The 41,125-nt window shown below is 64.9% G+C and carries 34 protein-coding genes; 13 read left to right on the top strand and 21 right to left on the bottom strand.

Annotated elements, in window-relative coordinates:
• From VLE48_04625 to VLE48_04600, 6 genes are all read left to right on the top strand, one after another.
• Positions 1 to 1,168: AAA family ATPase (locus VLE48_04625; protein ID HSA92273.1), on the top strand; the 1,168-nt coding region annotated here is incomplete at its 5' end.
• Between the two features lie 16 nt (positions 1,169 to 1,184).
• On the top strand, positions 1,185 to 2,480 hold the full coding sequence (locus VLE48_04620; GenBank protein HSA92272.1) for a CpaF family protein: 1,296 nt from the start codon (positions 1,185 to 1,187) through the stop codon (positions 2,478 to 2,480).
• Positions 2,481 to 2,507: 27 nt separating this feature from the next.
• Complete coding sequence (locus VLE48_04615) at positions 2,508 to 3,476, top strand: type II secretion system F family protein (protein HSA92271.1); 969 nt, start codon at positions 2,508 to 2,510, stop codon at positions 3,474 to 3,476.
• Positions 3,477 to 3,480: 4 nt separating this feature from the next.
• Entirely contained in the window at positions 3,481 to 4,389 is a 909-nt protein-coding gene (locus VLE48_04610) for a type II secretion system F family protein (protein ID HSA92270.1), read from the top strand.
• Positions 4,390 to 4,476: 87 nt separating this feature from the next.
• Positions 4,477 to 4,887, top strand: a complete 411-nt coding sequence (locus VLE48_04605) for a DUF192 domain-containing protein (GenBank protein HSA92269.1) — start codon at positions 4,477 to 4,479, stop codon at positions 4,885 to 4,887.
• Complete coding sequence (locus tag VLE48_04600; protein HSA92268.1) at positions 4,884 to 6,998, top strand: hypothetical protein; 2,115 nt, start codon at positions 4,884 to 4,886, stop codon at positions 6,996 to 6,998. The genes VLE48_04605 and VLE48_04600 overlap by 4 nt, the downstream gene beginning before the upstream one ends.
• Before the next feature lie 3 nt (positions 6,999 to 7,001).
• On the opposite strand, the gene VLE48_04595 is transcribed toward VLE48_04600, so the two are convergent.
• From VLE48_04595 to VLE48_04585, 3 genes are all read right to left on the bottom strand, one after another.
• On the bottom strand, positions 7,002 to 7,739 hold the full coding sequence (locus tag VLE48_04595) for a polyprenol monophosphomannose synthase (protein ID HSA92267.1): 738 nt from the start codon (positions 7,737 to 7,739) through the stop codon (positions 7,002 to 7,004).
• Positions 7,736 to 10,021: a hypothetical protein gene (locus VLE48_04590; GenBank protein HSA92266.1), complete on the bottom strand. Its 2,286-nt coding sequence runs from the start codon at positions 10,019 to 10,021 to the stop codon at positions 7,736 to 7,738. Before VLE48_04590 ends, VLE48_04595 begins: the two co-directional genes overlap by 4 nt.
• Positions 10,022 to 10,118: 97 nt before the next feature.
• Positions 10,119 to 11,507 carry a hypothetical protein gene (locus VLE48_04585; GenBank protein ID HSA92265.1) on the bottom strand — a complete coding sequence of 463 codons (1,389 nt, stop codon included), beginning with the start codon at positions 11,505 to 11,507 and terminating at the stop codon, positions 10,119 to 10,121.
• Between the two features lie 198 nt (positions 11,508 to 11,705).
• Between VLE48_04585 and VLE48_04580 the strand changes: the two genes are divergently transcribed.
• Positions 11,706 to 12,929: a glycosyltransferase family 87 protein gene (locus VLE48_04580; GenBank protein ID HSA92264.1), complete on the top strand. Its 1,224-nt coding sequence runs from the start codon at positions 11,706 to 11,708 to the stop codon at positions 12,927 to 12,929.
• Here VLE48_04580 and VLE48_04575 read toward each other — a convergent pair.
• The 4 genes from VLE48_04575 to VLE48_04560 form a co-directional block, all read right to left on the bottom strand.
• Positions 12,917 to 14,494, bottom strand: coding sequence for a sulfatase-like hydrolase/transferase (locus VLE48_04575; GenBank protein HSA92263.1), 1,578 nt, complete (start codon positions 14,492 to 14,494; stop codon positions 12,917 to 12,919). The genes VLE48_04580 and VLE48_04575 overlap by 13 nt on opposite strands.
• Positions 14,491 to 15,726, bottom strand: coding sequence for a glycosyltransferase family 87 protein (locus VLE48_04570; protein HSA92262.1), 1,236 nt, complete (start codon positions 15,724 to 15,726; stop codon positions 14,491 to 14,493). The genes VLE48_04575 and VLE48_04570 overlap by 4 nt, the downstream gene beginning before the upstream one ends.
• The gene (locus tag VLE48_04565; GenBank protein HSA92261.1) at positions 15,723 to 17,123 is read right to left on the bottom strand and encodes a hypothetical protein; all 1,401 of its coding nucleotides are present in this window, start codon (positions 17,121 to 17,123) and stop codon (positions 15,723 to 15,725) included. Before VLE48_04565 ends, VLE48_04570 begins: the two co-directional genes overlap by 4 nt.
• A 129-nt stretch (positions 17,124 to 17,252) precedes the next feature.
• Positions 17,253 to 18,734 (bottom strand): hypothetical protein, encoded by a 1,482-nt coding sequence (locus VLE48_04560; GenBank protein ID HSA92260.1) that lies wholly within the window; start codon positions 18,732 to 18,734, stop codon positions 17,253 to 17,255.
• A 120-nt stretch (positions 18,735 to 18,854) separates the two neighbouring features.
• Here VLE48_04560 and VLE48_04555 point away from each other — a divergent pair, with 120 nt between their 5' ends.
• Positions 18,855 to 19,868: a fumarylacetoacetate hydrolase family protein gene (locus VLE48_04555; GenBank protein ID HSA92259.1), complete on the top strand. Its 1,014-nt coding sequence runs from the start codon at positions 18,855 to 18,857 to the stop codon at positions 19,866 to 19,868.
• A 52-nt stretch (positions 19,869 to 19,920) separates the two neighbouring features.
• On the top strand, positions 19,921 to 21,111 hold the full coding sequence (locus VLE48_04550; protein HSA92258.1) for a hypothetical protein: 1,191 nt from the start codon (positions 19,921 to 19,923) through the stop codon (positions 21,109 to 21,111).
• A 3-nt stretch (positions 21,112 to 21,114) separates the two neighbouring features.
• Here VLE48_04550 and VLE48_04545 read toward each other — a convergent pair whose 3' ends face one another.
• The 3 genes from VLE48_04545 to VLE48_04535 all read right to left on the bottom strand — a co-directional run bounded on the left by VLE48_04545 (position 21,115) and on the right by VLE48_04535 (position 23,386).
• Complete coding sequence (locus VLE48_04545; GenBank protein HSA92257.1) at positions 21,115 to 21,399, bottom strand: hypothetical protein; 285 nt, start codon at positions 21,397 to 21,399, stop codon at positions 21,115 to 21,117.
• 114 nt (positions 21,400 to 21,513) lie between these two features.
• Entirely contained in the window at positions 21,514 to 22,299 is a 786-nt protein-coding gene (locus VLE48_04540; protein ID HSA92256.1) for a LytTR family DNA-binding domain-containing protein, read from the bottom strand.
• Positions 22,271 to 23,386, bottom strand: a complete 1,116-nt coding sequence (locus VLE48_04535; GenBank protein ID HSA92255.1) for a histidine kinase — start codon at positions 23,384 to 23,386, stop codon at positions 22,271 to 22,273. Before VLE48_04535 ends, VLE48_04540 begins: the two co-directional genes overlap by 29 nt.
• 267 nt (positions 23,387 to 23,653) lie before the next feature.
• On the opposite strand from VLE48_04535, the gene VLE48_04530 reads away from it, so the two are divergent.
• Complete coding sequence (locus VLE48_04530; GenBank protein HSA92254.1) at positions 23,654 to 26,080, top strand: protein kinase; 2,427 nt, start codon at positions 23,654 to 23,656, stop codon at positions 26,078 to 26,080.
• A 3-nt stretch (positions 26,081 to 26,083) separates the two neighbouring features.
• On the opposite strand, the gene VLE48_04525 is transcribed toward VLE48_04530, so the two are convergent.
• The 8 genes from VLE48_04525 to VLE48_04490 form a co-directional block, all read right to left on the bottom strand.
• On the bottom strand, positions 26,084 to 27,160 hold the full coding sequence (locus VLE48_04525; GenBank protein ID HSA92253.1) for an LLM class flavin-dependent oxidoreductase: 1,077 nt from the start codon (positions 27,158 to 27,160) through the stop codon (positions 26,084 to 26,086).
• Between the two features lie 119 nt (positions 27,161 to 27,279).
• Positions 27,280 to 28,206: a ketopantoate reductase family protein gene (locus tag VLE48_04520; protein ID HSA92252.1), complete on the bottom strand. Its 927-nt coding sequence runs from the start codon at positions 28,204 to 28,206 to the stop codon at positions 27,280 to 27,282.
• Between the two features lie 85 nt (positions 28,207 to 28,291).
• Positions 28,292 to 28,951 carry an NAD(P)H-binding protein gene (locus VLE48_04515; protein HSA92251.1) on the bottom strand — a complete coding sequence of 220 codons (660 nt, stop codon included), beginning with the start codon at positions 28,949 to 28,951 and terminating at the stop codon, positions 28,292 to 28,294.
• Positions 28,952 to 29,116: 165 nt separating this feature from the next.
• The gene (locus tag VLE48_04510; GenBank protein ID HSA92250.1) at positions 29,117 to 30,241 is read right to left on the bottom strand and encodes a M24 family metallopeptidase; all 1,125 of its coding nucleotides are present in this window, start codon (positions 30,239 to 30,241) and stop codon (positions 29,117 to 29,119) included.
• 117 nt (positions 30,242 to 30,358) lie between these two features.
• Complete coding sequence (locus tag VLE48_04505; GenBank protein ID HSA92249.1) at positions 30,359 to 31,621, bottom strand: M20/M25/M40 family metallo-hydrolase; 1,263 nt, start codon at positions 31,619 to 31,621, stop codon at positions 30,359 to 30,361.
• 71 nt (positions 31,622 to 31,692) lie between these two features.
• The gene (locus VLE48_04500) at positions 31,693 to 32,880 is read right to left on the bottom strand and encodes a Xaa-Pro peptidase family protein (GenBank protein ID HSA92248.1); all 1,188 of its coding nucleotides are present in this window, start codon (positions 32,878 to 32,880) and stop codon (positions 31,693 to 31,695) included.
• 6 nt (positions 32,881 to 32,886) lie between these two features.
• On the bottom strand, positions 32,887 to 33,834 hold the full coding sequence (locus VLE48_04495; protein ID HSA92247.1) for a 2-dehydropantoate 2-reductase: 948 nt from the start codon (positions 33,832 to 33,834) through the stop codon (positions 32,887 to 32,889).
• A gap of 43 nt (positions 33,835 to 33,877) precedes the next feature.
• Positions 33,878 to 36,400 carry a xanthine dehydrogenase family protein molybdopterin-binding subunit gene (locus VLE48_04490; GenBank protein ID HSA92246.1) on the bottom strand — a complete coding sequence of 841 codons (2,523 nt, stop codon included), beginning with the start codon at positions 36,398 to 36,400 and terminating at the stop codon, positions 33,878 to 33,880.
• A 101-nt stretch (positions 36,401 to 36,501) separates the two neighbouring features.
• Between VLE48_04490 and VLE48_04485 the strand changes: the two genes are divergently transcribed.
• Together VLE48_04485 and VLE48_04480 are read left to right on the top strand one after the other, a co-directional pair.
• Entirely contained in the window at positions 36,502 to 37,539 is a 1,038-nt protein-coding gene (locus VLE48_04485; protein HSA92245.1) for an LLM class flavin-dependent oxidoreductase, read from the top strand.
• 29 nt (positions 37,540 to 37,568) lie between these two features.
• A complete protein-coding gene (locus VLE48_04480; protein ID HSA92244.1) occupies positions 37,569 to 38,447 on the top strand; it encodes an ABC transporter substrate-binding protein in 879 nt (292 codons plus the stop codon).
• 13 nt (positions 38,448 to 38,460) lie between these two features.
• Here the strand turns inward: VLE48_04480 and VLE48_04475 are convergent, their stop codons facing one another.
• The 3 genes from VLE48_04475 to VLE48_04465 are packed head-to-tail and all read right to left on the bottom strand — an operon-like array spanning position 38,461 to position 40,280.
• A complete protein-coding gene (locus VLE48_04475; GenBank protein HSA92243.1) occupies positions 38,461 to 38,901 on the bottom strand; it encodes a carbon monoxide dehydrogenase subunit G in 441 nt (146 codons plus the stop codon).
• Between the two features lies 1 nt (position 38,902).
• Positions 38,903 to 39,391 (bottom strand): (2Fe-2S)-binding protein, encoded by a 489-nt coding sequence (locus VLE48_04470; GenBank protein ID HSA92242.1) that lies wholly within the window; start codon positions 39,389 to 39,391, stop codon positions 38,903 to 38,905.
• A complete protein-coding gene (locus VLE48_04465) occupies positions 39,384 to 40,280 on the bottom strand; it encodes a xanthine dehydrogenase family protein subunit M (protein HSA92241.1) in 897 nt (298 codons plus the stop codon). The genes VLE48_04470 and VLE48_04465 overlap by 8 nt, the downstream gene beginning before the upstream one ends.
• Before the next feature lie 154 nt (positions 40,281 to 40,434).
• Between VLE48_04465 and VLE48_04460 the strand changes: the two genes are divergently transcribed.
• Positions 40,435 to 41,070 carry a nucleotidyltransferase family protein gene (locus tag VLE48_04460; protein ID HSA92240.1) on the top strand — a complete coding sequence of 212 codons (636 nt, stop codon included), beginning with the start codon at positions 40,435 to 40,437 and terminating at the stop codon, positions 41,068 to 41,070.
• The last annotated feature ends 55 nt before the right edge of the window (positions 41,071 to 41,125 follow it).

Raw genomic sequence — 41,125 nt, 5'->3', positions numbered from 1 at the left:
AAGCATGCCTGCGTTGACGGTAGTCATTCTGGCGCTGGACGAGGAACAGCGGACCATCCTGAAGATGCTGGTGGATGGGACCGCCATCGCCCGCACCACGCATGCGGTTCCCGGCTACCCGGTCGGATCCACAGACCCCATCATCCGGCGCATCCACGAAGCCCGGCCGGACGTGCTGCTGGTGGATATTCCCTCGCACGATCCCACACCGGGGCTGCGGGCCATCGAGCTGCTGCACTCCGAGCTGCCGGCCGCGGCGGTGTTCGCGGTGGGCGAGATGGCGCAACCGCAGGTAATCGTAGCCGCCATGCGGGGTGGGGCCTCTGAGTTCCTGGAGCGCCCGGTGGGAACCAACCACCTGCTGGAAGCGCTGGCGCGGCTGACTTCCGCGCAACGCAAGACGCGCACCGACGGGGTGCGCGGCCGGGTGTTCACGGTGGTGAACGCCAAGGGCGGGAGCGGCGCCACCACCATCGCGGTGCAGGTGGCGGCAGCCCTGCAGGGCATCCAAGGCGGGGTGGCGCTGGTGGACCTGGCGCCACTGGGGCACGCGGCGCTGCACCTGAACGTGAAGCCGCAATTCACGGTGGTGGACGCCATCCGCAACCTGCACCGGCTGGACGGGGCGCTGCTGGAAGGCTTCATGACGCGCGACGACCGCGGCATCCACCTGCTGGCGGGGGTGCAAGAACCGCTGACCGTGGAGCCCTCACACGCGGAGTTCGCGCGCCTGTTCGACATGCTGGTGAGCCACTACCGGACCGTGGTGGTGGATGCTTCCTCGCGGCTGGACGCCATCACGCGCATGGTGAGCGACCTTTCCGACACGGTGCTGCTGGTGGCGCACGCGGACGTGGCGTCGCTGTGGAGCGCCAACAAGGTGCAGAACTTCCTGAACGACGGGAGCGGCCGGGAACGGCTGCGCCTGGTGCTGAACCGGTACCGGAAGATCTCGGGCTTCACGGACGCCGACGCCGAGGCGGCCACGCACACCAAGTTGCTGTGGAAGATCCCCAACAACTACGCGGCCATCTCCAACGCCATCGACCGGGGCGTGCCGGTGTTGCAGACGAACCACTCCGAAGTCTCGCGCGCCTTCCAGGGCTTGGCGACGGCGCTGACGCAGGGCGCGGCTTCCAAGCCCAAGAGCTGGACCCCATTCCGCTGATCTGAGGAGAGACTAGTTGGAACTGCAAACCTTCTTCGAGCGAACCGAATACCAGCAGGTGAAGTCCACGCTGCACCGCAAGATCCTGGACCGTCTGAACCTGGAGAAGCTGGGCAAGGCGCCCAGCGACACGGCGCGGGAGGAGGTGCTGGCGGTCATCCGGGATTCCGTCAGCGCGGAAGCCGTGCCGCTCAGCTTTGCCGAGCGCGAGCGCCTGGCGCGGGAGATCCTGGACGAAATCTTCGGGCTGGGGCCGTTGGAGCCGCTGCTGAAGGATCCGTCCATCAGCGACATCCTGGTGAACGGGCACGCCAACGTGTACATCGAACGGGCGGGCAAGCTGGAGAAGACCAACCTGAGCTTCAAAGACGACGCCCACCTGATGCAGATCATCGACCGCATCGTGTCGCGGGTGGGACGGCGCATCGACGAGTCGTCGCCGCTGGTGGACGCGCGCCTGATGGACGGCTCGCGTGTGAACGCCATCATCCCGCCGCTGGCCATTGACGGGCCGTCGCTCTCCATCCGCCGATTCGGGCGCGACCCGCTGACCGACAAGGACTTCGTCGCCAACAAATCCATCACCGAACCGATGCTGGAGCTTCTGAAGGCGATGGTGAAGGGCAAGCTGAACATCCTGATCTCGGGCGGAACGGGCGCCGGCAAGACCACGCTGCTGAACGTGATGTCGGGCTACATCCCCTCGACCGAGCGCATTGTGACCATCGAGGACGCGGCCGAGTTGCAGTTGAAGCAGGAGCACGTGGTGCGGCTGGAGACCCGGCCACCCAACATCGAGGGCAAAGGGGCGGTGCGGCAAAGACAACTGGTGATCAACGCGCTGCGCATGCGTCCCGACCGGATCGTGGTGGGCGAGGTGCGCGGCGACGAGGCCTTCGACATGCTGCAGGCCATGAACACGGGCCACGAGGGCTCGATGACCACGGTGCACGCCAACACGCCGCGCGACGCGCTCTCCCGCGTGGAGAACATGGTCTCGATGGCCAACCTGAACATCCCGGACCGCTCCATCCGGCAGCAGATTGCTTCCGCGCTGCATGCCATTGTGCAGGTGCAGCGCCTGACGGACGGCAGCCGCAAGGTGATCAGCATCGCCGAACTCACCGGCATGGAAGGCGAAGTGGTGACCATGCAGGAGATTTTCACCTTCGAGCGGCGAGGACTGGATGAACGCGGCAAGGTGCGGGGAGCGTTCAAGGCCACGGGCATCCGACCGAAGTTCACCGACCGGTTGAACGCCGCCGGGTATCGGCTGCCCTCTTCGCTGTTTGAGACCGAAGTGGTGGTGTAGGACCGACATCGAGAGGAAGAGGCGTACATGGTCTATATCGTCGTCCTGGGGCTGTTCACCCTCATAGTGATCCTGGTCTTCACGGTGGCCGGGGCCTTCGAAGAGCGGGATGCGCGGGCGCGGTCGATGCGCGAGCGGCTGCTCTCTTTGGAGCGGGCGCAGGATCGGGGCCACTCCGAAGAACTGGCGCTGCTGCGCGACGAGATCCTGAGCGAGATTCCGGCCCTGAACCGGGTGCTGCAACAGTCCCCGCGGGTCAAGCAAATTCAACACTTTCTGGACCAGGCAGACACCGGCACACGGGCCGGCAAGTTCCTGATGGTCTCAGTCGCGCTGGCGATGGTCTTCGGGGCGCTGACCATGGAGTGGTCGAACATCGCACCCCTGGCGGTAGCCATGGCCGCGCTGGGCGGATTGATGCCCTACTTTTTTTACTCCTACAAACGGGCGCGGCGCTTCCAGAAATTCGAAGAGATGTTCCCGGAGGCCATCGAACTGCTGGCCCGGGCCACGCGAGCGGGCCACGCTTTCACCACGGCCATCGAGCTGATCGGGAATGAACTGGGCGAGCCGGTATCGGGAGAATTCCGCAAGCTGTTCGAGGAACAGAAGTACGGTTTGCCGGTACGCGATGCGCTGCTGAACCTGGGTGAGCGCGTCCCCCTGGTGGACGTGAAGTTCTTCGTCACCACGGTGATGCTGCAGCGCGAAACGGGTGGAAACCTGGCGGAAATCCTGGACAAGCTTTCCTATCTGATCCGGGAGCGCTTCAAGATCCTGCGACAGGTGCGGGTGTACACGGCGCAGGGCCGGCTGACGCTGCTTATCCTGATGTTGCTGCCGCCCAGCGTGGTGGCCATGATGGCGTGGATGGACTACAAGTTCATCGAGCCGCTGTGGAAGGACCCGATCGGGCACGGGCTGATCGCGGCGGGCGTCGTGATGCAAACCATGGGCTTCTTTCTGATCCGCAGGATCATTCGGATCCGGGTGTGAGGATATGGCGCTGACTAATCTACTGATCGCGGCAGCGATGTTCATTACGCTGGCGGCGGCGTTCTTTTTCCTGATGGCAGCGGCCCTGTCGCCGGCTTCGCTGCTGGGCGCGCGCCTGCGGGCGTTGACCGGGGTGCGCATCGAGGAGAAAAAGCCGGGGGTGCAGGAACGCCTGGAGCAGGCCCTATCGCCGCTGGCCAAGGCGCTGCCGACGTCCCCGGCAGAACTTTCACGGGCACGGCTGATGCTGGTGCAGGCGGGATTCCGCGAACCGCGGCACGCCACCATCTACTTCGGCTCGCGTGTGGTGCTGCTGGGAGCGGCGGTGATTCTGGTGGTAAGCACAAACCTCTTCCTGCGCGACCCCATGTTCGCGGTGGGTTTGATAGGGCTAGGCTATGTGTTCCCAAGCATGCTGCTGCGGCAGAAGGTGAAGGCGCGGCAGATGGCCCTGCGCCTGGGACTGCCCGATGCGCTGGACCTGGCCGTGATCTGCGTGGAGGCAGGACTGGGCCTGGACCAGGCGGTGCAGCGGGTGGGCGATGAGATGCGGCACGTCCACAAGGATTTGAGCGAAGAATTCGGCCTGGTGAACCTGGAGATGCGGGCCGGCAAGCCGCGCGCGGAAGCACTGCGCAACCTGGCGGTGCGCACGGGCGTGGATGACATGCGGGCGCTGGTGGCGGTGCTCATCCAGACCGACCGGTTCGGCACCAGCATCGCCACCGCGCTGCGAGTGCACTCCGACGCCTTGCGCACCGAGCGGCGGCAGCGGGCCGAGGAAGCCGCGGCCAAGACCACCATCAAGATGGTGCCGGTGCTGGTGTTCTTCATTTTCCCGTCCATGTTCTTCGTCAGCCTGGGTCCGGCGGCCATCCAGCTGATCCGGAACCTGATGCCGGCGCTGAGGTAGAGGAACGACATGGAATACGCGATCTTAGCCGTGGTGCTCCTCCTAGGGCTGGTGGTGTACAACCGCAAGGGGAAGCGGGCGTAAACCATGCCGGAGCCGCCGAATGCCAACTCCCATCGGCGCGGATACGCATACAACCGCACGCGACAGGCCTTCCTGGCCAGCGAACTGCGCGTCGCGGATACGCACGCGGGACGACTGCGTGGACTGATGGGCCGCAGGCGGGAGAGTTTCCCGCCGGGATCGGGGCTGTGGATCATTCCCTGCCATGGCGTGCACACCATGGCCATGCGTTTCCCCATCGACGTGGTGTATCTGGACGCCGACCAGATCGTAGTGGGCCTGGAAGAAAACGTCCGCCCGTGGCGCATGACGCCGATGGTCATGGAGGCCGCCACGGTGCTGGAGTTACCGCCGCACACCATCTTTAACACCGGCACCAGCGTGGGCGATCAACTGGAGATAGTCCGCGAACGGAACCACCAGCCCACCCCATGAGCGATGTGCCCAAGCTTCTGGTGGACTGGGAGCCGCGCTGGCGGAACTTCACCACGTCCCTCGGTCCCGCGCTGCAGCGTGCTCCGGAACTGCCCGTGGGCTATTTTCATCGGACCGGGGGCGCGCCGGCCTTGCTGGTGGACTGGGATCGCCCTCTCTCGGGCTTTTCGTCGCTGGGGACGGCGCTGGCCCACGTTCCGGAACTGCCCGCCTACTACTTCGAAGATTCCCAGCCGGCGCTGCTGGTGAACTGGGAGGGCGCCTGGAGCTACTTTGCCGCAGGCGTCGGACCGGCGCTCAAGCCCTCGGCTAAACGCCTAGCCGGGGAATGCGATCATCTGCCGCTGACGGGGCGCGGGTTGCTGGGTGCGGTTGCCGCGCTCACGGCGGCGCTGGCGTTCGCCACGCTATTGGCGTGGCGGATGGCGCCGGCGGCCGAGCGACAGCACGTCGCCCTGCTCCCTCTGGAGTCAATCATTTACTCGCCGCCCATCCTGGCCCAGCCCCGCGGGCGAGTGCTGACGCCAAGGGAACTGGCCGAAGCGCGAGCGCGACAAGCCCGGCAGCCGAAGCCGAATCCGCGTGAAGTGCGCAAACCGGAGCCGAAGAAGCCGGAACCACCGCCCGAGGTGCAGGTGGTGCTGCAGCCTTCGCCCGACCTGCCACGCATGGAAGATGTGGGCGGAGCGGAAGCGGGCCGGTCGGGACGCTCGGGAGGGCGCGAGGCATTCCACCCGACGCAGGTGATCCGCATCTCGCGCGGGCCGCGACTGGTGGAGCGCGTGGCCGATGCACCCAAATTGAACCTGCCCCAGCGCAACGATGCCGTGGCGAATCTGGTGGCGGTGGCCGCGGCTCCGCCGCCACCGCTCCCCATGGCGGCCGCCGCGCGCGGCACGAAGCTGGGCGTGAGCATGCCCGAACCCAGGGTTGTGGCTCCGGCGCCGGTTCCGCGACGGTCCGCCGCGTCACTCAATGTTCCCCAAATGCCGACGATAGTCGTGCCCCCTCCGCCCGACATTCGCGTGCCGCAAGCTACGGTGGCTGACCCGAAGCTGGCCGTCCCCTTGCCCACGCTGGCGGCGCCTTCCGTGGGTCGGCGGAGCGTGCGCGAAATCGCAGGCAATCTTCCCGGCGCGTCCGCCATCCCAGAAGTAGCTTCGGCGGGAACGCCCGAGGGCACGGGTACCGCGGCTTCCGGGCCTGATGTGGCATCCGACGATCCGAATGGGAGACCCGAGGGGCAGGTGGCGAACGCACACGGCGTGGGCACCGATCCCGAAGGCTCTCCGGATGGCACTGCGGAAGCTAGTGGAGTGGTGATCTCGACCAATCCGGGCGATGCGGTCGGTGTGCCCGGGGCAAGCGCCGGCACGCTGGCCATGTCGCCTGCGGGGTCGGGTACGACCGGGGCCGGTGGCTCCGGAGGCGGCACAGGAATCGGAGTTGGAACCGGACCCGGCAGCGGGACCCACGGTACGGGACCGGGCGCGGCCGACTCGGGAACAGGGTTCGGCGCCGACGCCGGAGCGCGCGGCGGGATCTCGCCGGGACCGGGGCCGGGCGGCAGCGGTAGCGGCACCAGCCGCAGCGGACTGGCCGGCGTCACCATTCGCGGCGGGGTAGTCAATCTGCCGAGCTTTGCCACCGCCGGGGCCCCAGCCCCGCCGGGTCGCACCCCCACCGAGGGCCGGCATGTGCCCACGGTCACCGTGATCGCGACGCCGCGCTCCGGTGGAGCGCTCCCCACCTATGGATTGTTGAAAGGCCCGCGTGTCTACAGCATCTACATCCAGACGCGATTAGGCACGGGCGTGCTGCAGTACTCCGAGCGGCCACAGGACATCAGCGGCTTCCAAAGCGACCTCACTGCGCCGGAACCACTGCGCGCCGACTTCCCTCCCGGCACGCCCATGACGCGGGTGATCATCGGGTGCGTGCTCGACCGCTCGGGATTCCTCAGAGACCTGCGCGTGGTCAGCACTTCCTCGCAGGAGGTAGCCGTCAAAGTGATGGCGGCACTGAAGGACTGGCGCTTCCGCCCCGTCTTGCGCGGCAACGAAGTGATCGAGGTGGATGCGCTGCTGGGCTTCTCGGTAGGAACCAAGTAGTGGCTACGGCCGCCCCCGGCGGCTCTGCCAGGAAGAACGCAGCAACTGGACGGCGTCCAGGATGGCCACGCGCGCGCCGAGCTTGCTCTTGCCTCCCGTGCGCGGGGCAAAGACGTAGGGCACTTCCTCCAGCCGGTGCACGCGCCCGCGGAGCAACACTTCCAGCAGAATCTTGAAGCCGAGAGGCTTCAGCTCCACGCCTTCAATCACTTCCCGCCGCAGGGCGAAACATCCGGAGAGCGGGTCGCGGAGGTGGCGGACGCCGGCGGGAAGAGCGAGGCGCACGAGGAGGGTGGCGAACTTCGACCCCAGCCGGCGGACCACGTTCCAGCGGGGGATGTCGCCGCCAGCGGTGTAGCGGCTGGCGACGGCGACGTCCGCGCCGCGGTCCAGAGCCTGGAGAAGGCGTGGGACCACTTCCGGGGGATGCTGGCCATCGGCATCCATCACCGCCAGCACCGGCGCCTTTGTGGTCTTCCAGCCGGCGACGACTGCCGTGGCTAGTCCGCGCTCCCCCTTGCGGCGCAGCGAACGGACGCGGCCGGCGGAGGCTGCGGCTAACGAATCGGCGATGGAGCCCGTTCCGTCCGGACTGTCGTCATCCACGATGACAATCTCATAGTCCGCGAGCTTGGCCGCGCTGAATACCTCCTGAAGCGAGGGCACCATGCGCTCGATGTTGGCCGCTTCGTTGTAGGTGGGCAACACCAGCGAGAAGCGAACAGGAGGATGGGGCGTCATGCGGCTGCGGATCCGGCGGCCGCGACATCGGACCCGGGCTCCGGCGCCACGAACGGCTGCGGCCGGAGCAGGGCCGAAAGCACATAGAAGAGGATGGCCAACAACATCAGATAGCGGAATCCGATCAACATGGAAGTGTACTCGGAGAGGCCACCCAGGATAGCGCCGGCAATGTTGGCCCCGAAGGCCAGGTCCGGCATGCGCACGCGAGCGAAGCAGGTGGCGAAGACAATCCCCGCAAACAGAATAGGAGTAAAGACGAGCGCACAGGAAGCCAGCACCTGCAACGTACGGTCCATGCCCAGGAACCAGTTCAGCGGGACGACGCAGTTGAGAGCCAGCGCCGCCAGCAGGCAGGCGTAGTACGGCCACAAATGCGCAGGTCGTACCCGCAGCACGAACAGATTCGCCAGCAGGATCATCACCAACACGGCGAAGAACACGACGCTGTTGACCATCCAAGTGCTTCCAAACAGCAGCGCCATTTGCACCACGGCCTTGGTTTCGATCAGCAGGAAGCCTGCGCCCAGAAAGAACATCTGCCCGTCGAAGCGGGGCCCGCCTGCAACGGACCCGGTTTCGCGCGGCCGGAAGAGCAGGATCAACACCAGCGCAATCGCTCCCATGATGAGCATGCCCCGCCAAGCGACGTCCGGGATCAGAGGACGACGCAAGTAGAGGAAAGGCCATTCGTCGGTAGCGCTGCGCAAGTCGGCGGGTGGAACGAGCGTGGCCAGGCCAAAGCGGAGCCAGCGATCGGGCGCTGCCGGGTCCGGCCGGTTCTGGAAGCCGGACGGGGAATCCGGCCGCGGCGCCTGGTCGCTTGGCAGCCAGTATTCGGGCTGCTGCTGGAAGGCTTGCTGGAGCGGCGCGATGTTGCCGGCCAGCAGCATGGTGAAGCCACCGCTGCGGGTTTCCTGCACACGCTCCTTGTAAGGCAGAGCCAGGATCAGGGGGTGTTCGCCGAAGGTTTCCTCCACACCCTGCGCGAGCCGGGCCACGATCCAGCCTTGCCGGAAGTAGTTGTACATGGCGAAGACGCCGCCGGGCTTGAGCAGGCGATGCACATCCGCGAACGCCTCGCGTGTGAACAGGTAGCTCTCCAGGCGGAGGTTGCTGTAGCTGCTGTGCAGGACGAGTGAGTCGACCAGGGCGTAGATGATGAGATCGTAGCGACGCGAGGTAGAACGCAGGAGGTTGCGGCCATCGTCCAGGTGGATGGTCACGCGCGGATCGTCGTAGGGACGGTCCGGATGATGCAGGCGGCCGAGCCGGTTGATGACCGGATCGATCTCCACCGCGTCCACATGGCGAGCGCCCCAACGCAGCGCATGGGCCACATCGTTGCCGGAACCGGCGCCGATGATGAGCACGTCGCCGAAGGGTGGCCCGCCGGAATCCCGCCGCAGCAGATGGGGCAGTGAATAGGCGAACGCGGGAGCACGGTCATCCCCGCTGGCCACCATGCCCTGATGGCCGATCTGGTTCACCACGATCTGGCGCCGTTGATACTGGTAGTCAATGCGGTAGTAGGGTGACCAGAAGACTTCGACGGTGCGGCGGTAATCGGCGACACTAAGGCTGGCCAGGAACGCAATCAGAACCAGCAGTGAGCCGCGCACGACCAGCGCCCGCCGCGTGCAGTGCCGGCGCAGGAGATACGCCATGCAGGCGGCCACGACCAGAAACCAGGCAAGCGGCGAAAGCTGCCACCAGGAACTCAACGCGAACGCAACGATGCCCGCCAGGCTGCCCAGAATATTCAGGGTGTAGGCCTGAATCCGGTCCGGCACCCTATCCAGGCAGCGGCCCAATTCCTGTCCCGGACCCAATAGGACCAATGCCAGTACCAAGAAGAACGCACCGCCCAGGGCCTCGATGGGCACCACGAAGCGCGCCAGGTCCTGCACCCGGTACTCGGTGCCGAAGTAGACCAGCTGCGGAGAGGCTTGGTTGCCGACGACCACCACACGCTCGATCGAGTGCCGCGCGTATTCCACCAGTTGTCCGCCTGCAACCGCGACCAGCAACAGCACCGGCGTGCCCATGAGGTAGTTGCGCGAGCGCGATGCCGCCAGGCATCCCACCGACATGCCCAGAAAACACGCCATCAACACCGTGTTGGTGAAAAACGTAAGGTAGAGGACGTGGGCCGGGAACCAACGGATGCAGGCCAGCTCGAGAAACAGAACCAGGAAGCTGACCAGAAACAGGTCGGCGCGCGGGCCCAGTCCGCTGGCCCGCGCCGCGGCGAGGTTGGCGGCGGAAGTGGTGTTGCTCAAACCTCGCTTCCCCGTTCCATCGAGTGATTCTCCGGCATCTCCGGGCACCGGGCAAATCTTTTTCTTACCGACACGGCCCATGGGCGCATGACGGAGCTCACTGTCCTCTTTGCTGCAGAACCTGATTGATGTGATAGCCGGGCATCGGCGTGCAGTCGCCGGGCCGCTTGAACAGGCAAGAACCGCGCCAGCACCATTGACGCGCAAAGCCTGCCGGTATGGAAGAGGCGCGATCCGAGGCCAGCAGGTAGTTGAAGTGCGAGCTCAGGCGCTCGGGATCGCCCGGCAACTCCAGTTGCAGGATGGGCAGGTCGCGATGCAGGTATGTGTACCCGCCGGTCCAGCTCCAGGGTACGCCGAGCAGACCCACGCCACAGGTATCCGGGGAACGGCTCATCTGCTCAAAGGCGCGCAGGTTGCCGGAGTACACCGTCCAGTAGGGGCGGAAGTTCCAGGCGAGCAGGGCCGAGCCCAGGCACCAGGCCACCAGCATGCCGGTGAGCGCCGCGGTCGGATGTCTGGGAAAGCGCGCGATCTTCTCCGATATTCCCAAGGCCACGAGCACGCAAGTAAGCGGAATCAGCAGGTAAAGAAAGCGATACTCCTTGTGGGCGAGCAGGGAGTGGGAGAGAAACAAGACCGCTACCAGCCAGAAGAGCAATGGACTGCGTTTGGCCCCCAGCGCCGCGAAATACGCGATCAGGGGAAATCCCCAGGACCAGACCCAAACCAGCGATCCGAAGTAGGCGTACCAGGGCGCGGCCCCAAACTGCACGCTCTTCGCCTGCGCCACGTTGCTCCAGACCCCCTTCCACAACGTTTGGAATGGAGACCCCCAGGTGACGGCATCCACTACGCCAAAAGCGATGAGGGAAAGGGCCAGGCCCAGCGCCAGCGGCAGCCACTTTTGCCGCACATGATTGCGGCAGAGATAAATCGCGGCGAAACCTACGACGGGTACATAAGGAACGCGCAGCGCCACCGTGATGCCGAACAGAATCCCCGCCGCGAAGAGGCACCATCGCTTATGGCGCTGCTCCTCCTGGGCCGCAAACAACAGGCCGGGCAGGAATACGTGGGCAGCGATCACCTCTGCGAACGCCTTGGGTGCGAAGAAGATGAGCTCGAACCACACGGCGCACAAGGCCGCCGCCAGCAGGCCGGTCCCCGGCCGTCCCACGCGGGCTGCCCAAGAATATGCGAACAGGACGGGCGAAAGTGAGAGGAGGCAGAGGCAGATGGTGATGGCAAGCAGGTAGCCGCTGGCACCCGGACCGAGCCCCTCGGAAAGCCGCATGACGCCGGCCAACACCGCGGGCATTACCCAAGAGCGCGTGCCCTCGCGCCATTCCCAGGTCGTGATGCCGTAGCCGTAGGCAAGTTTGTGGGCAGGCTCCAGGGTCTGGAAGACTTCATCCGACCAGAAAAGGCTACGGAACTCGAGGGCTGCGCCCAGCCGCAGGAAGAACGCGAGGGCTACGATCAATCCCAGCAGAAGAGCGATCCGCCGTGACTTCGCCGGGGTTGCAGGGGAAGCGGGAACCGGTTCGGTTGTCTCCCTGGGTCTCTGGTGCACTCCTCCCCCTGGTTCCGCCGAACCACTGTAGTGGAATCAGAGGCTGCGCCGTCAAGAAACAGTGTGGTCCGCCAGTTGAGCGCCCGTGCCATACTCTTGCCGGCAGCGATGAAGAACTCCCGGTTCAGGCCGCTGTGGTGGCTGGCACTGGTTAGCGTGCTCGCTGCCTACCTGTGGATGGTTGCCGGTCTGCGGCAGAAAATTCTCGAAGGGAGAATGGACTTCACCGCTTTTTACACGGGCGCGCGCCTGGTAGCCGACGGACGCGGCGCGGACCTCTATGACGCCCGCGTACAAGCGGAATACCAGCGCAACTTTGCGGGAAGGCAGACGCCGCTGCTGTTCAACCATCCGCCATTCGAGCTGGTCCTGCTGCTCCCCCTGGCGTGGCTTCCTTTTCCTCATGCATACGCTGCGTGGATGGGAGTGAACCTGGCGTTGCTGGTGTGGCTGGCCTGCCTGCGACATCCCTATACAAGGCAGTTTCCTTACCTGCGCGGCCTGCCGACGCTGGTGGCGGCAGCCGCCTTGTTCCCTGTGGCCTGGGCCATGATGCAGGGACAGGACTCCATTCCGCTGTTGCTGTTGTTCGCACTGGCGTGGATCGCTCTGCGCCGCGGTCAACCATTCCGCGCCGGATGCTTTCTGGCGTTGGGCCTGTTCAAGTTCCAGTTGGTAGTTCCCTTCATGGTCGCGCTCATCGTGCGCAGGATGTGGCCGGCGGTGAGGGGCTTCGTTCTGACAGGCGCGGCGTTGGCGGCAGTTTCGGCGCTTCTGGTGGGGTGGACTGGGCTTTGGCGATACGTCGAGTTTCTGCAGGGAATCAATCAGAGCCTGGCCTACGGAGCCATCCGGCCGGTGGCGATGCCCAATGTGCGAGGAGCGGTCACGATGTCCGTAGGCACCGTGCTACCGGCGCCCTGGCCGACGGTGCTGATCGCATCGCTGTCACTGCTGTTGCTCATACTAGCAGCGCGGAAGTGGCCGCGGGCGGAAGACGCGGCGGACGCGCGGCTGGACCTGGCTTTCGCGCTGAACCTGATGGTGAGCCTACTGGTGAGCTACCACCTGAATCCGCACGACCTCGCGCTGCTTTTCCTGGCGATGGCGCTGGTGGCGCAGCATCTGGCGGCAACGCGGGGCGAGCGCCGGTGGTCGCGCACCGCGCTGCTGGCGTCCATGGTCGTCTTGTACGTGCCCACGCTTTACGTGCCCGAAGGCATGCGGCTGCCGCATCCCATGTTCTGGTTGCTGCTGCTGTTGACGATCGGACTGGCAGCGGAAACTTCGCGCCAGCGCCCTCAAGAGACGAACCAACCTCACGGATCGTGAATGTACGGGCTGCGGCCGAGGCTGCGGTGGCCATCGAGCCATGTGGCGGCCGCTGTTGCGTCGTCCACCTCTCCCCGCAGGACAGCCAGCAACAGCCCGGACGTCAGCACCGTGTTGAACGGCTGATCGTAGGACACAGGGGCAGCCTGGCCCGGCATCTTCAGCAGAAAGGGCACACGATAACCGGCGCGATGGGACCACTGCTCATCCTCGTCAGACCAGTCTCGCCGCCGCTCCCAGGTCCGCCGCCGCCAGCCGTGATCGGCAGTGACGAGCACCACCGAGCGCTCCCAGGTTCCGCTTTCCTCCAGCGCTCGCCGCAGTTCGCCCAAGGCGCGATCGGCAAGCACGAGGTTGTCCAGATAGCTCAGGCCGCTTCGGAGGGCGTAGTCTCCCTTTACCCGGTCGTAGATCGCCGGCGGATGCGGAACAGAAAGATGGACCAGCACCAGCCCCAGTTCCGGGCGCTGCAGAGCGATGCGCGCTTGCTCCATCAGCACCTGGTGCTGCCGGCGCTTGTCGTTCCGTTGCCGCTGCGTGACCCAGTCGAATTCCACCAGCCGGAGGTTTCCTATACGTGTCGTCTCCTCCAGGATGGTAGCTGCTTGAAACAGCATTCTGCCCGCCAGCGTCTCCGGCAGGACGAAGGTCGAGTCCATGAGTTCATCCCAGAAACACGAGGTGAACTGGGAGGCCAACACGCGGCAGTAGGGGTGATACCACCCGACGACAGCGCCGTTGATCCCCATGGCGCGCGCGACCGAAAACAGCGAAGGCTGAGCGCTCCACTTCACCTTGCCGTCCGCCCCGTGGAAATCGATCAACAGCTCGTCCGGTCCATGAAAGTAGCCCTGAGCCACCAGCCTGCCAGTCAGCAATGCCGGAAGCGAACTCACTGTGCTTTGCGAGGGAGGAAATGCCTGGCTGGCGGCCAGGGTCTGGGCGCGCAAACGGTCGAACTCGGGCAACGCCACCGAGGGCGGGCGCTTATCGAACGCCAGCGCCTCATCCAGCTCGTCGAAAATCACCCAGACCACCTTCGGGTACTCCGGTCGAGGTGGCACGGGCGGCGCCGCGGGCCGGTCGGCCACGCGAGCGGGATCCGCCGTGAACATCGAGAGGACGACTCGCCCGAAGGTCACGGCGACGAACGGACTGAGCACCAACAGCAGGATGGCCGTCGCGTGCGCCGCACGTGGCCGTTGGGCACAGGCCCATGCCAGCAGCAAGATTAATCCGGGGATCAGAACCATCGCCGATCTCCCCATCCACTCCACCAGTGGTGCTTCCATCTCGACTGGACGCAGGCTCGCGAGTAACAACAGCACCACCGCGAAGCGCGCCGCCTTCAGCCCCCGCGCACTTCCGGACTGCCGCACCACACGCATGGCCAGCCAGCACATCGCCGCCATCAACAGTACGTTCAGCAGCAGCGCCACTCGGTTCGGAACGATTGAGCCTTTGCGCGGATAGACTAGTTCGTCGCTCAGCAGCGTCAGCCATAGACGACCGAACCACAGATTCGCGAACGACAACGCGATCACGAAGTCGCGGCCGGCGTTCACGCTATGCCATCCTCGTGCTTGAGCTCGCCAGCCACGGCGACCTTTTCTTCGGCCGAGACCTCCGCCGCGATGGCTGCAGCAAACAACACCAGCAGGCAGAACAGCACCAGCGTCCGGTCAGGCCATTCCGGGATCTCGTACACCGGGGGCAGGAACAGTGCGGCCGCGGACATCTGCAGCGCCCGGTGCGCCGGACCCTTCCTGTCCCTGGTCTGCCATAGGTGCTGAGCCACGAGCGAAAGAGGCAACAACAGGACCACCAGGTCCTGCAGATTCAGGTGGTAGCTCAACACCAGCGTCACCGTGAGCGTAAGCGCCATCAGCAGGCCAGACGTCGTGGCATGCTGCGCCTCGGCCCGCTTCCACCTTCCCGCCACCCACAGGAGGACAGCCAGTGAGACCAGCGCCACTCCCACGTCGATCCACACCGAAGGGATGCGCCAGGCTGCAAAAGTCAACGCCTGGCCCCGCAGGTTGGGCATGTGGTACGGCACAATCACTCCATAGGAGTCATGGCGGTTGAGCTCCAGCAGGAATTGTGGATAGCGCAGCGTCCCTTCCCATCCCACCACGGCCAGCGAGATCAGCCCCAGCAGGATGCAGGCACCGGCAAATCCTCCCAGCACCCGCCACCGGCGCAGCAACAGGAAGACGAATATCACCGGCAGCACCAGGTGGAAGCGATACAAGCCCAACCCCATCAGGAATCCGGCCCAAGTCTCACGATTCCTCACCAACGCTGCATAGGCCAGGGTGTAGGCGAGCGCGATAAAGATGGAATCCTGCCCTTCGTGAAACATGTACCAAACGGGAAAGAAAGTGAAACAAGCGACTGTCACGGCGAAACTGGACAGGCCGGAAGGCGCCAGCGAAAATCGCGCGAGAATTCCTGCCAAGGCCGCGACCAGTACGACGCTCAGCGCCAGCCACGCAACATAGGCACGGCCAAAAGTCAGGTAGGTGAAGGGCAGGAAGAGCGGCACTTCGAATGGCGGGTGATTGAACCAAAGTGGCATGGGATTGGGCGAGTAGCGCCGGAACGCCTCCGATTGCGCCGGAACCTGGTAGAGACTCTCTCCCGCGCCGTCTCGGACCATCCATGCCGCGGTGTACATGCTGCGGAAATCCACCCACCCGAGCCGCACATGCTCTCTGGACCTGTACAGGAACATCGCATAGGAGGCGAGCACCAGGGCTGCTGCCGACCAGAGCAAGAGGCGCGGGACTTTCATCGCTCTCCTCCGCGCTGCAGGCGGTACACCTTCAGGTCGCCGCCCTCGTAGGCCACGGCGCCCATCGGTGCCAGCTCCGCCTCGAACTCCGGCACATGGAAAGCCCAAACGTAGTCGTAGTCGCGGCGCACTTGTTCCCAGTCCGGCGGTGCGCGATAGATCATGGGTGGATACGCACCCGCCTCAGGCACATATTCGGCTGGGGAGATTCGCAACGGATGCACCCCCGGATCGTGGAAGAGATAGGGGACGAGCCAGCGCTTCTCGATCACTCCATAAGCCCAAAAGTGGGAGTAGTCGAGCAGCACCTGTTTCTGCTCGCCGCGCCACTGGACCAGCGGCAGTACGCGAGCGTGCTCGGGTACGGAATCGAAAGAGCGCGCGAGCGAAGCGAGGAAAGGCTGTTGGGCGGTCCAATGACGGGTGAGGTGCACGGTGCGCACCGCAAACAGCAGCAGCGCCACGGGCAGCAGCCAGCGAGCGCGCCGGCCCAGCCGCGCGGCAGCCAGCCCCGCCACCCAGTAAAACGGCACCAGCCGCAGGTAGACATAGGTGCCCGTCCACAGGCGCACCGGAAGGATCCAATACAACAGATACAGCAGCAGGCAGATTTCCAGCCAGGGCCCGTTCCAACGGAACTCTGGATTCTTCCACCAGACCAGGAAGAGGGCCGCGACCATCACGGCGAAAGTCGCGTAGTCGAGCGGCTGGGAGTAGGCCTCGATGGCGATGAGCGGGACGAGCGGCTTGCTCCCCAGACTTCCGAACTCCACCGCCGACGCTGCGGAGCCCGAACTGGCGGCAACGAACAACAGGAGGCCGGGCAGGAATGCCGCCGCGGCCCGCGCCACCACGCGGCGGTCCCAGCGCACACGCAGGGCCAGCCAGGCCGCGGCCAGAGCGGCGACGCCGAACCCCACGACGTGGGTGAAGTAGAGCAGCGACGCGCAAATCGCGAGCCACGCCCATCGCGCCGGCCGTGGCGCGGCCACATAGCGCAGCCACAATCCCAATACCAGGAAACACAGTGCCAGGCTCAGTTGCAGATTCACCAGCCCGGTGAGGAAGAAGAAATTGTGGCAGAGCAGCAGCGACCAGGCGGCCAAGCTCTCGTGTCCGGGACTGGCGACGCGCAGGAAGAACCAGACCGCCGGAGGCAGAGCCAGCAGCACGACAGTCAGCAATAAGCGTCCCGCCACGTCGATGCTGACGACCTTCTGCAACGCCACCAGCACCAGGTCCATCAGCAGATACTGGCGAAGTCCCCAGTCGGCGGCGTAATACTCCGCGAAGCCGGAATCATCCAGGTGGGCGAGGACGTAGGCGCGCGCCAGATGGTTGGGATAATCCACCAGAGGTGGATGCGGCACCATCCACACGGGCGCAACCAGAGCCATGACCAGCAACCCCAGCAGTGCTACCGACGCCGGCCGCCACGAAATGGAGCGCGGGGATTCCAGTGGCCTGATGTTATATCGCAGGGTTCCGGCGCCGCGTCACTTTTCCTCCGCGGCCGAGAGTGCGTCTCAGAATCCCTGCTCCTCAAGTATGCGATTGATGTGGTAGCCGGGGAGGGCCACGCATGCGCCTTCCCGCTTCAGCAGGCAGGCGTAATCCCGGCACCACAGCACTTCGAAGCCGGGAATTTTTCCCGGCGGGGGGTCGGGGGTGACGATGTAATTCACCAGCGAACTGGAGCGTTGCACCTCCTCCGCCTTTGCATCCCACGCCTGATAGACGGGGATGTCGCGATGCAGGTACGTGTACCCGCCGGTCACCGCCCAGGAAACATTCCACCAGCCCACGCCACAAGCGTCCGAACTGCGGCTGACCTGGGACATGGCACGCAGGTACCCGGAAAGCTGCTGGAAGAACGGGCCATGGCGATAGGCGAAGTAGCCGGCGAGAAGCAGCCAGAAAGCCAGCAGGACGGACGTCGTCAGGACCGAGAGGCGCTGCCAGCGGCGTCGGAAGAAGTCTCGGAGCAGGGAAAGTCCGAAGCCCGCCAGCACGCATAGCAGGAGGACAGCGGGAAAGATGTAGCGGTACTCCTTGTGTGGAATCAGGGAATGCTGGAACACGATCAGCAGCGCCATGCAGCCCAGGAATCCGCTGCGGCGCACCCCCAGGGCAGCCAGGCCCAGGAACGGCAGGCGTGCCCATCCCCAGATCAGCCCCATCATTTTCCAGTATCCGTACCAGGGAACCAGCCCGGATTGCGGGGACTTCCCCACGACGAGGTTCTGCCAGTAGAACATCCAATAGGAGTAAAAGGGATAGCCCCAGGTCGTGGCGTCAACCAGTCCGAAGAACAGCAGGGGAAGCAGGACGCCGGTTCCCATGGGAAGCCAGCGCGCCCGAAATTCGCGCCGGCAAGCCCAAGCCATGGCCAGGAGGACCGCCGGCGCCAGGAGAATGCGGATGGCGGCCGCGAGCCCGCATAACAATCCGGCCAGGAACAGCGTGCGGCGCGATTTTTCTTCCGATCCCACCGCCAGGTAGAGGCCGGGCAGCAACAGGTGTGCGGCAATGACTTCGGTGAGCGCCTTGGGCGAAAAGTAAACCAGGTCCGGCCAGGTCGCGCAGACCAGCGCAGCCACGACGCCAGCGCGCGTGCCGCCCACGCGCGAGCCCCACAGCCAGGCTACATAGACCGGCACGGTCGCCAGCAGCGAGAGGAAGAACGCGATTCCTGCCAGGTATCCCTCGGAACCCGGGCCCAGCCAGTCGGTCAGGCGCATCACGCCTGCCAGAACCGCGGGCAGCACCCAGGAGCGCGCACCCACGCGGAACTCCCAAGTCACCATGCCATAGCCATACGCCAGCCGGTGGGCGGGCTCGAGCGTCTGAAAGATCTCGTCCGGCCAGAACATGTTCGGCGAGAGCAGGGCGGCGCCGAAGCGCAGCGCGAACGCGGCCAGCAGGATCACCAAGAGCAAGCGGGGGTGCGTGGCGTCCGCGGGCCGAACCTCAGGTTCGCGGCCAACCGGGGCGGACAGATCTTCCATGGTCACGGGACGAAGGCACGATGGTACCGTGAACACCGGTCGCGGGAAAGCAGCGTGTGGACAATCTGCATCCGTAATCAATAGACTGACGTGTTTCGGCTAACGGAGAACCGGCGAATCATGCGCTTGATCACCTTTGAAGACGGCACCGGACGAAAGCGAACCGGAGCTCTGACCACCGATGACCGCATCGTGGACCTCAACACCGCCTACGCCTTGTACGCGCGTGACGTGGAGCATGAAGAGGCGCATTACCGCCTGGCCCGGGCACGCGTTCCCACGTCCATGCGGGCGCTGTTCGCGGGCGGCGACCGCAGCCTGGACGCCGCGCGCCAGGCGGTGAAGTACGTGGCGGAAAAAGGCGGGAAAATCACCGGGCCTTCGGGGGAGCCGGTCGTCTATGGCCGCGACCAGGTGCGCCTCAGGGCTCCCATCATCCCCAAAAAGTTCTTTCACACCGCCGGAAATTTCCGCGAGCACCACGAGGAAGCGCAGAAGTCGGGCTTCTCCCATCCCGTGCTGCCCTGGATCGTCTTTTTTCAGAACGTGGACGCCATCATCGGCCACGACCAGCCCGTGGTCTATCCGCGTCACCTGACCGAAGAGCTGGACTACGAGCTGGAACTGGCCATCGTGGTGAAAAAAGCCGGCAAGCATTTCACTGCCGAGGAAGCGAAGGATTACATCGGCGGCTACGTCATCTTCAATGACGTCACGGCGCGCGACATTCAGCGGCGGGAGATGAAATCGGGAGTGTTCAGTTTCTGCAAGGGCATCGATACTTTCTGCCCGCTCGGCCCCTGGATCGTCACCGCCGACGAGATCCCCGACCCGCACAACCTGGCCATGGAGCTGCGCGTCAACGGCGAGTCCCGCCAGCGCTCGCATTCCAGCAAGATGAGCGTGACGATTCCCCAGATCCTGGCGCACTACTCCGCCATGGGCTACAGCGCCGGCGACGTGGTCTCGACCGGCACCGTCTCCGGTGTGGCCGCCTTCTCGGGCGACCCCAAGGCCTGGTACCTCAAGCCTGGTGACGTAATGGAGTGCGAAATTGAGAAGGTTGGGGTCCTGCGCAACAAGGTCATCACCTGGGAAGAGGCGCATGGAGGTCCGCCGCCGAAGACGGCCTAGCCTCCGGCTTCCCAACCACGGCGGCAGAGGAGAAGGGTATCCTTAAGAAGCCATGAGCCCGTCCAACGACAAGGTTTGGGTCAGCGAACTTAACGAACGCCTGCCTGCTCGCGGCCCGGTGCGCTTCTACGACACCACGCTGCGCGACGGCGAGCAGACCGTGGGCGTGGTGCTGACGCCGGAGCAGAAGGTGGCCATCGCCCGCAAGCTGGACGAGTTGGGCGTGGGGCGCATCGAAGCCGGCTTCCCGCGCGTCTCGCCGGATGACGCTGAAGCCCTGCGCCTGATCGTCAACGAAGGGCTGAAGGCCGAGATCTGGGGCTTTGCCCGCGCCGTCAAGGCCGACGTGGACGAAGTGCTGCGCCTGGGTGCGCGCCACACCATCATCGAAACGCCCACCAGCAGCATCAAGCTGGAAGCCTACGGCATCGCCCGCGATGAAGCCGTGCGGCGCGTCGTGGAAGCCGTAAAGCACGCCGCCCACCAGGGCGTGACCGTGGCTTTTTTCGCCGTGGACGGCTCGCGCACCGACCTCGACTTCCTGAAGCGGGTGTACATGGAGGCGCTCAGCGCGGGCGCGAAAGAGATCGTCGTGGTGGATACCATCGGCGCCTGCGGTCCGGAAGCGGTCGAGTCGCTGGTGAGCAAGGCCTGCGAATGGGTGGGACCGAAAGTTCCGGTGCATTTCCACGGGCACAACGATTTCGGTCTGGCTACCGCCTGTGCGATTGCCGCGGTCCGCGCCGGAGCCACCTGGATCCAGGGCACGATCAACGGCATGGGCGAGCGGGCGGGCAACGCCGATATCAGCGAGATCGCCCTGGCCCTGCAATGCCTCTATGGCGTTCCGGTGGAGATGAACCTGGCCAAAGTGCGCGAAGTCTCGGGGGTCGTGCGGCGTGCCGCCGGCTACGAAGTGGACGCCTGGAAGCCGCTGGTGGGCGAGAACCTGTTCACCCGCGAGTCGGGCGCGGTGGCCAGCCAGTTCCACATCCCGGAAGCCATCGAGCCCTTCTCGGCCGACCTGGTGGGCGCCGAACGCCGCATTGTGTTGGGAAAAAAGAGCGGGCTGGACAACATCGACCTCAAGGCAAAAGAACTGGGCCTCTCCGTACCCGCCGACAAGCGCGCGGCCGTGCTGGCCGCGGTGAAGCAGCGCGGCACGGAAAAGCGCGGCCTGGTGACCGACGATGAGTTTCGCCAGATCGTGGCCCGCGTTACTTCTTCCACCGCAGCCGACTGAGCTTCACGCATTGCCATCCTGAGCGGAGGGTGCGACCTCCTCCGACCCATTCCGCTGCCTTGGAGCCCTACCTTCGGCCGGAGATTCGAACAGGTCCGAGACCCAGCACATCACGCAGAAACCCGAGGCCGCAGAGAACAAGCCGGAGCTCCCGGCCAGCAGCACGATGCGGCGATCCAGGGCGTTGCTGAAGGGGATGAGCCAGCCCATCATCAGGAGCGCCACCCCGACCAACGCATAGGCGAGGCGCGATTGGATGTGGATGTTCGGTACGAGCAGGAACGGCATATCTCCCTCCTGCAGACGATGCTAGGGATGCGGCAGGAGCGGAACAACGCGCGCGGGAAGCCTGCGGACAAGGCTGGGACGAGCGGCGCTCCGCAGGGGAAAACGGAACCTGGGTCAGCGGCGGCCGCGGAAGAAGGCGTCCAGGCTGGAGCGGTAGCGGCGGCTGGAAGTGAGTTCGGTCCCATCGCGCAGCAGGACCGCATAGGAGCCTTTGAACAGCGGGCGGAATTCGCGGATGCGGCGCACGTTGACCAGGGTGGAGCGGCGGATGCGTACGAACTCCTGCGGTTCCAGCTTGCGCTCCATCTCGTTCATGGTCTCGCGCAGCAGGTGCACGGTCTTGCCGACGTGCAACTGCAGGTAGTTGCCGGCGGAATCGATCCAGTCGACGTCGCGCGGGTCGAGAAAAAAGATGCGGCCGGCGTCTTTCACCACGATGCGCTGCGGCGCCTGCGGCTTGCTGGCGCGCGCGCCGTGGTCGAGCGAGCCCAGCATCGCTTCCAGGCGCTCGGCGAGGCCGACGATGCGGTCGCGTTCGAGCCAGCGCACGGCCTGGCGAAAAGCCTGGCGGAATCGCTCCTTCTCGATCGGCTTCAGCACGTAGTCGAGCGCGTGCACCTCGAAGGCCTTGAGCGCGTACTGGTCGTACGCCGTGACGAAGACGACGGCGGGCATGTGGGCGGCGCCTACCTGCTCCACCACCTGAAAGCCGTCGAGTTCCGGCATCTGCACATCAAGAAAGACCAGATCGGGGGCAAGCTCGCGGATGGCCTTGACGGCGTCGCGCCCGTTGGGACACTCGCGGAGCACATCGACTTCCGGGAAGTCGCGCAACAGGAGGCGGATGCCGCGGCGGGCGATGGGCTCGTCGTCAACGATCAGCGCGCGAATCTTCGGCATGGACCTCCTCGGCGGCATTTGCGGCGACGAACGGGATCTCGATGGAAGCCAGCACCCCACTGCGGGCATTCTCCACGGCAAAGCGCTGCGCCGCTCCGTAGTGCTGATCGAGGCGGGCGCGGGTGTTGGCCAGCCCGTAGCCGGAGCCATTGGCGGCGCCCTCCCCTCCCTCGGAAAGCCCGGGACCGTCGTTCCATACCTCCAGGAGCAGACGCCCATCGACGGCGCGAGCGCGGACTTCGACGCGGCCGGGCTCGGCTCGCCGGGCCACCCCGTGGCGTACCGCATTCTCCACCAGCGGCTGCAGGATGAGCGCCGGGACGCAAGCCTCCAGGGCCGCGCCCTCGACGTCGAAACGCACCGACAGGCGGTCTTCGAAGCGGATCTGCTGGATCTCGAGATAGCGCTCCAGGAAGCTGATCTCATCGCGCAACGGCACCTGGTCGGCGCCCTGGTGGTCGAGCGCGATGCGCAGCAACTCGCTCAAACGGATGAGCATGCGGTTGGCGCGCTCCACGTCCTCCTGCATGAGCACGGAGATGGTGTTTAAGGTGTTGAAAAGGAAGTGCGGGTGGAGGCGCATCTTCAGCGCGTCCAGTTGCGCCCGCGCCAGTTGCTCCTGCAGGCGCGAGGCCCGCACTTCCAGCTCCGCCGCCTCCAGCTTCTGTTCGCGGTACAGGCGATAGTAGGAAAGTCCGAAGTAGGCGCCCAGGATCACCCAGTACATCCAGAAGCCCGCGGTGCCGATGTAGATGACGAAGGGCGCGCTGCTGCGAAAACGCATGGCAAACTCCGCCCAAGCGAAGTTCTTCGTGATCGCCATGGTCAGGAAGAAGAACGACCAGCTCATGACGGCGCTGATGGGCGCCAGCAGGCAGCCGAAGACCAAGTGCAGGGGCAGAACGAAGCGCAGCCGTCCGCGCTCGATAGGAAAACGACGGGCCAGCGCGATGACCAGCGGCGTCAGCAGGGCCCAGGAGAAGGAGAATTCCATCTCTACCAGGAAGGCACGATCCCACGGAAAGGGCTCGCCCCAGGCGGCGTAGGCGATGTAGTTACGGCCCACGAAGAGCAGGCCGAGCAGCATCCAGGCGATGAAAACCCGGGCCCATCGGATTGGGAGTTCGGAAGCCAAGCAGAGTAATGGTAATGCAGACGCAGACAGCGCGCTCCTGGACGCTAACCGGCGCGGCCACCGACGACAATGGAGCTGGGAAAGGTGGGACCGGGCGAGGGAAAAGCGGGGCCTCCGGTGGGAAGAAAGGCGCAGGCTCCCAGGAACTCACGGCTGGCGTTGACTTGGGTGATAGCTGGTGCCTAACATGGCGGGCCTGCTGGAGTGGGGAGCTCGACCGTGGTCGGCCAGACGATTTCCCACTATCGCGTGCTGGGGAAGCTCGGCGGCGGCGGCATGGGCGTGGTCTACGAGGCTGAAGACCTCCGCCTGGGACGCCGGGTGGCGGTCAAGTTCGTCCCCGAACACCTCGCCGGCGACAGCAAAGCGCTGGAGCGCTTCCGCCGTGAAGCGCGCGCTGCCTCGCAACTCAATCATCCCGGCATCTGCACCATCCACGAAATCGAGGAACAGAACGGGCATCCCTTCATCGTCATGGAGCTGCTGGAGGGCTCGACCCTCAAGCAGCGCATGCAGGAGCAGAAGCTTCAGTTCGACGAAGTGCTCGACATGGCGGTGCAGGTGGCCGACGCGCTGGACGCGGCGCACAACAAAGGCATCGTGCACCGCGACATCAAGCCGGCCAACATCTGGATCACCTCGCGCGGCCAGGCCAAGATCCTCGACTTCGGGCTGGCCAAGCTCACCCCGCAGCAACCCGTCATCCCGGAGAGCACCGAAGCCGAGACCCAGTTGCTGGAGGAATCGCTGACCGCATTGGGAGTGATTCCCGGCACGGCCGTGTACATGTCGCCGGAGCAGGCGCGGGGCGAGGAACTGGACGGGCGCAGCGACCTGTTCTCCTTCGGCGCGGTGCTCTACGAACTGGCCACCGGCAAGCGGCCGTTCACCGGCAACAACGTCGTGACCACGCTGTACTCCATCCTGCATCACAAGCCGGTCTCGCCGCGGACCCTGAATCCCACGCTGCCGCCGAACATGGAGAACATCCTGGGCAAGGCGCTGGAAAAAGAGCGGGACCAGCGCTACCAGACCGCCTCCGAACTCAAGGCCGACTTGACGGAGCTCAAGCGCGAGACCGACTCCACCCTGAAGACCGTGGTGGGCAGCGCCGCCGTGCGCTCCACCACCCGTACCTTCCGGCGGCTGTGGTGGCAGCGGCTGTGGGTGCAACTGGCAGCGGTAGTTGTGCTGGCTATGCTACTGGCAGCGGGCTTTCTCTTGTGGACGAAGCGGCATCGCCCTGCGACTACGGCAGCCGCCAACACGACTATTGCTGTGCTGCCGTTCCAGAACATTTCTTCGGACGCTGAGACTGACTTCCTGCGTTTCGCGTTGGCGGATGAGATCGCGCGCGCCCTCACCTACACGCGCTCCCTCGAGGTTCGCCCGGTATCTTCCACGCAGAAATATTCCGGCCCGGCCCCGGACCTGCAGCAAGCCGGCAAGGAGTTGCGCGTCGGCACCATCCTTACCGGACACTACCTGCGTGAGGGAGAGAAACTGCGCGTCACCTGGGAAGCCATCGACGTGCATACCAACCGCCTAGTCTGGCAAGGCACGCTAAACGTGGCCGTGCGCGACATGGTCTCCATGCAGCAGGCGCTGGGTAACCAGGTGCGCCAGGAACTGCTGCCGGCGCTGGGCGGTGCTGCAAGCGCATTCGAGAGCGGAAGCCGCCCGCAGAACCAGGAAGCGTATGACCTCTACCTGCGGGCGACCGCGCTGCCTCACGATGCCTTGCCCAATCGGGACGCCATCACGGTACTGGAGCACGTGGTGGAGCTGGAACCGACGTTCGCTCCGGCATGGGAGCAGTTGGGAATCCGCCACAATTACGACGCTTCCTACGGGAGCGGAGGCCCGGCCGGCTTTCGTAGGTCGCAGGAGGCGCTGGAACGCGCGCTGAAGCTGGATCCAAACTTGATCTCCGCGGCGGCGCGCCTGGTCCGCCACCACGTGGAACAGGGCGAGCTGAACCGCGCGTACCAGGACGCGGAAGCACTCATCCGCCGGCGCCCGGAGAGCGCCACGGCGCACTTCACGTTGGCCTACGTGCTGCGCTATGCCGGCCTGCTGGCCGACGCCACGCGCGAGTGCGACGTGGCCCTCGGTCTCGATCCGGCCAATGCCAACTTCCGGTCCTGTGCCTTCGCGTTCCTCGAGGCCGGAAACCCCCAGCGGGCGATGGACTACTTGCAACTGGACGCCGGCTCCGAGTGGACCAACAGCGTGCTGCCGGCCTTGCTGCTGCGCCAGGGAAAGGCGGATGAGGCTCGCAAGGCCCTGAGCAACATGTCCGCTGGAGCGCCCTGGTTCCGGAGCGTGATCGAATCCTGCCTGCAGGCGCCGTCCTCCACGCCCCTGGACGAAGTAGTTCGCAGGACCGAGCCGGCGCTGCTGGCCCAGATCGATCCCGAATTCAAGTACTATCAGGGCGCGATCCTCGCCCATTGCGGGAAGGATGAGCTGGCGGTACGCCTGATCCGCAGCGCCATCGAGAAGAACTACTGTGCGCAGGAAGCGCTGCAGCGTGATCCTCTGCTGGCCAAACTGCGCGACAAGCCTGAGTTCGCCGAACTGCGCAGCACGGCGGAAGCCTGCCAGAAGAAGTTCCTGGAGTACCGCACGCAGCGCAAGGGGTAGGCGCTACCGAGCTTTCTTGAAGTGCGGCAGGACGGCCTCGCCGAAGAGCTTGGCCTGCTCGAGGCGGTCGTCACCCCAAAGCTCGAGCATGATCTGGGTGCAGCCGGCGGCGCGATATTCCTCGAGCCGTGCGATGCAGTCGTCGGGCGTGCCGGCGATGGCATGCACTTTATCCAGGATCCCATCGGTCACGGCGCGGGCTGCGGCCTTGCGCCCGCCCTGTTCCATGGCCTCGGCAATGGGACGGATCTCTTCCATGCTCAACTGGGCGCATTCCAGAAGGGTGTCCGCGGTGCCGCGGATGTTCTGCACCTTGTTGGCGAGATACATGGCGGCCATCTCGCGCGCCCCTTCCCTGCCCTTCTTTCCGTCGCGGTGCACACTGCCCACGATGACGGAGCCGAGATCGATTGCGGCGGGGTCGCGGCCGGCCTTGCGCGCGCCTTCTTCCATGTTCTTGCGTGAATACTTCACGAACTCGGGCGTGGTGATGGAAGCGGTGAGCAAGCCATCGGTGATCTGCCCGGCGAGCTTCTGCAGTACCGGACCGGTCCCGGCAAAATACACGGGCACTCGGGCGCGGGAGACGTGGGCGTCCGGCTTGAGCGGTGGCGCGAAGGCGCTGAACGCTTTTCCCTCATAGCGCACCTCCCCGCCGGCGAGCACGGCCTGGATGATCTCCAGGCTCTCGCGCATCACGACGGCGGGACCGACCTCTTTACCTTTCTCGCCCTCGCCGATCTCCTTCATGAAGATCTTGGAGGCGCCGAGGCCGAGCAGAAAGCGGCCATCGCCGGCCGCGTCCTGCATGACACGGGCTTCCATGGCGATCTGCACGGGATGACGCGTGTAGGGCGAGATGATGCCCCAGCCCACCGCGATCCGCTTGGTCTCGCGCGCAATGATGGCGGTGATGGCGGTCGAAGAGCGGGCTTCGTAGGAGTGCTTGCGCCACCAGGGATAAGCCTCGGCCAGCCAGAAAACGTCAAAGCCGGCCTGCTCGCAGGCCTTGGCCATGGCGACAGTTTCGCCGAGAGGCTCCATGGAGAGTTGCAGGACGCCGATCTTGAAAGGAGGCATGAGGGCAGTTTCCAGCTTTCTGTTTCAAGTTTCCAGCAAGGAAGCGGCAGTCATGATAAATGACCTTAGCGATTTCGTCAGTGATTCTGACTGGAAACTCGAAACTGGAAACGGGTGTCTTACGGATTCGTCCAGGAGTGCTCCAGTCCCTTCACCAGCTCCCAGATAGCCTTGTTCAGGGGCGTGGGGACGCCGGTCTTCTTGCCCCACTCCACGATGGCGCCGTTCATGAAGTCGACTTCGGTCTGGCGGCGGGCCTCGGCGTCCTGCAGCATGGAAGCCTTGTGCTTGCCGGGCGCGTTGGCCGCCTTGAGCACGAGCGCCTTGGGATCGTTATGCAGCTCGATGCCCAGGGCGCGAGCGACGGCCAGCCCCTCGTCGATGAGCGCGTCAAAAAGTTCGCCGGTAGGCTGGAAGAACGAAGCCGCGCTGTGATGCAGTCCGGTGAGCGCGCCCACGGGATTGGTGCCGGCGTTGAAAATCAGCTTGGTCCACTGGGCGCCGCGCGCGTCCTGCATGGCGATGGTGTTCATGCCGGAGCGGGTCATGAGCCCTGCCAGCTCTTCCACCATGGACATGGGCGTGTTGGTAGGCTCGAAAGGGCCGATCCAGGTGTCGCCCTTGATGTCGTACCCGACGTGACCGGGGGCGAGGATGTGGCCGGCGGGGAAGGTGGTGCCGCGGATGACGTACTTCACGTGTTCGGCAATGATCTCCTCGTTGCCCACGCCGTTCTGCACCGAGCAGACCGCGCTCTTCTCATCGAAGAGACGCGCGACCTGCTGCATGGCGCCGCGCGTGTGGACACTCTTGGTGGCCACAATGCCATAGTCGCAGCGGGGCAGTTCCTTGGCATCGTAGGCGGCGCGCAGGCGGGCAGTGAATTCGGCCTCCCCCGAGAGACGCAGACCACTGCCGTTGATGGCATTCACGTGCTCGCGGGAGACGTCATAGGCGAAGACCTCGGCCTCACCCTTTTGCGCCAGGTGAGCCGCGAACAAGCTGCCCACCGCTCCACATCCGACGACACAGATTCGTTTCTTCATTTTGACCCTTTCAAGTTGCCCGTACCGAGTTGCCAGTTGCCAGAAAAAGCAGATCCCTCGCTGCGCTCGGGATGACAAGCACCTGCTAAATGGCGGACAAATCAATCCGACTTTTGCGGATGGCGGGCACTTCGACGACCCGAATGCCCGCAGGAGGATTCTCTACGGCGGAGACCAAAGCGGCAAGCATCTGGTTGAGGGAAACGAGACCCAGACGACGCGCGCTCTCCCGCGTGGGCGGAAGCAGTTCGCCCAACCAGTATCCGGGAAGCAACAGATACGGCCAGTAGTGCCCGGGACCGAGCACGTACCAGGGCCGCAGAAACGTGGCGTTCACGCCGCTCTCGCGCAGCAGGCGCTCGCCTTCGGCGCGCACTTCGAGGTAAGCCTTCATGATGGGCGCAGGCTGGGCCACGCTGAGGTAAACGAAGTGACGGATGCCCGCAGCCACCGCCGCCGGAACGGCTTCCCGGATAGAGACCAAGTCCACGGCACGGAACCGCGCTCCCTTCCACGGCGCGGGATGGGGCACGCCGACCAGATGGACGAAGGTGTCCGCAGGGGCGATGTTATCGCGATAGCTGGTTGCGTCCAGGGCGTTGCCGGAAACCAGCTCACAGCCCGGCCCCAGCTTGCGCTCCGAGCCGGGACGCGCCAGGGCCTTCAGGCGATGGCCGCGGGCAAGGAGGCGCGGGACCAGCGCGTGTCCCATGTAGCCGGTGGAGCCAGTGAGGAAGACAGTCATCAGGGATCAGTGGCTAGTTCTCAGTTCCCAATTCTCAGAAAAACAACCAGTCTGTCGTACGAGTTACGCAGGAAGCGACGGAACGGATTTTCACCACCAAGGACACGAAGAAGAACAAGAATGCGCGGGCAGGAGGCCCGCGCGACAGTCGGCGGGGCGCCGGCGCTAAACGTCGCCGCCGCGGTAGAGGCGCCAGGGAACGTCACAGAGGTTCTCGCCCTCGCTCTTGCCCACGCGATAGGTGTCCTGCGTGTAGAGGCAGACCTTGCCATCCTGATCCACCACCTGGGGATGAACGGAGAGCACCATGTTTTCCTTCAGGACGACGTCACTCGACGAACCCACGGCGGGGTACTCCAGCATGGTGGCGCCGATGCCGTGACCGGAGAGGTGGCCGAGGGAGAAGCCGTGCTCCTTGAAAACGTCGGTGATGGCGCGGTGGACGCTGGAGGCAAGTTCGCCTTCGCGCAGGCGCTTGCGCGCCTCCTCCATCGCGGTGGGGTAGGCCTGCCTCATGCGCTCGGTAACCGGGTCGAGCTTGCCCTCGATGATGGCGCGGGAGAACTCCACCCAGTAGCCCTCCGAGTTGGTGACCTCCAGGGAGTAGAGCATGAGGTCGTCGGGATTCACCACGCGGTGGCCGGGAACTTTGAACGATGCTTCGGCGGTGCCGTGGGTGCCGGAGAGCACGATGTTCATCATGCGCGGGCCGGCGCCGCGCGCGAAATAGACCTCGACGGCGGGCGCCATGATCTCGGCTTCGGTCTTGCCGGGAGCGTAGCTCTTCACCAGGGCATGGAAGCCCTCGACCACGATGTCCATGGCCTCGCGGATCTCTTTCATCTCTTCTTCGCTCTTGACCGCGCGGGCCATGTCGAAAGCGAAATCGAAGTCCACGAGCTCCAGGCCCGCCGACACCAGCGCCTGGTAATCGACGACCGCCATGACGTGCTTGAGGCCGTAGACGCCGAGGCGCTTCCACTTCCGTTCTTGAGCGCGCGCGGCGATCCATTGACCGGGGATGGCGGGCCAGACGTGGTCGCGCACCCAGGGCTTGGATTTGTCGCCGATCCAACGGGCTTCCGCGGGGAAGATGAGCGTCAGATCCCCTTCCATCGGAATGAGCACATAGCAGTAGCGGTGCACGATCTCAAAGCCGGAAACGTAGCGGACCGCGCCTTCGAAGCCGGCGTACTGGTTGCCGCAAACGATGAGGGCGTCCACATTCTCGGCCTGCATGGCGCGACGGATGTTGGCGTAACGGCGAGCGAGTTCGGCGGGGGATGGCATGCTTAGGGTCTCAGGTCTCCTATAAGGATGCGCGCCTTTCGCGCACTTGGCGCGAATCGGCGCGCCCAGATCCTTCGCTCGACAGAGAGCAACAGCGTCTCGCTCAGGATGACAACATTATTGCGCCCCGCAGAGGTCCGCCGCGATAAGGGCGTAGATGCGGGTCATGTCCACGAGCGTCTTGATGCGCACCTTCTCGCCTTCCTTGTCGCGGGGACCGCTGGACGGCCCGTAGTTCACCGTCGGCACGCCATAGCGGGTGAGCACACTGGCGTCGGAAGACCAGAGCACGGTATCGCGCTTGGGCGGCTGACCCACGATGCGGCGATGGTTCTTCTCGATGGCGCGGATCATCGCGTGGTCGGCGGCGATCTCGGCGCCGGGCACGGAAACATAGGTTTCGAATTCGAGGCCCCAGTCCGGGTGCCGCTGGCGCAGGTCAAGAAAGAACCGCTTGAAGTCGCGGCGCGCCTCGGCCATGGGCATGGTGGGCGGAACACGGACGTCGAGATAGAGCTCGGTGCGTTCAGGGGTGCGGCTGGCGCGCCAGGCATGGCCGCCGTGGATGCCGCCCAGGTTCACGAAGCCCTTCTTGTTGCCGTAGGCGCTGCGCTCCTGCCAGCCAGGAATCCACTTCATCAGATCGGCCATGACCTGGTGCATGCGCCGCAAGGAGTTCTCGCCTTCCCGACCGGGCCCGAAGGCGGTGTGCACGTAGAGCCCGGCGGTCGAAAGACGGACCCACATGGAACCGTAGTGACCGAGAACGAGCTGCATATCCGTGGGCTCGCCCAGGATGCACATGTCCGGGAGCGTCCCGTGGTTCACCAGGTAGTGCGTGCCGCAACCGTAGCCGCGGAATTCCCGGCCCTGGTACTCCCCGACCTGCGACTTTTCAATCTCGCCGGCGACGGCGGCGATGACCACGTCGCCTTCCAGGCGGACGCCAGCGGCCTGCAACGCACGCACCGCATGGGTGTAGCAGACCAGCGCGCCCTTCATGTTGTAGATGCCGAGGCCGTAGATCATCTCGTTGCGGATGATGGCATGGGGCTTGTAGCCGATTCCGGTGAGAAACGGCTCGCGGCCGGTGTTGGAGGTATCCATGTGGCCGTTGAACATCAGCGTCTTGCCGTTACCCGCACCCGGCAAGCGGCCAATCACGTTGGCGCGGCCGGTTTCCACTTCCTGCCAGGCCACTTCCAGGCCCATGCGCTCAAAGGTCTGGGCCATGTATTCCGCCATGGCCTGCTCTTCGCCGGTGGGGCTGGGGATGTTCACCACATCGCAGGCCATGGTGATGAGGGCCTCTTCGTCGATGTGGGCAAGGATGGAATGGGCCAGGTCGGGCTTTTTCTTTTTTGCGACGGACTTGGGCATGTTCGGTGGCGTCAGGCCTCAGGAGGTGAAGAAAGAATCTACTCCTTCAGCCCGCATGGCGTCACGTGCAATCACGACGGAATCAGCGTGCGAAAGTCGTCGGGGAACGTGCAGAGCTTCTCGTTGCCGGTGGCGGTGATGAGGAAGTCGTCCTCCAGCCGCAATCCGCCGCCGCCTTCCCAATAAATCCCCGGTTCAATAGCCAGCACCATGTTCTGGCGGATGGTGCCGGTACCGGCCTGATGGGCATAGGGCGGCTCATGGGCGCGAGCCCCCACGCCGTGGCAGACGGGATGCGACGGCTGGCCGGGATAGCCGCCTTCGGCGATGCGGGCGCGGATGAGGCGGTCGAGTTCGGGGAAGCTGGCGCCATCGCGGGCGAAGGCGACGCCTTCGTTGAACACTGCGAGCAAAAGGTCGAGCAGTTTCTCATAGCGCGGAGTGAGCTTGCCGGGGCTGAGGTTCTTGGTGAGGTCGTTCCAGTAGCCGTCCACGCAGACCCAGATCTCGAACAGGGTGGGCTCGTGTTCCTGAATGGGACGGTCGCCGGTGGCGGTAAAAGTGGCGATGCCGGGTCCGGACCAGACCAGGGTGAAGGCGCGCGCCATCTCCACTTTGCCCTGGTAGCCGACTCCGACGCCGTGCACGAAGCCTTCGAACATGGCTCCGACTTCGCTTTCTTTCATGCCGGGCCGCATGTTCTGCCGGACGTGTTCCATGGCGAGCGCGGCCAGTTCGTTGGCCAGGCGCATGCGCTCGATCTCCTGCGGCGTCTTGATGGCGCGGGCTTCGATGAGCAGGGGCATGGCGTCCACCACCTGCCCGGAAACCTTGCGGAAGGCGTCGAAGTAGGGCTGGGAGTAGACGGTGGGCTCGCCCACCATGCGATCGGCGGCCTGCGACGAGTTGGTGAGCTCGATGCCGACCTTGTCCGTCAATCCCCGTTCCTTGAGCACCTCCAGCGCAATATCCAGAGCGCGGAAGTTGGGCGGGCGCGGGTCGCGCTCGTGGTATCCCTTGAATAAACGAAGATCTTTCGTCCAGGAGTTGCGCTGGGCGTCCTTCAACTGCGGTTCCAGGGTGATGAGCGTGGGCTCGCCTTCGCGCGGGAAGACCACCGCGTCGTATCCCTTCATGCACCAGTAGTTGGTGAGGTAGAGGATGTTGTCCGGCGCGCGGCAGACCATGGCGGAGAGGTCCTGCGCCTTCATCAGCGCGCGGACGCGGTCGAGTTTGGGTGCATCCAGGGGCCAGGCCATTTCGCTTCAGGTCTCCCGTTTCTCGTTTCGCGTTTCGCGAGTCCAGGATAATTCCAAACCCTTGATCAGCCGGTAGAGCGCCGTGTGCAGGGGCGCGGGAACGGCGGCCCGCGCGGCCTCGCGGGCGATGGCGCCGCCGAGGAAGTCCACCTCGGTCGGGAGCCGGTGACGAACATCATAGAGCATGGAGGTGGGGTGGTCGGTCTGGGCGCCGATCTTGTTCATCTCCCATGGGTCTTCATGCAGTTGGATGCCGAGCGCCGCGGCCACGGCCTTGCCCTCGTTGATCAAGTCGTGGAGCAGGTGGCCGAGGTCGGAGAACCGGTGCTCGTGAGCGAACTCCGGGCAGTGCGGCAGCCCGGCGAGCGCCGAGACGCTGTTCACCGACGCGTTGAAGATCAGCTTGGACCACTGTGACGGCTTGGCATCTGCAAGGGCTTCTGCCTTAAGGCCGCCGGCCACGATGAGGTCGGCGAGTTCCTTCACTGTCTCCAGCGGCGTGTTGGTGGGCTCGAAGGGACCCATCCAGGTAGGCGTATCCAGCTCGTACTGCACGTGCGTGTCACTGTGGCGGGTGCCGCTCATGAAGGTCGTGCCGCGGATGATGTAGCCGCGCGTGTGCTGTACCAGGATCTCCTCGCTGCCCAGCCCATTCTGCGCCGAGAGCACGGCGCCTTGGTCGAAATGGCGGCCCACGGGCGCGAAGGCCTCCGCGGTCTGCGTGGCCTTGGTGGCCACGATGCCGAAATCGAAATCGGGAAGCTCGGCGGGGTCGTGCGTGGCCCGGAGGCGGACGTGAAAATCGTGCCCGCCGGAGACCCGCAAGCCCTGCTCGTTCAGCACGCGGGCGTGCTCAGGACGGCGGACGAAGCACCATACCTCAGCGACGCGGGCCAGATGCGCAGCGTACAGACTGCCGATGGAACCGGCGCCGACGATGCAGATCCGCTTCATGCAAGAGCAGTGGCCCGTGGCCCGTGGCTAGTGGCTGGTGCGCTCATCGACGGTGGGCGCGAGCCGGCTGACGCTGCTCCACGCGCACGTTGGTTTCGCGCTGGCCGGAGGCAATGGCCTGCAAGCGGCGGAAGATGCTGTCGGCATTATTGTGCGAATCGTCCACGTAAACGCCCGCGGAGTAGAGCGCGTCCTGCAGCGCGGCGCACACCGTGTGCAGCGGCGCGGCTCCGCCTTCGCCCATCCCCTTGGTGCCGGCGAAGGTGAACGGTGACGGGCTCTCGATGTGCCCGTATTTCACCATGGGCATGTTCACGGCGGTGATGGGCGTGTAGTCGCTGAAGGTGGCGGTGAGCATGTTGCCGGAGGCCGGATCGTAGACGCAGCTCTCCATCAGGGCCGCGCCGATGCCATGGGCCGTGGCGCCCATCACCTGTCCTTCAACGATGGCCGGATTCACCACGCGGCCGCAGTCATCTACGGAAGCGTAATCGAGGATCTTGGGCTGATAGGTTTCGCGGTCCACCTCGATCACGCAGATGTGAAGCTGTGCGGCGTACGTAAGGGTGAGGTTGCCGTACTTGCGCTTGATATCGGGAACCTCGAAAGGCGGGCGGTAGACGTGGCGGCAGTTCAGGGTGACGTCGCGCAGCTTCTCGGGTAGTTCGGCACCGTTGACATGAACCAGATTGGCGATGCGCCAGTAGTTCACGGAACGGTCCTTCTTGCCGCGAACCCGGACCTCCGGGCCCTGCTGGCCCACGCCGAACTCCAGTTCGCTTTCTTTCGCCTTGAGGGCGAAGGCCGCCACGCGGCTGACTTCCTTTTTTAACTTCAAGGCGGCGCCCTGAACGGCCGAAAGGCCGGAGACCGCGAACTGGCTGGCATAGGTGCCGGAGGTGCCGGTATGAGCATTGCGATCGGTGTCGAAACCGACGCTGACGCCGACCATATCCGGAGTCAGCCCGAACACATCGGCCACCACCTGCGCCGTAACCGTCTCGTGGCCCTGCCCCTGGGGGACGGAGCCCACCGAAACCACCAACTCGCCGTAGACGTCGAGCTTGCAGATGGCGGCCTGGGAATTTCCGGAAAAGGGAGCGTGGGGATTCAGCAGGCGGGATTGCCCGAAGTTGTTGGTGCCGGAATCCAGGGTGGTGCCGATGCCGATGCCCAGCCAGCGTCCCTGCCGACGGGCCTCCGCCTGCTGGCGCTTCCAGTCGTCCCAGCCAATCTTCTGCTTGGCGATTTGCAGCATGCGCGGGTAGTCGCCGGAGTCGTACACGCAGCCGTTGGGCGTGGTGTAGGGAAAATCCTTGGCCTGGATGTAATTGCGCAAACGCATCTCGTCGGCGGGAATACCGAGCTCGTGCGCGCAGAGATCGACAATACGCTCCAGGAACCAGAGATGCTGCATGCGCGAGTATCCGCGGTTGGGCGCCACAGGACACTTGGTCGTAACCACCTGGCAAAAATCCACGCGGAAGTTGCGGAAGCGATAGGCGCCGGGCAGAACCTGGGCCCATATGATGCAGCCCAGCGGCTCGTAGCGGGGATAAGCGCCGCAGTCGTCGATGTGGCGGGACTCGATGGCGAGGATGCGCCCGTCCTTGTCCAGCGCCACGCGCGTATCACGGAACGTGCGTTCGTTGCCGTGGGCGCTGGCAATCATGTGCTCGGTGCGGGTCTCGACCCACTTCACCGGACGCCCGCCGGCCTTGCGCGAGGCCAGGGCGCACACGGCCATCTGCGGATAGCTGGCAATCTTGATGCCGAAGCCGCCGCCGATGTCGTGCGTGGTGCAGTGAATGCGGTCGATGGGTACGCCCAGCACCGGTGACAGGAACTGGATGGCGAACATCGGGAACTGGTTGTTGCAGATGTATTGGATGAAGTCATCGCCGGCATCCCACTTGGCAATGACGGCCTGGCACTCCAGCGGCGTGGAAGAAAAGCGGTGGAAGTGCATCTTGTCGATGTGCACGACATAGGCAGCCTGCTTGAAAGCCTTGTCCACATCGCCGTAGTCGAAGGTGCCGCGATACACGAGGTTGGTTCCCGCCGAGTCGTGCAGGATGCTCTTGTCCAACAAGGCTTCCTCGGAGTCGATGACGGGATCGAGCGCGTCGTAGTCCACGCGAACCAGTTCGGCCGCATCCTCGGCGGCCAACTGCGTTTCGGCGACGACGGCCACGACGGGTTCACCCTGGTAGCGGACCTTGTCCACGGCCATGGGGAAATCCTTGATATCGGCGCCCGGCGGCGGGCCGATCTCCGGGAACGGCTGCTTGCACATCTGGGCCACTTCCGGGCCGGTCAGCGTGCACACTACGCCGGGATGGGCCTCAGCCTCAGATACATCGATGCCGGTGATGCGGGCATGGGCGTAGGGAGAACGCACAAAACGCAGGTACAGCATGCCCGTAAGCTTGTAATCGTCCACAAACTTCCCGCGTCCGCGGAGAAGGCGGTCTTCCTCCTTGCGCGGTATGGACTTGCCCACCCAGTGGGCCCCGTTTCCCTTCGCAGCTGGCTTGGACTTGCCGGCTTTGTGTTTCCTGGCCACGTTCAGGTCTCCTGATCGGCGATTTCGGTGTCCGGCGAGACGTGCGAGTATACCGCACCTCTACCAGGGTCGCGCTGTGATGCGGAACGCGGCAAGGCATTATGATGAGGCACGACCCGGCGTGGTCGGGCGAGAAAGGCGAGGGCGTGAAGACTCAGTTCGACATCGGCGTGCTGCCGCAGGGCGCGGTAGAGGAAAGCGTGCAGCTCATGGCGGCGGCGGAGGAATTGGGCTTTGGCGGAGTCTGGGTGGCCGATTCCCAGTCCATCTTCCGAGACGCGTATGTGACACTGGCTTTGGGAGCGCTGCGCACGCGCCGCCTGATGCTGGCCACGGGAGTGACGAATCCGGTGACGCGCCACCCGGCCGCCATCGCGTGCAGCATCGCCACCATCGATGAGATGTCCGGGGGACGCGCCGTTCTCGGCATCGGTACCGGCTTCAGTGCCGTGCGAACGCTCGGCCTCAAGCCGGCTTCCCTCAAGTCTCTGGAAGAGGCAACGCACACCCTGCGCGCGTTGATGGCCTGCCAGCCCGCCGTCTATGCAGGCAAGGAGATCCGCATGACCTGGCCTGCGCGCTCGGTACCCATCTACTTCGCGGCTTCAGGTCCGAAGTCCCTGCACCTGGCGGGACGCATCGCCGATGGCGTGTTGTTCCAGGTAGGCTCTGAGCCTGCCCTGGTGCGGCAGGCGATCGAACGAGTGCACGCGGGAGCGCGGGAGGCAGGGCGAGACCCCAAGGACGTGAAGCTTTGCGTCCGGCTCGGGTGCTCGGTCTCCCACGACCGGCAGGCCGCACTCGAGGAAGCTCGACCCTACGCCGCGGCAGCCGCGGAAACTGTTTTCCAATCCAACCCGGAGGACACACTGCCGCCGGATCTGGCAGCAGACTTGAAGCGATTGCAGGAGCACTACAACTACTATCAGCACGTCAACCAGCAAGCCAGCCACGGCGATCTGGTGACGGACCGGATCGTGGAAGCGATGGTGGTGGCCGGCACGCCGGAAGAAGTGATTCCCAGGTTTCGCGCCATTCTTGGAGTGGGCGTGGATCGTGTGGTGATTCCGCTCACCACGCGGGAGCCGGCTGCACTGCTGCGAACCCTGGCCGAGGAAGTGATCCCGCAACTCACCTGACGGCCTGCGGATGGGCAGAGGAGTGTAACTTGTCGAAAACAGCCGCTCCCGAACTCCTTGTCCTTGGCTTCAAGGCTTTCGATCTGCATGAGCTGCTGCTCCATTTCGTCGCGGAACGCCAGGGCCACTACCAGCGGGAAGGGCTGGCTGTCCGCCTGCGAGACATCACGTTCACTCCGGAAGAGAAGCTCGAGTCGCACGTGTTCAGCGTAGCCTGTGGTTCCACGCTGCTGGGCAGGATGGCCGGGGCGCGTCGAAAAGTGGTGCTTGTCGCCACCGAGCATCCCATGTTCTGGATCTACGCTCGCGCCGGAATCACGAAGCTGGAGCACTTGCGAGGAACCCGCACCGCAACCTATCCGCCCGCCTCTCCCCCCTGGCTGCTGCACCGCGCCATCCTGAGCCGGCGCGGCTTGAATCCCGACCGGGACGTGCAATTGGAAGCGGCCCGCGATGATGCGGCACGGCTTGGCCTGCTGCGATCGGGCAACGTCGAGGCCGCGGTGCTGAGCTCCGCCGTCCCACCGGCCAAGGCACAGTCGCTGGGCCTGGCAAGGGTCGCCTTCTTCGGCGACGAGATTCGGATTCCCACCACCGGATTGGCAGTTTCGGAAGAAACCATCCGCGAACAGCCGGCACTGGTCCGAAGGATGGTCGCAGCGTTGCGTTCCAGCCTACGCAGCGTCCACGAGTCTCCGGGCGAAGTGCTGCCGGCGCTGGAGCTGCTGCTGGATGGCGGCAGGGAGATCGCCGAAAAGACCTACGAAGCGGTCCGCGCCTGCTTCACCGAAAACGGGAGAGCTTCGGCTGAAGCTCGCAAGGCCGCCATTGAACTCGTGAATGGGCAGAACCCGCCGGCAAGAATCAAGGAAGAGGACGTTTACGACGATTCGTTCCTAATGCCCTGAGGCTGGAACGGACTCAGCTCAAGGCTTTCTGTAGACCGTCGATGACCTGCTGGATGTTCTTCTTGGCCATAGGCTCGAGCAGGCCTCCGGCCATGGAGGCCAGCCCACCGAAGATCTGCGACTCGCCCTTCCAGGCGACCTTGGTGCCTCCGGAAGAGTTGCTCAGGTCGAAGCCGGCGTTGAGGCTCATGTTGGAACCGGCCATGCGCCCCTGGCCCTCATAGCGGGCGCGCTTGGGCTTCTCGGCTTCGGCCAGGCGGAGCTTCACCTCGGCGGTGCCGCGGATGTGCGAAACGCCGACGTTCACTTTCACCGTGAAATTCTTGTCGTCCACGATGGTCGAACCCTGGTAGCCGGGCAGCAACGGGCAGAAGCGCTTGGGGTCGGTGAGGAAGTCGTAGACTTCCTCCGGCGTCTTCTTGACTTCGAATTCTCCCGCCAGACTGATGGGCATGTCAGCGCCCTTTCATGGATTCGGCGGCCGCATGGATCGCCTTGAAGATGTTCTGATAGCCGGTGCAGCGGCAGGTGTTGCCGGCAATGCCCTTGCGAATAGCTTTCTCGTCCGGGTCAGGATTCTTGTCGAGCAGTTGGCAGACCGACATCAGGAAGCCGGGCGTGCAGTAGCCGCATTGCAGCCCGTGGCTCTCCAGGAAGGCCTGCTGCACCGGGTGGAGCTTGGAATCTTCGGCCAGGCCCTCGACCGTGCGCACTTCGCCCTGGTCGGCCTGCACGGCGAACACGGTGCAGGACTTCACGCTGCGTCCGTTCAGCAGCACGGTGCAGGCGCCACAGTACGTAGTGTCGCAGCCGATGTGGGTCCCCGTGAGCCCCAACGTTTCCCGCAGCAAGCTCACCAGCAGCAGGCGCGGCTCCACGGAGAGCGAGTGCCGCTGCCCGTTGACGGTCACGGTGATGGGCACCATCTGGAGTTCTTCAGGCATACAGGTGGCTCACCTCGACTCGCTCGCCGCGACTGCGGCGCAGGGCGGCATCCAGAGCGCGCTTGACCAGGGCGCGCACCAGGACGCGCTTGTATTCGGCCGAACCGCGCATGTCCGATTGCGGATCGGCGGCGTGCATGGCCGCTTCCGCGGCGGCCTCGATGCTCTTGGCATCCACGGCCTTGCCGCGCAACACCTGCTCCGCCTCACGCGGGCGGATGGCGGTCAGCCCGACCGCGCCCAGCGCAATGCCGGCCTCGCGGCAGACGTTGGAGTCCTCCATGGTGAGCTGCACGGCCACGCCGGCGGAGGCGTACACCGGCGCCGAGCGCTTGGCGGCGATGTAAGCGCCGCCGCTCTTCTTGGGCGGCTTTGCAATCCGGATTTCCTTCACCAGTTCATTGGGCGCCAGCGTGGTCACGAAGGCATCCACCAGGAAATCTTCCAGCTTCACGGTGCGCTCGCCGCCCGTGCCCTGGCAGACGACTTCCGTCCCCAGCACCAGAAGAACGGGCGCCCAGTCCCCGGTGGGATCGGCTTCGGCCAGGGAGCCGCCCAGGGTGCCGCGATTCCGCACCTGGATGTCCGCGATTCCCGCGGCGCAGTCGTGCACGATGGGGATGCGCGACGCCTCCTGCGACTCCTCGATCTGGGCGTGGCGAGTGAGCGCGCCCACTCGCAGTTCGTTCCCCAGCTCGCGGACGTATTCCAGGCCGGGGACGAAATTCAGATCCACCAGATGGGCGGGACTGGCCAGACGCAGCTTCATCAAGGGAATCAGGCTCTGTCCGCCGGCCAGCAGCCTCGCTTCTTCGCCCAGGTCGGTAAGCATGGAGACCGCCTCGGGTAGCGATGCTGCGCGGTGATAGCGAAAGGCTCGTGGATACATCGGATACCGGTTCCTGCGAGGCCGATGGCCGAATTCGCCCGGGACTGGCGAACCCGGGCTCAACAATGTACCAGAGCCAGTCAAGAGTGTGCTGTGAGGAGAGAACTTTTTCGCGGCCATGACAGGGCTACGCCGATGATTTAGCTTGGGAGCGATGATCCAGAGGGCCATCCATCCCATCATTCTGGCGGCAGGCCGTTCGTCACGCCTGGGATTCCCCAAAGCGACAGCGCGCTTCGGCGATCGAACCGCGATCGAGATCGCGGTGGAGAACTGCGCCGGGCTGGCCCCACCCATCGTGGTGCTGGGGTATGACGCGGCGCGCCTTCGGAAAGCTGTGCCACGCACGGCCAGCGTGGAGGTGAATCGCCGCTGGCGCCGGGGACAAACCACTTCCCTGCTGGCCGGACTGCGACGCGTGCCGCGCGACGCCGACTTCATGCTCTATCCGCTGGACTTCCCGCTGCTCACCCCCGCGGTAGTTCGGCGCCTGGTGGCCGGGTTTCGGCGACGAAACAAGGCGCAGGCCATCGCCGCTCCCAGCTTCCGACGGCGTGCGGGGCACCCGGTAATCTTCGCGGCAAAAGTCCGCAAGGAACTGGAAACCGCCGATTCGGCGCGCGAGGTCGTCTACCGCGACCTTTCGCGAATCCGATTCGTGCCGGTTCGCACCTCGGCCATCTGGCTGGATTTCGACACGCCGGCCGCCTACCGCCGCCGAGTGCGGGAATACATGCGCTATCATGCGCGGAAGGACAGGAAGGCTGGACGAAAGGGCAGAACACGATGAAGCCGATGTTTCTCGAAGGAATCGAACAGGCGCCGGGCTCCGGCCCGCATGCGGA

This window comes from Terriglobales bacterium (assembly GCA_035454605.1).
Classification (GTDB): Bacteria; Acidobacteriota; Terriglobia; order Terriglobales; family Acidobacteriaceae; genus DATMAB01.
Note: the sequence above shows the minus strand (reverse complement) of the source record. Positions and strands in the feature narration are given on the sequence as shown.

What these genes read in the sequence shown, in the direction of transcription:
- VLE48_04565 (HSA92261.1), bottom strand. Translation starts at nt 17,123, where the DNA reads ATGGCTCTGGTTGCGCCCGTGTGGATGGTGCCGCATCCACCTCTGGTG.
- VLE48_04475 (HSA92243.1), bottom strand. Translation starts at nt 38,901, where the DNA reads ATGCCCATCAGTCTGGCGGGAGAATTCGAAGTCAAGAAGACGCCGGAG.
- VLE48_04515 (HSA92251.1), bottom strand. Translation starts at nt 28,951, where the DNA reads ATGACTGTCTTCCTCACTGGCTCCACCGGCTACATGGGACACGCGCTG.
- VLE48_04600 (HSA92268.1), top strand. Translation starts at nt 4,884, where the DNA reads ATGAGCGATGTGCCCAAGCTTCTGGTGGACTGGGAGCCGCGCTGGCGG.
- VLE48_04505 (HSA92249.1), bottom strand. Translation starts at nt 31,621, where the DNA reads ATGCCCAAGTCCGTCGCAAAAAAGAAAAAGCCCGACCTGGCCCATTCC.
- VLE48_04550 (HSA92258.1), top strand. Translation starts at nt 19,921, where the DNA reads ATGAGCCCGTCCAACGACAAGGTTTGGGTCAGCGAACTTAACGAACGC.
- VLE48_04470 (HSA92242.1), bottom strand. Translation starts at nt 39,391, where the DNA reads ATGCCTGAAGAACTCCAGATGGTGCCCATCACCGTGACCGTCAACGGG.
- VLE48_04525 (HSA92253.1), bottom strand. Translation starts at nt 27,160, where the DNA reads ATGCCTCCTTTCAAGATCGGCGTCCTGCAACTCTCCATGGAGCCTCTC.
- VLE48_04495 (HSA92247.1), bottom strand. Translation starts at nt 33,834, where the DNA reads ATGAAGCGGATCTGCATCGTCGGCGCCGGTTCCATCGGCAGTCTGTAC.
- VLE48_04500 (HSA92248.1), bottom strand. Translation starts at nt 32,880, where the DNA reads ATGGCCTGGCCCCTGGATGCACCCAAACTCGACCGCGTCCGCGCGCTG.
- VLE48_04610 (HSA92270.1), top strand. Translation starts at nt 3,481, where the DNA reads ATGGCGCTGACTAATCTACTGATCGCGGCAGCGATGTTCATTACGCTG.
- VLE48_04595 (HSA92267.1), bottom strand. Translation starts at nt 7,739, where the DNA reads ATGACGCCCCATCCTCCTGTTCGCTTCTCGCTGGTGTTGCCCACCTAC.
- VLE48_04605 (HSA92269.1), top strand. Translation starts at nt 4,477, where the DNA reads ATGCCGGAGCCGCCGAATGCCAACTCCCATCGGCGCGGATACGCATAC.
- VLE48_04540 (HSA92256.1), bottom strand. Translation starts at nt 22,299, where the DNA reads ATGCCGAAGATTCGCGCGCTGATCGTTGACGACGAGCCCATCGCCCGC.
- VLE48_04545 (HSA92257.1), bottom strand. Translation starts at nt 21,399, where the DNA reads ATGCCGTTCCTGCTCGTACCGAACATCCACATCCAATCGCGCCTCGCC.
- VLE48_04570 (HSA92262.1), bottom strand. Translation starts at nt 15,726, where the DNA reads ATGAAAGTCCCGCGCCTCTTGCTCTGGTCGGCAGCAGCCCTGGTGCTC.
- VLE48_04560 (HSA92260.1), bottom strand. Translation starts at nt 18,734, where the DNA reads ATGGAAGATCTGTCCGCCCCGGTTGGCCGCGAACCTGAGGTTCGGCCC.
- VLE48_04485 (HSA92245.1), top strand. Translation starts at nt 36,502, where the DNA reads ATGATGAGGCACGACCCGGCGTGGTCGGGCGAGAAAGGCGAGGGCGTG.
- VLE48_04615 (HSA92271.1), top strand. Translation starts at nt 2,508, where the DNA reads ATGGTCTATATCGTCGTCCTGGGGCTGTTCACCCTCATAGTGATCCTG.
- VLE48_04555 (HSA92259.1), top strand. Translation starts at nt 18,855, where the DNA reads ATGCGCTTGATCACCTTTGAAGACGGCACCGGACGAAAGCGAACCGGA.
- VLE48_04580 (HSA92264.1), top strand. Translation starts at nt 11,706, where the DNA reads ATGAAGAACTCCCGGTTCAGGCCGCTGTGGTGGCTGGCACTGGTTAGC.
- VLE48_04465 (HSA92241.1), bottom strand. Translation starts at nt 40,280, where the DNA reads ATGTATCCACGAGCCTTTCGCTATCACCGCGCAGCATCGCTACCCGAG.
- VLE48_04510 (HSA92250.1), bottom strand. Translation starts at nt 30,241, where the DNA reads ATGCCATCCCCCGCCGAACTCGCTCGCCGTTACGCCAACATCCGTCGC.
- VLE48_04535 (HSA92255.1), bottom strand. Translation starts at nt 23,386, where the DNA reads ATGCTGCTCGGCCTGCTCTTCGTGGGCCGTAACTACATCGCCTACGCC.
- VLE48_04460 (HSA92240.1), top strand. Translation starts at nt 40,435, where the DNA reads ATGATCCAGAGGGCCATCCATCCCATCATTCTGGCGGCAGGCCGTTCG.
- VLE48_04520 (HSA92252.1), bottom strand. Translation starts at nt 28,206, where the DNA reads ATGAAGAAACGAATCTGTGTCGTCGGATGTGGAGCGGTGGGCAGCTTG.